53 protein-coding genes (1 of these 53 only partly in view) are annotated in these 56,179 nt (G+C 66.8%); 27 read left to right on the top strand and 26 right to left on the bottom strand.

Translation table 11 applies throughout. The annotated features are described in order from the left end of the window. Positions 1-26: 26 nt before the first annotated feature. From yajC to queA, 3 genes are all read right to left on the bottom strand, one after another. A complete protein-coding gene (gene yajC, locus FOB72_RS00555) occupies positions 27-353 on the bottom strand; it encodes a preprotein translocase subunit YajC (RefSeq protein ID WP_109580152.1) in 327 nt (108 codons plus the stop codon). 231 nt (positions 354-584) lie between these two features. Then, positions 585-1,724 (bottom strand): tRNA guanosine(34) transglycosylase Tgt, encoded by a 1,140-nt coding sequence (tgt, locus tag FOB72_RS00560; protein WP_150370754.1) that lies wholly within the window; start codon positions 1,722-1,724, stop codon positions 585-587. 14 nt (positions 1,725-1,738) lie between these two features. After that, positions 1,739-2,812, bottom strand: a complete 1,074-nt coding sequence (gene queA, locus FOB72_RS00565) for a tRNA preQ1(34) S-adenosylmethionine ribosyltransferase-isomerase QueA (RefSeq protein ID WP_150370755.1) — start codon at positions 2,810-2,812, stop codon at positions 1,739-1,741. A 97-nt stretch (positions 2,813-2,909) separates the two neighbouring features. Here queA and recG point away from each other — a divergent pair, with 97 nt between their 5' ends. The 5 genes from recG to ubiA all read left to right on the top strand — a co-directional run bounded on the left by recG (position 2,910) and on the right by ubiA (position 7,968). Then, the gene (gene recG, locus FOB72_RS00570; protein ID WP_150370756.1) at positions 2,910-5,066 is read left to right on the top strand and encodes an ATP-dependent DNA helicase RecG; all 2,157 of its coding nucleotides are present in this window, start codon (positions 2,910-2,912) and stop codon (positions 5,064-5,066) included. A 90-nt stretch (positions 5,067-5,156) separates the two neighbouring features. Then, complete coding sequence (locus tag FOB72_RS00575; RefSeq protein ID WP_150370757.1) at positions 5,157-6,113, top strand: LysR substrate-binding domain-containing protein; 957 nt, start codon at positions 5,157-5,159, stop codon at positions 6,111-6,113. A 90-nt stretch (positions 6,114-6,203) separates the two neighbouring features. Then, positions 6,204-6,392, top strand: coding sequence for a hypothetical protein (locus tag FOB72_RS00580; protein ID WP_150370758.1), 189 nt, complete (start codon positions 6,204-6,206; stop codon positions 6,390-6,392). Between the two features lie 125 nt (positions 6,393-6,517). After that, positions 6,518-7,003: a Dps family protein gene (locus FOB72_RS00585; RefSeq protein ID WP_150370759.1), complete on the top strand. Its 486-nt coding sequence runs from the start codon at positions 6,518-6,520 to the stop codon at positions 7,001-7,003. An 80-nt stretch (positions 7,004-7,083) separates the two neighbouring features. Then, the gene (ubiA, locus tag FOB72_RS00590; protein WP_150370760.1) at positions 7,084-7,968 is read left to right on the top strand and encodes a 4-hydroxybenzoate octaprenyltransferase; all 885 of its coding nucleotides are present in this window, start codon (positions 7,084-7,086) and stop codon (positions 7,966-7,968) included. 3 nt (positions 7,969-7,971) lie between these two features. On the opposite strand, the gene proC is transcribed toward ubiA, so the two are convergent. Together proC and FOB72_RS00600 are read right to left on the bottom strand one after the other, a co-directional pair. Further along, on the bottom strand, positions 7,972-8,844 hold the full coding sequence (gene proC, locus FOB72_RS00595) for a pyrroline-5-carboxylate reductase (RefSeq protein ID WP_150370761.1): 873 nt from the start codon (positions 8,842-8,844) through the stop codon (positions 7,972-7,974). Between the two features lie 55 nt (positions 8,845-8,899). Beyond that, positions 8,900-9,598 carry a YggS family pyridoxal phosphate-dependent enzyme gene (locus tag FOB72_RS00600; protein ID WP_150370762.1) on the bottom strand — a complete coding sequence of 233 codons (699 nt, stop codon included), beginning with the start codon at positions 9,596-9,598 and terminating at the stop codon, positions 8,900-8,902. Between the two features lie 66 nt (positions 9,599-9,664). Between FOB72_RS00600 and FOB72_RS00605 the strand changes: the two genes are divergently transcribed. The 3 genes from FOB72_RS00605 to FOB72_RS00615 are packed head-to-tail and all read left to right on the top strand — an operon-like array spanning position 9,665 to position 12,412. Then, positions 9,665-10,708: a type IV pilus twitching motility protein PilT gene (locus FOB72_RS00605; protein ID WP_150370763.1), complete on the top strand. Its 1,044-nt coding sequence runs from the start codon at positions 9,665-9,667 to the stop codon at positions 10,706-10,708. Positions 10,709-10,721: 13 nt separating this feature from the next. Next, complete coding sequence (locus FOB72_RS00610) at positions 10,722-11,861, top strand: PilT/PilU family type 4a pilus ATPase (RefSeq protein ID WP_150370764.1); 1,140 nt, start codon at positions 10,722-10,724, stop codon at positions 11,859-11,861. 56 nt (positions 11,862-11,917) lie between these two features. Next, the gene (locus FOB72_RS00615; RefSeq protein ID WP_150373685.1) at positions 11,918-12,412 is read left to right on the top strand and encodes a glutathione peroxidase; all 495 of its coding nucleotides are present in this window, start codon (positions 11,918-11,920) and stop codon (positions 12,410-12,412) included. Positions 12,413-12,418: 6 nt separating this feature from the next. On the opposite strand, the gene glcF is transcribed toward FOB72_RS00615, so the two are convergent. The 5 genes from glcF to FOB72_RS00640 all read right to left on the bottom strand — a co-directional run bounded on the left by glcF (position 12,419) and on the right by FOB72_RS00640 (position 18,856). Beyond that, positions 12,419-13,672, bottom strand: a complete 1,254-nt coding sequence (gene glcF, locus FOB72_RS00620) for a glycolate oxidase subunit GlcF (protein ID WP_150370765.1) — start codon at positions 13,670-13,672, stop codon at positions 12,419-12,421. A gap of 23 nt (positions 13,673-13,695) precedes the next feature. Then, a complete protein-coding gene (gene glcE, locus FOB72_RS00625) occupies positions 13,696-14,790 on the bottom strand; it encodes a glycolate oxidase subunit GlcE (RefSeq protein ID WP_150370766.1) in 1,095 nt (364 codons plus the stop codon). Between the two features lie 57 nt (positions 14,791-14,847). Next, a complete protein-coding gene (locus FOB72_RS00630; protein ID WP_150370767.1) occupies positions 14,848-16,356 on the bottom strand; it encodes an FAD-linked oxidase C-terminal domain-containing protein in 1,509 nt (502 codons plus the stop codon). A gap of 174 nt (positions 16,357-16,530) precedes the next feature. Beyond that, complete coding sequence (locus tag FOB72_RS00635) at positions 16,531-17,421, bottom strand: LysR substrate-binding domain-containing protein (protein ID WP_150370768.1); 891 nt, start codon at positions 17,419-17,421, stop codon at positions 16,531-16,533. 16 nt (positions 17,422-17,437) lie between these two features. Beyond that, positions 17,438-18,856 carry an FAD-binding oxidoreductase gene (locus tag FOB72_RS00640; RefSeq protein ID WP_150370769.1) on the bottom strand — a complete coding sequence of 473 codons (1,419 nt, stop codon included), beginning with the start codon at positions 18,854-18,856 and terminating at the stop codon, positions 17,438-17,440. Positions 18,857-18,992: 136 nt separating this feature from the next. Here FOB72_RS00640 and FOB72_RS00645 point away from each other — a divergent pair, with 136 nt between their 5' ends. The 4 genes from FOB72_RS00645 (at position 18,993) to pabB (ending at position 24,932) form a co-directional block, all read left to right on the top strand. Beyond that, complete coding sequence (locus FOB72_RS00645) at positions 18,993-19,547, top strand: cob(I)yrinic acid a,c-diamide adenosyltransferase (RefSeq protein WP_150370770.1); 555 nt, start codon at positions 18,993-18,995, stop codon at positions 19,545-19,547. 195 nt (positions 19,548-19,742) lie between these two features. Continuing rightward, the gene (gene dnaK, locus FOB72_RS00650) at positions 19,743-21,698 is read left to right on the top strand and encodes a molecular chaperone DnaK (protein WP_150370771.1); all 1,956 of its coding nucleotides are present in this window, start codon (positions 19,743-19,745) and stop codon (positions 21,696-21,698) included. A 140-nt stretch (positions 21,699-21,838) separates the two neighbouring features. Then, the gene (gene dnaJ / locus FOB72_RS00655) at positions 21,839-22,972 is read left to right on the top strand and encodes a molecular chaperone DnaJ (RefSeq protein ID WP_150370772.1); all 1,134 of its coding nucleotides are present in this window, start codon (positions 21,839-21,841) and stop codon (positions 22,970-22,972) included. 73 nt (positions 22,973-23,045) lie between these two features. Continuing rightward, entirely contained in the window at positions 23,046-24,932 is a 1,887-nt protein-coding gene (gene pabB / locus FOB72_RS00660; protein WP_150370773.1) for an aminodeoxychorismate synthase component I, read from the top strand. A 31-nt stretch (positions 24,933-24,963) separates the two neighbouring features. On the opposite strand, the gene panB is transcribed toward pabB, so the two are convergent. The 7 genes from panB to FOB72_RS00695 all read right to left on the bottom strand — a co-directional run bounded on the left by panB (position 24,964) and on the right by FOB72_RS00695 (position 31,153). Next, positions 24,964-25,785 (bottom strand): 3-methyl-2-oxobutanoate hydroxymethyltransferase, encoded by an 822-nt coding sequence (gene panB / locus FOB72_RS00665; protein ID WP_150370774.1) that lies wholly within the window; start codon positions 25,783-25,785, stop codon positions 24,964-24,966. Between the two features lie 14 nt (positions 25,786-25,799). After that, on the bottom strand, positions 25,800-26,441 hold the full coding sequence (locus FOB72_RS00670) for a deoxynucleoside kinase (protein ID WP_150370775.1): 642 nt from the start codon (positions 26,439-26,441) through the stop codon (positions 25,800-25,802). Positions 26,442-26,503: 62 nt separating this feature from the next. Then, on the bottom strand, positions 26,504-27,025 hold the full coding sequence (gene folK, locus FOB72_RS00675) for a 2-amino-4-hydroxy-6-hydroxymethyldihydropteridine diphosphokinase (RefSeq protein WP_150370776.1): 522 nt from the start codon (positions 27,023-27,025) through the stop codon (positions 26,504-26,506). Continuing rightward, positions 27,026-28,567, bottom strand: a complete 1,542-nt coding sequence (gene pcnB, locus FOB72_RS00680) for a polynucleotide adenylyltransferase PcnB (RefSeq protein ID WP_150370777.1) — start codon at positions 28,565-28,567, stop codon at positions 27,026-27,028. Between the two features lies 1 nt (position 28,568). Further along, positions 28,569-29,243: an HAD family hydrolase gene (locus FOB72_RS00685; protein ID WP_150370778.1), complete on the bottom strand. Its 675-nt coding sequence runs from the start codon at positions 29,241-29,243 to the stop codon at positions 28,569-28,571. Positions 29,244-29,360: 117 nt separating this feature from the next. Next, positions 29,361-30,068 (bottom strand): DnaA regulatory inactivator Hda, encoded by a 708-nt coding sequence (gene hda / locus FOB72_RS00690; RefSeq protein WP_150370779.1) that lies wholly within the window; start codon positions 30,066-30,068, stop codon positions 29,361-29,363. Positions 30,069-30,082: 14 nt separating this feature from the next. Further along, a complete protein-coding gene (locus tag FOB72_RS00695) occupies positions 30,083-31,153 on the bottom strand; it encodes an AI-2E family transporter (protein ID WP_150370780.1) in 1,071 nt (356 codons plus the stop codon). A 168-nt stretch (positions 31,154-31,321) separates the two neighbouring features. On the opposite strand from FOB72_RS00695, the gene purM reads away from it, so the two are divergent. After that, positions 31,322-32,374, top strand: coding sequence for a phosphoribosylformylglycinamidine cyclo-ligase (purM, locus tag FOB72_RS00700; protein ID WP_150370781.1), 1,053 nt, complete (start codon positions 31,322-31,324; stop codon positions 32,372-32,374). 42 nt (positions 32,375-32,416) lie between these two features. Here purM and FOB72_RS00705 read toward each other — a convergent pair whose 3' ends face one another. Next, the gene (locus tag FOB72_RS00705; RefSeq protein ID WP_191002170.1) at positions 32,417-34,024 is read right to left on the bottom strand and encodes a PLP-dependent aminotransferase family protein; all 1,608 of its coding nucleotides are present in this window, start codon (positions 34,022-34,024) and stop codon (positions 32,417-32,419) included. A gap of 97 nt (positions 34,025-34,121) precedes the next feature. Here FOB72_RS00705 and FOB72_RS00710 point away from each other — a divergent pair, with 97 nt between their 5' ends. The 9 genes from FOB72_RS00710 to FOB72_RS00750 all read left to right on the top strand — a co-directional run bounded on the left by FOB72_RS00710 (position 34,122) and on the right by FOB72_RS00750 (position 44,725). Beyond that, complete coding sequence (locus tag FOB72_RS00710; protein ID WP_150370783.1) at positions 34,122-35,444, top strand: ArgE/DapE family deacylase; 1,323 nt, start codon at positions 34,122-34,124, stop codon at positions 35,442-35,444. A gap of 120 nt (positions 35,445-35,564) precedes the next feature. Further along, a complete protein-coding gene (locus FOB72_RS00715) occupies positions 35,565-37,178 on the top strand; it encodes an ABC transporter substrate-binding protein (protein ID WP_150370784.1) in 1,614 nt (537 codons plus the stop codon). Between the two features lie 71 nt (positions 37,179-37,249). Continuing rightward, entirely contained in the window at positions 37,250-38,254 is a 1,005-nt protein-coding gene (locus tag FOB72_RS00720) for an ABC transporter permease (RefSeq protein WP_150370785.1), read from the top strand. Then, positions 38,251-39,090 carry an ABC transporter permease gene (locus tag FOB72_RS00725; protein WP_150370786.1) on the top strand — a complete coding sequence of 280 codons (840 nt, stop codon included), beginning with the start codon at positions 38,251-38,253 and terminating at the stop codon, positions 39,088-39,090. The genes FOB72_RS00720 and FOB72_RS00725 overlap by 4 nt, the downstream gene beginning before the upstream one ends. A 25-nt stretch (positions 39,091-39,115) precedes the next feature. After that, positions 39,116-40,753 carry an ABC transporter ATP-binding protein gene (locus FOB72_RS00730; protein WP_150370787.1) on the top strand — a complete coding sequence of 546 codons (1,638 nt, stop codon included), beginning with the start codon at positions 39,116-39,118 and terminating at the stop codon, positions 40,751-40,753. A gap of 27 nt (positions 40,754-40,780) precedes the next feature. Further along, positions 40,781-42,043 carry a 4-aminobutyrate--2-oxoglutarate transaminase gene (gene gabT / locus FOB72_RS00735; protein ID WP_150370788.1) on the top strand — a complete coding sequence of 421 codons (1,263 nt, stop codon included), beginning with the start codon at positions 40,781-40,783 and terminating at the stop codon, positions 42,041-42,043. An 8-nt stretch (positions 42,044-42,051) separates the two neighbouring features. After that, positions 42,052-42,363, top strand: a complete 312-nt coding sequence (locus FOB72_RS00740; RefSeq protein WP_150370789.1) for a cupin domain-containing protein — start codon at positions 42,052-42,054, stop codon at positions 42,361-42,363. Positions 42,364-42,396: 33 nt separating this feature from the next. Continuing rightward, on the top strand, positions 42,397-43,467 hold the full coding sequence (locus FOB72_RS00745) for a histone deacetylase family protein (protein ID WP_150373686.1): 1,071 nt from the start codon (positions 42,397-42,399) through the stop codon (positions 43,465-43,467). A gap of 13 nt (positions 43,468-43,480) precedes the next feature. Continuing rightward, positions 43,481-44,725, top strand: a complete 1,245-nt coding sequence (locus FOB72_RS00750; RefSeq protein WP_150370790.1) for a Zn-dependent hydrolase — start codon at positions 43,481-43,483, stop codon at positions 44,723-44,725. 6 nt (positions 44,726-44,731) lie between these two features. Here FOB72_RS00750 and FOB72_RS00755 read toward each other — a convergent pair whose 3' ends face one another. From FOB72_RS00755 to mutL, 3 genes are read right to left on the bottom strand one after another with little or no spacing between them, the layout of a single operon-like run. Continuing rightward, the gene (locus tag FOB72_RS00755) at positions 44,732-45,229 is read right to left on the bottom strand and encodes a GNAT family N-acetyltransferase (protein ID WP_150370791.1); all 498 of its coding nucleotides are present in this window, start codon (positions 45,227-45,229) and stop codon (positions 44,732-44,734) included. 29 nt (positions 45,230-45,258) lie between these two features. After that, positions 45,259-46,221 (bottom strand): tRNA (adenosine(37)-N6)-dimethylallyltransferase MiaA, encoded by a 963-nt coding sequence (gene miaA / locus FOB72_RS00760; protein WP_150370792.1) that lies wholly within the window; start codon positions 46,219-46,221, stop codon positions 45,259-45,261. Positions 46,222-46,233: 12 nt separating this feature from the next. Beyond that, the gene (mutL, locus tag FOB72_RS00765) at positions 46,234-48,282 is read right to left on the bottom strand and encodes a DNA mismatch repair endonuclease MutL (protein WP_150370793.1); all 2,049 of its coding nucleotides are present in this window, start codon (positions 48,280-48,282) and stop codon (positions 46,234-46,236) included. 153 nt (positions 48,283-48,435) lie between these two features. On the opposite strand from mutL, the gene FOB72_RS00770 reads away from it, so the two are divergent. Next, entirely contained in the window at positions 48,436-49,071 is a 636-nt protein-coding gene (locus FOB72_RS00770; protein WP_263364789.1) for a VTT domain-containing protein, read from the top strand. A 57-nt stretch (positions 49,072-49,128) separates the two neighbouring features. On the opposite strand, the gene FOB72_RS00775 is transcribed toward FOB72_RS00770, so the two are convergent. Together FOB72_RS00775 and murJ are read right to left on the bottom strand one after the other, a co-directional pair. After that, positions 49,129-49,977 (bottom strand): SirB1 family protein, encoded by an 849-nt coding sequence (locus FOB72_RS00775; protein WP_150370795.1) that lies wholly within the window; start codon positions 49,975-49,977, stop codon positions 49,129-49,131. Further along, positions 49,974-51,548, bottom strand: coding sequence for a murein biosynthesis integral membrane protein MurJ (gene murJ / locus FOB72_RS00780; protein ID WP_150370796.1), 1,575 nt, complete (start codon positions 51,546-51,548; stop codon positions 49,974-49,976). The genes FOB72_RS00775 and murJ overlap by 4 nt, the downstream gene beginning before the upstream one ends. A gap of 375 nt (positions 51,549-51,923) precedes the next feature. Here murJ and rpsT point away from each other — a divergent pair, with 375 nt between their 5' ends. Then, positions 51,924-52,190: a 30S ribosomal protein S20 gene (gene rpsT, locus FOB72_RS00785; RefSeq protein ID WP_150370797.1), complete on the top strand. Its 267-nt coding sequence runs from the start codon at positions 51,924-51,926 to the stop codon at positions 52,188-52,190. Positions 52,191-52,299: 109 nt separating this feature from the next. Here rpsT and FOB72_RS00790 read toward each other — a convergent pair whose 3' ends face one another. Further along, positions 52,300-52,599, bottom strand: a complete 300-nt coding sequence (locus tag FOB72_RS00790; protein WP_150370798.1) for a DUF3579 domain-containing protein — start codon at positions 52,597-52,599, stop codon at positions 52,300-52,302. A 293-nt stretch (positions 52,600-52,892) separates the two neighbouring features. Here FOB72_RS00790 and argF point away from each other — a divergent pair, with 293 nt between their 5' ends. Beyond that, positions 52,893-53,816, top strand: coding sequence for an ornithine carbamoyltransferase (argF, locus tag FOB72_RS00795; RefSeq protein ID WP_150370799.1), 924 nt, complete (start codon positions 52,893-52,895; stop codon positions 53,814-53,816). 25 nt (positions 53,817-53,841) lie between these two features. Continuing rightward, entirely contained in the window at positions 53,842-54,174 is a 333-nt protein-coding gene (locus FOB72_RS00800) for a pyrimidine/purine nucleoside phosphorylase (protein WP_150370800.1), read from the top strand. A 68-nt stretch (positions 54,175-54,242) separates the two neighbouring features. On the opposite strand, the gene murB is transcribed toward FOB72_RS00800, so the two are convergent. Then, positions 54,243-55,256 (bottom strand): UDP-N-acetylmuramate dehydrogenase, encoded by a 1,014-nt coding sequence (gene murB / locus FOB72_RS00805; protein WP_150370801.1) that lies wholly within the window; start codon positions 55,254-55,256, stop codon positions 54,243-54,245. Positions 55,257-55,335: 79 nt separating this feature from the next. Here murB and FOB72_RS00810 point away from each other — a divergent pair, with 79 nt between their 5' ends. After that, positions 55,336-55,821: a YajQ family cyclic di-GMP-binding protein gene (locus FOB72_RS00810; protein WP_150370802.1), complete on the top strand. Its 486-nt coding sequence runs from the start codon at positions 55,336-55,338 to the stop codon at positions 55,819-55,821. A 36-nt stretch (positions 55,822-55,857) separates the two neighbouring features. On the opposite strand, the gene FOB72_RS00815 is transcribed toward FOB72_RS00810, so the two are convergent. Then, a protein-coding gene (locus tag FOB72_RS00815; protein ID WP_150370803.1) for a DUF192 domain-containing protein crosses the window boundary here: on the bottom strand, positions 55,858-56,179 show its 3' portion. 137 nt of this gene lie beyond the right edge of the window; 322 of the gene's 459 nt are visible here — the last part of the coding sequence; the start codon falls outside the window, past its right edge; the stop codon is at positions 55,858-55,860.

Below are 56,179 nucleotides of genomic sequence, written 5' to 3' on the forward strand. Positions count from 1 at the left end.
GCGGTTTGCCGGGGAAGACGCGCCGGTCAGAGCGACTTCAGCGAACCCTTGGGCAGCACCGTGGTGACGGCGTTCTTCTGGACCGTGATCTCGGTACCTTCCGAGATTTCCAGCGTTACGTAGTTCTCGTTCACCTTGGTGACGCGGCCGAGGATGCCGCCAGCCGTCACGACCTCGTCGTTCTTTGCCAGGGCTTCCAGCATGGCCTTGGACTCTTTCTGACGCTTCATCTGCGGGCGGATCATGATGAACCAGAGCACCGCGAACATCAGGATGATGGGCAGGAAGCTCATCAGGCCACCTGCCGCGCCACCGGCGCTGGCAGTCTGGGCAAAGGCGTTCGAAATCAGCACGTTACTTCTCCGTCACAAATATCAATCTGGGAATCGGGCATTCTATCACCCGGTCTATGTCCCGCCAGTGCATTCTAGGGCGATTTGCGGGTTTGTTCGGGGGCGTTCGGACGGCTTGGCGTCAGGTGACGCCGGCACGCCCGCGGAGCCCCGGAATTCGACAGCCGGGCGCCGAAAAGTTCGCGCGCCCGGTCAGATTTGGCGTTGCGGCGACTGCGCGTCTTCCGCGCGCTACTGCGCGCCGCGGGCGCGATGTTCGGCGAATTGCCGGCGGAACGCCTCGAAGCGGTGCTCCTCGATGGCCTCGCGCATCTCGCGCATGAGCTCGAGGTAGTAGTAGAGGTTGTGGATCGTGTTCAGGCGCGCGCCGAGGATCTCGCCCAGCCGGTACAGGTGGTGCAGATACGCGCGCGAGAAGTTGCGGCACGTATAGCAGCCGCACTGCTCGTCGAGCGGGCGCTGGTCGCTGCGGTGGATGGCGTTGCGGATCTTGACGTCGCCGAAGCGCGTGAACAGCCAGCCGTTGCGCGCGTTCCGCGTCGGCATCACGCAGTCGAACATGTCCACGCCCGCGGCCACGCCCGCGACGAGGTCCTCGGGTGTGCCCACGCCCATCAGGTAGTGCGGCTTGTCGGCGGGCAGGCGCGGACCCACGTGCGCGAGCACGCGCATCATGTCTTCCTTCGGCTCCCCCACGGACAGCCCGCCGATGGCGTAGCCGTGGAAGTCGAGGTCCGAAAGGCCGGCCAGGGACTCGTCGCGCAGGTCCTCGAACATGCCGCCCTGGACGATGCCGAACAGCGCGTTGGGGTTGGGACCGAGCTTGCCGCCATCGAATTCTTCGCGGGAACGCTTGCCCCAGCGCAGGCTCATGCGCATCGAGCGCGCGGCCTCCTCGTGCGTGGCCGGGCGGCCATCGATCTCGTACGGCGTGCACTCGTCGAACTGCATCACGATGTCCGAGTTCAGCGTGCGCTGGATCTGCATCGAGATCTCGGGCGAGAGGAACAGCTTGTCGCCATTGATCGGCGACGCGAACGTGACGCCCTCTTCGGTGATCTTGCGCAGGTCGCCGAGCGAAAACACCTGGAAGCCACCCGAATCGGTCAGGATCGGCTTGTCCCAGCCGATGAAGCGATGGAGGCCGTCATGCGCGCCGACGACGTCGAGGCCCGGGCGCAGCCACAGGTGGAACGTATTGCCGAGGATGATCTGCGCGCCGATCTCGTTGAGCTCGAGCGGCGACATCGCCTTGACCGAGCCATAGGTGCCCACGGGCATGAAGATCGGCGTCTCCACGACGCCGTGGTTCAGGGTGACGCGGCCGCGCCGCGCGGCGCCGTCGGTCGTGATCAGTTCGAAATTGAGCATGGGGGATCCGTGTGTCAGGGCCGGCGGGTCAGCAGCATCGCGTCGCCGTAGCTGAAGAAGCGGTAGCGTGCGTCCACGGCGTGGCGGTAGGCGGCGCGGATCGCTTCCACGCCGGCGAGCGCCGAGACCAGCATCAGCAGCGTCGACTTCGGCAGGTGGAAATTGGTGATCAGCGCGTCGATCAGGCGGAAGCGGTAGCCGGGCGTGATGAAGATATCCGTATCGCCGCTGCCGGCCGCAAGCGAGCCGTCTTCGGCGGCGGCGGACTCCAGCGCGCGCAGCGAGGTGGTCCCCACGGCGATCACGCGGCCGCCGCGCGCGCGCGTCTCGCGCACGGCCTGCGCGAGCTCCTCGGAGATGGCGTACCACTCCGAGTGCATGCGGTGCTCGGCAATGTTCTCGGTGCGCACGGGCTGGAACGTGCCCGCGCCGACGTGCAGCGTGAGGAACGCGCGGCGCACGCCGTGCGCATCGAGCCGCGCGAACAGCGCGTCGTCGAAATGCAGGCCCGCGGTCGGCGCGGCCACCGCGCCGGGGTTGCGCGCGTAGACGGTCTGGTAGCGCGTCTCGTCGTAGGCGTCCGGGTCGTGCGTGATGTACGGCGGCAGCGGCAGGCGGCCGTAGCGCTCGATCAGGTCCAGCGCGGGCGCGGGAAAGCGCAGCGTGAAGAACTGGTCCACGCGCGGGCCCACGGTCACCGCGAAGGCGCCATCGGCGAGATGCAGCTGGCTGCCTTCGGGCGGCGTCTTCGAGGCGCGCACCTGCGCCAGCACCGTATCGGTGTCGATCACGCGTTCGACGAGCACCTCGACCTTGCCGCCGCTGGGCTTCTGGCCGAAAAAGCGCGCCTTGATCACGCGCGTGTCGTTGAACACGAGCAGGTCGTCCGGACGCAGGTATTCGACGATGTCGCTGAACGCGCGATCGCGCATGCGCACGGCCTCCGCGGTGTCTTCCGGCGCGGTGCGCTCGACCACGAGCAGCCGGCTGGCGCTACGGTCGGGCAGGGCGGACTGCGCGATCAGCTCGGGCGGCAGCGGGAAATCGAAGTCGGATAGCGTCAGGGCGGACGCGGGAGGCGTGGGCATGGCAGGCAAACAACGAATCTGGAACGGAGTGCCGCGGGCGGCATGGGTACAATCGGCGGGTCCGACATTGTACATACACCCCTCGAACGCGCACCCGATGCCAGCAGCAGGTAACGCCACCCGGTCCGCCCGGGCCACCGACGCCGCCGAACCGACGCAGGAAGCCAGCCCGGCGCCCAAGGCGGCGGCCAAGCCGTCCACCGCCGCCGCGCGGCTGGCCAAGCTCGGGCTGCGCCGCAGCGTGGACCTGGTGCTGCATCTGCCCATGCGCTACGAGGACGAGACGTCGATCCTGACGATTCGCGACGCGATCGCCCGTGCCGGCGCGGGTATCGCGGCGCAGGTGGAAGGCGAGGTGGTCTCGAACGAAGTCACGTTCCGGCCGCGCCGCCAGCTCGTGGTCAAGATTGCCGACGAGACCGGCGAACTCACGCTGCGCTTTCTCAATTTCTACGGCAGCCAGACCAAGCAGATGGCCGAAGGCGCGCGGCTGCGCGTGCGCGGCGACGTGCGTGGCGGCTTCTTCGGGGCCGAAATGGTCCATCCGACCGTCCGTCCCGTCGCCGAGGGCGAAGGTCTGCCGGACCGCCTGACGCCCGTCTATCCGGCCACGGCTGGCATTTCGCAGGCCTATCTGCGCAAGGCCATCGGCGGCGCGCTCCAGCGCACGCCGATGCCCGAGACGCTGCCGCAGCCGCTGTTGCGCGGCCCGCTCGCCAGTCTGCGCCTTGCCCCGCTCGCGGATTGCCTGCGGCTGCTGCACAACCCGCCGCAGGGGGAAAGCGAGGCCGCGCTCGCGGACCGTTCGCATCCAGCATGGCAGCGGATCAAGTTCGACGAGTTGCTCGCCCAGCAGATTTCGCTGCGCCGCTCGCAGGCCGCGCGCCGGGAAAAGACGGCGCCCTCGATGCCACCGGTGCAGGACCAGCTGCGGACGCGCTTCCTCGCGGCGCTGCCGTTCGGGCTGACCGGCGCGCAGCAGCGCGTGGTCGCCGAGATCGCCGCCGACATGACGCACCCGCATCCGATGCACCGGCTGCTGCAGGGCGACGTGGGCAGCGGCAAGACCGTCGTGGCCGCGCTCGCCGCGTGCCAGGCCATCGACGCGGGGTATCAGGCCGCGCTGATGGCGCCCACCGAAATCCTCGCCGAACAGCACTACCGCAAGCTGTCCGCGTGGCTCGCGCCGCTCGGCGTGGCTGTGGTCTGGCTCGCGGGCAGCCTCAAGGCGCGCGAGAAACGCGAGGCCGCGGCGCGCGTGGAGTCGGGCGAGGCGCGGCTCGTCATCGGCACCCATGCCCTGATCCAGGACACCGTGCGGTTTGCGCGGCTCGGCCTCTCGGTGGTCGATGAGCAGCACCGCTTCGGCGTGGCCCAGCGGCTCGCGCTGCGCGGCAAGGCCGCCGAGGGCGAACGCGTTGCCGACGAGCGCGTCCCGCATCAGCTCATGATGTCGGCCACCCCGATCCCGCGCACGCTGGCCATGACCTATTACGCGGATCTCGACGTATCCGTGATCGACGAGCTGCCGCCGGGCCGCACCCCGATCGTCACGCGGCTCGTCAACGACGCGCGCCGCGACGAGGTCATCGAGCGCGTGCACCATGCGGCCGCGGAAGGCCGGCAGGTCTACTGGGTCTGCCCGCTGATCGAGGAGAGCGAAGCCCTGCAGCTGCAGACCGCGGTGGAAACCTACGAGACGCTGGTGGCCGCGCTGCCCGACCTGCGTGTCGGGCTGGTTCACGGCCGTCTGCCGCCGGCCGAGAAGGCCGCCGTGATGGACGAATTCAGTGCCGGGCGCCTGCAGGTGCTCGTGGCCACGACGGTGATCGAAGTGGGCGTGGACGTGCCGAACGCGTCGCTCATGGTGATCGAGCATGCCGAACGCTTCGGGCTGGCGCAGCTGCACCAGCTCCGTGGCCGCGTGGGGCGCGGCACGGCCGAATCGGTGTGCCTGCTCATGTATCAGGGGCCGCTGTCGCCGACCGCGCGCGAGCGGCTGGCGACGATGCGCGAGACCACGGACGGCTTCGAGATCGCGCGGCGTGACCTGCAGATTCGCGGGCCCGGCGAATTCCTGGGCGCGCGCCAGTCCGGCGAGGCGATGCTGCGTTTTGCGGACCTGGAAACGGACGCGTGGCTCGTGGAATACGCGCAGGAGGCGGCCGAGGCAATGCTGGCGCATTATCCGGAGGCCACGGAGGCGCATCTGCTGCGCTGGCTGGGCGGCCGCGAGCATTTCCTGAAGGCCTGATTTTGTGACGCGCGAAGGACTTTCGCGCGCCGGTCTGACAGCGACGGCAATAGAAGCTAAAATCTATCGCTTAACCGAACCTGATAAGTCATGACGCTCACCGAACTCAAGTACATCGTCGCCGTCGCTCGCGAACGCCACTTCGGCCGCGCGGCGGAAGCGTGCTTCGTGTCGCAGCCGACCCTCTCGGTAGCCATCAAGAAGCTCGAGGACGAGCTGAACGTGCAGATCTTCGAGCGTGGCACGTCGGAAGTCTCGGTGACCGCCATCGGGGAGCAGATCGTGGCGCAGGCGCAGCGCGTGCTCGAACAGACCATGGCCATCCGCGAGATCGCCAAGCAGGGCAAGGACCCGCTGGCCGGTCCGCTACGCGTCGGCGTCATCTATACGATCGGGCCGTATCTGCTGCCGATGCTGGTCAAGCAGATGATCGAGACCGTCCCGCAGATGCCGCTGATGCTGCAGGAAAACTACACGAACAAGCTCATCGAACTGCTCAAGCAGGGCGAGATCGACTGCGCGATCATGGCCGAGCCGTTCCCCGACTCCGGCCTGACCGTGCGCCCGCTCTACGACGAGCCGTTCGTCGTGGCCGTGCCGCGCGGCCACCAGCTGGCGACGCAGAGCCATGTGGACCCCGACGAACTCAAGCAGCAGACCATGCTGCTGCTCGGCAGCGGCCACTGCTTCCGCGATCACGTGCTGGGCGTATGCCCCGAGTTATCGCGGTTCTCGCAGGCCGCGGACGGCATCCAGAAGACGTTCGAGGGCTCGTCGCTCGAAACGATCCGCCATATGGTCGCCAGCGGGGTCGGCATCACGGTGCTCCCGCGCACGTCGGTGCCCGACCTCAAGCCGCGCAACGACCTGCTCGCCTATGTGCCGTTCGCCGATCCGGTCCCCGATCGCCGCGTGGTGCTGGCATGGCGCAAGAGCTTCACGCGCCTGCCCGCCATGGAAGCGCTGGCGACCGCGGTGGCCGCCTGCGAACTGCCCGGCATCCGCCGCATCTCCGACAGCCCGCTCCAGGAAGCCGTCGCCGCATAGCCATTACCTATTCGATAGTTAGAAACAAACAAATTCTGACTTTCGATAGTGTTAGGTAGACTTCCCTTATCGCATTCAGGGAGGTGCATCATGGTCAAGCTGTTCATCGAAGATTACGCCGCGCTCCGTCAGGACGCCGCCACGGCGCCGCGCGCTCAGGAAGCCGCGCGGCTTCGCCTCAAGCTCTACCGCAAGGAAATCGGGATGGCCGTCGTCGCGCTGGGCGCGATGGCGATGTTCGTCGATGCGGCGCGCGCGTTCGCCGCGCTGGCTACCTGAAGTCCCCCGGCTAGTACCGGCGGATAGTGGTGCCTGTATAACATCCGATGCGATAATGGCCGCAACCCCTCGTGGGTAATTTCCTCGTGGCATGACCCGCATTACCGGAACGGAGCTGACCTACCATGGCAAAGAAGAACGAGATGAGCGTGAACATCGGTATTTCCGACAAGGACCGCAAGAAGATTGCTGAAGGGCTGTCGAAGCTGCTCGCGGATACGTACACCCTCTACCTCAAGACCCATAATTTCCACTGGAACGTGACGGGTCCCATGTTCAACACGCTGCATCTGATGTTCGAGACGCAGTACACGGAACTGGCACTGGCCGTCGACGCCATCGCCGAGCGCATTCGCGCGCTCGGTTACCCGGCACCGGGTACCTACAAGGAATACGCGAAGCTGTCGTCGATTCCCGAGGAAGAGGGCGTGCCCGAAGCCACCGAAATGATCCGCAAGCTGGTCGAAGGCCAGGAAGCCGTGGTGCGCACCGCGCGCTCGCTGTTCCCGGCGATCGACGCCGCCGGCGACGAGCCGTCGGCGGACCTGCTGACGCAACGCATGCAGACGCACGAGAAGACCGCGTGGATGCTGCGCGCGATGTTGGCCTGATATCTGCCCGGCCGATGTCATGAAACGCGCCCCGGCTTACAATGCCGGGGCGCGTTTTTCGTTCTTGCCCCCATATCCTCATGTCCCAGCCCGCCGCCGCCCCCCACCAGCCCAGCCGCCTGGCGCTCTATGCCAGGCTGATCCGCATCGACAAGCCCATCGGCACGCTGCTGCTGCTGTGGCCGACGCTGTGGGCGCTGTGGATGGCCTCGGACGGCGTGCCCGACCTGGGCATCTTCGCGATTTTCTTTATCGGCACCTTTCTTATGCGTTCCGCGGGTTGCGCGATGAACGACTGGGCCGATCGCGACTTCGACAAGCACGTCAAGCGCACGAAGGAACGGCCGCTGACGGCGGGCCTGATCGCCGGATGGGAAGCGCTGGCCATTGCCGCGGCGCTCGCGCTCGTGGCGTTCGCGCTGATCCAGCCGCTCAACGCGCTGACCAAATGGCTGTCGGTGATTGCGGTGGTGCTGGCTGGCAGCTATCCGTTCTTCAAGCGATTCTTCGCGATTCCGCAGGCATACCTCGGTATCGCGTTCGGGTTTGGCATGCCGATGGCCTATGCGGCCGTGCAGGGTTCGGTGCCGCCGGTGGCATGGGTGATGCTGGCCGCCAATGCGTTCTGGTCGGTGGCTTACGACACCGCGTATGCGATGGTCGATCGCGACGACGACCTGCTGATCGGCATGAAGACGTCGGCCATCACGTTCGGCCGCTTCGACGTGGCCGCGATCATGCTGTGCTACGCGGTGTTCCTCATCACGATGGCGTGGGTCGGTGTCCAGCTCTCGCTGGGCTGGCCGTATCAGGCCGGCGTGCTCGCCGCGGTCGGCTGCGCGATCTATCACTACACGCTGATTCGCGGGCGCGACCGCATGCAGTGCATGACCGCGTTTCGCCATAACAACTGGCTCGGTGCCTGCCTCTTTGCCGGCACCGCGCTGGCCTATGCACTGAAATAAGCGTTACGGGTTTCCGGCCTTATTCTCGTCCGCGCTCCGCGCCCGTCCGAATTCCGCCCCCATTTCCTTGCCGCGTGCCGCCGCGGCATGCATCGCGCGCACGAATACGTCCGCGATACCGCCCGCATCCATCGTCGTCAGCGCCGCGTACGTGGTGCCGCCCTTCGACGTCACGCGCTCGCGCAGCGTGGCCACCGGTTCCGTGGACTGATCCGCGAGCGACGCGGCGCCGCGGAACGTTTGCACCGCGAGCTTGCGGCCCTGTTCGGCGGTCAGGCCGAGTTCGGTCGCCGCGCGCTCCATCGCCTCGATGAAATAGAACACGTAGGCCGGGCCGCTGCCCGAGATCGCCGTGACGGCGTCGATCTGCGCATCGCCCTCCACCCAGATGCACTGGCCCACGGCTTCGGCGACCGCGGTCGCGATGTCGCGGTCCTGCGCGGACAGCCCGGCCACGGCGGCCAGGCCCGTCATGCCCATGCCCGCGAGGGCCGGCGTGTTCGGCATCGCGCGGACGAGGCGCGCATGGCCGCCAAACCAGCGCTGCATGTCCTCGAGCCGGATGCCGGCCGCCACGCTGATCACGAGACCGCCGCCGCCCTGGCGCGCAGCCATCTGGGGCGCGAGTTGCGCGGCCGCTTCATGGAATTGTTGCGGCTTGATGGCGAGGACCAGTACATCGCTGCCGCCGAACGCCGCGTCGGGTGCCTCGAGCGTCTGCACGCCAAATACGCGCGCCAGGCGCTCGCGCGCCTCGGCGAACGGATCGACCACGCGAATGGACGCGGCCGGCACGCCGCGCGCGATCAGCCCGCCGATCAGCGCGGACGCCATATTGCCGCCGCCGAGGAAGCCGAAGGTAAGGGTATCGAGCATGTTGTCTGGTCCGTAGAAAGTGTGGGAATGCGTGAGGCGGCCCGTCGTGTCCGTTTCAGTCCTTCGGCGGCCGCGCGCCGAAGATGGCCGTGCCGATGCGCACCATCGTGGCGCCTTCGGCGATCGCGGCGTCCATGTCGCCGGACATGCCCATCGAGAGCGTGTCCACGTCGAGGCCGGCTTCGCGCAGCGTGGCCAGCAGCGCATGCATGGCCGCGAATGGCCGCCGCTGCGCAACCGGATCGTCCTCGGCTTCGGGAATCGCCATCAGCCCGCGCAACCGCAGCCGCGGCAGGGCCGCGATCTCCCGCGCGAGCGCCAGCACCTCGGCGGGGGCGACCCCGCTCTTGCTGTCTTCGCCGCTGATATTGACCTGGATGCAGACCTGCAGCGGCGGCAGGCCTTCGGGCCGCTGGTCGGACAGCCGCTGCGCGATTTTCAGGCGGTCGATCGCGTGAACCCAGTCGAATCGTTCGGCGACGGGCCGGGTCTTGTTACTTTGCAGCGGGCCGATGAAATGCCACTGGATTTGTGCGCGTAAATCGTCGAGCGCGGCAATCTTGTCCAGTCCTTCCTGCACATAGTTTTCACCGAAAGCGGTCTGTCCGGCCGCGAAGGCGGCCCGCACGGCGGCAGGGGAAACGGTCTTGGAAACGGCCAGCAGCAACACCGCGGAGGGGTCTCTGCCAGCCTGTTGTGTGGCCGCCGCGATGCGCTTTGTCACGGCTTGCAAGTTGGCGGCGATTACAGACATAATCCGGCGAACATACCAAAGAAGTACACAACAACAAGCAGTTATTTTTGGGTGGGGTCATTATAGATGGACATCGCGCAGCTATTGGCTTTCGCCGTCAAGAACAAGGCGTCCGATCTCCACCTCTCGGCAGATATGCCGCCGATGGTGCGTATCCACGGCGACATGCGCCGTATCAACGTTGCGGCAATGGGGCACAAGGATGTCCACGCCATGGTGTACGACATCATGAGCGACTCGCAACGCAAATCCTATGAAGAGCGGCTCGAGGTCGATTTCTCGTTCGAGATCGGCGGCCTCTCGCGTTTCCGCGTCAACGCCTACAACACGCAGCGCGGCGCGGCGGCGGTATTCCGTACCATTCCCTCGAAGGTGCTTACGCTCGACGATCTGCATGCGCCCGCGGTATTCGCGGACCTGTGCATGAAACCGCGCGGCCTCGTGCTCGTGACGGGCCCGACCGGTTCGGGCAAGTCGACGACGCTCGCGGCGATGGTCGATCACCGCAACGACAACGACATGGGTCACATCCTCACGGTGGAGGACCCGATCGAATTCGTGCACAACTCGAAGAAGAGCCTGATCAACCAGCGCGAGCTCGGTCCGCATACGCATTCGTTCGCGAACGCGCTGCGCTCCGCGCTGCGTGAGGATCCGGACGTGATCCTCGTCGGCGAACTGCGCGACCTCGAAACGATCCGCCTCGCGCTGACCGCGGCCGAAACGGGCCACCTGGTCTTCGCGACGCTGCACACGAGCTCCGCCGCGAAGACGATCGACCGGGTCGTGGACGTGTTTCCGCCCGAGGAAAAGGACATGGTCCGCACGATGTTGTCGGAATCGCTCGAGGCCGTGATCTCGCAGACGCTGCTCAAGACGCGCGACGGCAATGGCCGGACCGCGGCGCACGAGATCATGATCGCGACGCCTGCCATCCGCCACCTGATTCGCGAGAACAAGATCGCGCAGATGTATTCGATGATGCAGACGAGCAGCGGGCTCGGCATGCAGACGCTCGACCAGTGCCTGTCGGACCTGATCAAGCGCGGCATGATCAACTACAACGACGCGCGGGCGATTGCGAAGAATCCCGACGCCTTCATGGGCTGAGGAGGGCAGGGCGATGCTCGATCGAGATTCCGCTTCGAAGTACATCAACGACCTGCTGGAACTGATGGTCAACAACCGCGGCTCGGACCTGTTCATCACGTCCGATTTCCCGCCGGCCATCAAGGTCGATGGCAAGATCACGCCGGTTTCCCAGCAGCCGCTGAACCCGACGCAGGCGCTGGGCCTCGTGCGCTCGATCATGAACGAGCGGCAGGTGCAGGAGTTCGACAACTCGAGCGAATGCAACTTCGCGATCACGGCACCGAATGCGGGCCGCTTCCGCGTGTCGGCATTCGTGCAGCAGGGCAAGGCCGGCATGGTCGTGCGGACGATCAACACGCGCATTCCATCGGTGGAGGATCTGGACCTGCCCGAGTCGCTGCACGACATCGTGATGGCGAAGCGCGGCCTCGTGATCGTGACCGGTGCGACGGGCTCGGGCAAATCGACGTCGCTCGCGGCCATGCTCGACTACCGCAATGCGCATTCGTACGGCCATATCATCACGATCGAGGATCCGATCGAGTACGTGCACGCGCACCAGAACTGCATCATCACGCAGCGCGAGGTCGGCATCGATACCGAGTCGTGGCACGTGGCGCTGAAGAACACGCTGCGGCAGGCACCCGATGTGATCCTGATCGGCGAAATCCGCGATCGCGACACGATGGAGTACGCGATGCAGTACGCGGAAACGGGCCACCTGTGCCTGGCCACGCTGCACGCGAACAATGCCAACCAGGCGATCGACCGGATCGTCAACTTCTTCCCCGAGGAGAAGCGCCAGCAGCTGCTGATCGATCTGTCGCTGAACCTCAAGGCCATGATCTCGCAGCGCCTGCTGCCGCGCGCGGGCCAGAAGGGCCGCGTGCCCGCGGTGGAGATCATGATCGGCACCCCGATGGTGGCGGACCTGATCTTCAAGGGCGAGATCCACGAGCTCAAGGAAGTCATCAAGAAGTCCCGCGAGCAGGGCATGATCTCGTTCGACCAGGCGCTGTTCGAACTCTACGAGGCGGAGAAGATCGCCTACGAGGACGCGCTCAAGAACGCGGACTCGCTCAACGATCTGCGGCTCATGATCAAGCTCCACAGCAAGCGGCATCGCGATACCGACATCGCCGCGGGCACCGAACACCTCAACGTGATCTGAGCAATGCGTTATGCTGGCGGCTCCTTTTTCGAGGAGTCCGCCCCATGACCAACGATATTCGTAACGTCTACCAATTCGAGGCGAATGCCCTGACGGGCGAACCGGTCTCGCTCTCCGACTTCCGCGGCAAGGTCCTGCTGATCGTCAATACGGCCAGCGAATGCGGCTTCACGCCGCAATACACGGGCCTGCAGGCGCTGCATGACGTATATGGCGACCGTGGCTTCGAGGTACTCGGCTTTCCGTGCAACCAGTTCGGCAAGCAGGAGCCAGGCGATGCCGCGCAGATCGGCGCGTTCTGCGAATCGCGTTTCCAGGTCACCTTTCCGCTGTTCGCGAAGATCGACGTCAATGGCGCCGACGCGCATCCGCTCTATCGCTGGCTGACCGCCGAGAAGCCCGGCGTGCTCGGCACGCAGGCCATCAAGTGGAATTTCACCAAATTCCTCGTGCGCCGGGACGGCACCGTCTTCAAACGCTACGCCCCGACGACCAAGCCCGAGGAAATCCGCGGCGATATCGAGACGCTGCTCGCCGACCCGGGCGCCTGACGGGCCCTAGCCGAGCATCCGGTCCACGAGTTCCACCCAGTGCATCACCGGCGTGTCGGTGCCGCTCTGCAGATGCGTGATGCAGCCGATATTGGCGGACACGATGGTCTCGGGCGACGTCGCCTGTAGCCGGGCGAGCTTGTCGTCGCGCAGCCGGTAGGACAGCTCGGGTTGCAGCACGGAGTACGTGCCAGCCGAGCCGCAGCACAGGTGATTGTCGGCGCAGAGCTTGACCTCGATGCCGAGGCCCGTGAGCAGGCCTTCCACCTTGCCGCGAATCTGCTGGCCATGCTGCAGCGTGCACGGCGGATGCCACGCGATGCGCCGGCTGCTGCGCGGGACGGCACCGGCCAGCCGGTGCAGTTCGTCGGAGAACGCGGGCAGGATCTCGGAGATATCGCGCGTGAGTTCGGACACACGCGCCGCGCGCTCGGCATACGCCGGATCGTCGCGCAGCAGATGGCCGTAGTCCTTGACCATCGCCCCGCAGCCGGACGCGTTCATCACGATGGCTTCGACGCCGGCCTGGATATGCGGCCACCATGCGTCGATATTGGCGCGCATGTTGTCGAGGCCGCCCGCGTGATCGCCGGTATGGAAGCGGATGGCGCCACAGCAGCCTGCCTCGCGCGCGACCACGGTCTGCACACCGAGGCGGTCCAGCACGCGCGCGGTGGCGGGATTGATATTGGGCGACATCGCCGGCTGCACGCAGCCTTCCAGCAGCAGCATCTTGCGCGCATGCGTGGCGGTGGGCCACTTGCCGGGCGCGGCCATCTTCGCCGCCGCCGGCACCTTGTTGCGCAGCGTCTGCGGCAGCAGCGGCCGCACGAGTTGCCCCATGCGCAGCGCGGGGCGGAACAGCGCGGGCCGCGTCAGGCTCTCGCGCAATGCCCACCGTTTGAAGCGCTCGTTCGCGGGCCGCTCGACGCCGGCATCGGCCAGCACGTCATCGACGACCTTGCGGCCGATGTCGACGAGGCGGCCGTAGCGCACGCCCGACGGACATGTGGATTCGCAGTTGCGGCAGGTCAGGCAGCGGTCCAGGTGCAGGCGCGTGGATTCGGTCACGGGATGACCTTCCAGCATCTGCTTCATCAGATAGATGCGGCCGCGCGGACCGTCGAGCTCGTCGCCGAGCAACTGGTAGGTGGGGCAGGTGGCCGTGCAGAAACCGCAGTGCACGCATTTGCCGACGATCGACTTGGCTTCCTCGCCCTCGGGCGTGTCGCGCAGGAATTCGGCCAGGGTAGTTTGCATGGTGGGGACCTTGGCGTGGCGGTTCAGAGACCGGGATACATGCGTTGCGGGTTGAAGATGCCGGCCGGATCGAACGTCGCCTTCAGTCGTTGATGGATGGCCATGAGTGGCGAGGCAAGCGGCGTGAACACGCCCGCGTCCTTGTTGCCGTTGCGGAACAGCGTGGCATGGCCGCCGACGGCCTGCGCGGCCGCGCGCACGGCCTCGGCCGCGCTGTCACCGGCGTCGGCGGGCGCGATCCACCATCGCTGGCCGCCGCCCCATTCCACCAGTTGCGCGCCCGGCAGCGGCAGGATCGGCGCCGTGGTCGGCGTGGCGATGCGCCACAGTGCCGCGCCATCGTGCGCCGGCGCAAAGAACGGATGCGATTGTTCGCGCAGGGTATGCCACAACGCCACGGCCTCCGCTTCATGCACGCGTTCGCCCCCGAGCTTCTCGCAGGCCGAGCGGATCGCGGCGGTGGCGCCGGACAGGCGCACGTGCAGCACGCCGTCGTGCCATACCGATGCCGCCACCGGCAGCGGCTGGCCGCCCCACGTATTGAGGCGATCGAGTGCGTCCTGCTGCGAGGCCGCGAAGCGCAGCGTCGCATCGCCGAACGGCACCGGCATGACCTTGAGCGAGACCTCGAGGATGATGCCGAGCGTGCCGAGCGAGCCTGCCAGCAGGCGCGAGACATCGTAGCCCGCCACGTTCTTCATGACCTGCCCGCCGAAGCTCATGACCTGGCCGTGGCCGTCCATCAGCTGCGCGCCGAGCACGAAGTCGCGCAGCGCGCCGGCCGACTGGCGGCGCGGACCGGACAAGCCTGCCGCGACGGCGCCGCCGAGCGTGGCAAGGCCCGGCGCGCAGAAGTGCGGTGGCTCGAAGGCGAGCATCTGGCGGCAATCGGCCAGCGCGGCCTCGATCTCGGTCAGCGGCGTCCCGCAGCGCGCGGTGATGACGAGTTCGGCCGGATCGTAGTCGACGATGCCCTTGTAGGCCGTCGTGTCGAGCACGCTGCCGGCCAGCGTCTGGCCATAGAAATCCTTGCTGCCGCCGCCGCGCAGGCGCAGCGGGGTACGGGTTTCGTTGGCCGCGCGAATGGCCGCGCGAAAGTCGTCGAGAATCGCTTCCATGAAGGCTGTGGGGGTTGTCTCGTTGTCGTTATCGGTACTTCGGTATCTGCAGGGCCTTCAGAAACGCGGCAGGTCAGGGTGAGGCAACAGTCCGCGCTTCACATGCATCTTTCCGTACTCGGCGCAGCGCGCGAGCGTGGGAATCGCCTTGTCCGGATTGAGCAGGCGCGCCGGATCGAACGCGGCCTTCACGCCGAAGAACGCCTCGCGTTCCGCGGGCGAGAACTGCACGCACATCGAATTGAGCTTCTCGACGCCCACGCCATGCTCGCCCGTGACCGTGCCGCCGAGTTCGACGCAGGACTCGAGGATATCGGCGCCGAACAGTTCCGCGCGGTGCCACTCGTCCTGATCTTCGCCATTGAACAGGATCAGCGGATGCATGTTGCCGTCGCCCGCATGGAACACGTTGATGCAGCGCAGCCCGTACTTGGGCTCCATCTGCTCGATGCGCTTGAGCAGCGTGCCGATGTGCTTGCGCGGAATCGTGCCGTCCATGCAGTAGTAGTCGGGCGAGATGCGGCCCGCGGCCGGAAACGCGTTCTTGCGGCCGCTCCAGAAGCGCAGCCGCTCGGCTTCGCTCTGCGACACCGTGATGCGCGTCGCGCCCGAGGCGCGCAGCACCTCGCTCATGCGCTCGATTTCCTCGGCCACCTCTTCGGGCGTGCCATCGGACTCGCACAGCAGGATCGCGGCGGCCTCGACGTCGTAGCCCGCGTGCACGAACTCTTCCACCGCGGCCGTGGCCGGGCGGTCCATCATCTCGAGCCCCGCCGGGATGATGCCGGCGGCGATCACGTCGGCGACCGCATTGCCGCCTTTCTCCACGTCGTCGAAGCTGGCCATGATCACCTGCGCGAGCTGGGGCTTGGGGATCAGCCGCACGGTCACCTCGGTCACCACCGCGAGCATGCCCTCGGAGCCGATGACCGCGGCCAGCAGATCGAGCCCCGGCGCGTCCGGCGCTTCCGAGCCGAACACCACGACATCGCCTTCCATGGTCACGCCGCGCACGCGCAATACGTTATGCACGGTCAGGCCGTACTTGAGGCAGTGCACGCCGCCCGAGTTCTCGCCGACGTTGCCGCCGATCGAGCAGGCGATCTGCGACGAAGGATCGGGCGCGTAGTACAGATTGAACGGCGCGGCCGCCTCGGAGATCGCGAGATTGCGCACGCCGGGCTGGACCACGGCCGTGCGCGAGCGCGGATCGACCTTGACGATGCGCTTGAACTTCGCGAGCGACAGCACGAGGCCGCCGGCGATCGGCATCGCGCCGCCCGAGAGGCTCGTGCCCGAGCCGCGCGGCACCACGGGCACGCCGAGCTTGTGGCACAGGCGCAGCACTTCGCAGACCTGATCCTCGGTATCGGGGAGCACCACGGCATCGGGCACCTGCCGGTAGGCCGCGAGACCGTCGCATTCGTACGGCACCGTGTCTTCGGATTTCCACAGGATCGCGGTGTCGGGCAGGATGCGCGCGAGGCCGGCGAGCAGGGCCGCGCGGCGCTGCTCGGCGTCGGGCGCGTCCTTCATCAGTGTCTGGGCATCTTGCGGGGCGTTCATGGCAACTCCTGTAGCGGCCGGCAGGGTGCGCTGACTATAGCGCAGCCCCTCCGCCGCGAGCGCGTTTGTCCACGTGAATTCGGCATGGCAGACCGATCAAAACTGCTCATGCCGCGCGTGGCGCGAGTCCGGTATGTCTCCCTCCAGATTAGTCGCCGGAGCGGGGCAGAGGGGTTACCAGTCGAGGCCCAGCAGCCAGTCCACGAAATACCGCGCTTCGGGCTTGAGGGGCGCCTGCTCGCGCTCGACGATGTAGTAGCCGTGCGGGGACACGGACTCGATATCGAGCAGTTTCACCATCTGGCCGGCCGCGAGCCACTGGCGCGCCATGCGCTGGCGCACGAGCGCTACGCCCTGATTGGACGCAATGGCCTCGAGCAGCAGGCCGATATCGTTGAACTGGGGCCCGGTCTGCGGCTCCGGCCAGTCGAGGCCCGCCGTTTCGAACCACGGCCGCCACGGTTCGAGCGGACTGCGCAGCAGCACGAGGTTATGGAGGTCGGCGGGCTTCGTGATCGACCGCCCGTTGATGCGGTCGTAATACTCGCGCCCGCAGGCCGGAAATACGGGCTCCACGAGCAGTTTCGTGGTGCGCAGGTCCGGATAGCGGCCCGTGCCGTAGCGCACCTCCACGTCGGTGTCCTCGGCCTTCACGTCCACGAACGGGATGGCCAGGTGCAGTTCGAGGTCGATATGCGGGTAGAGCGCGCCGAATTCGGGCAGGCGCGGCACCAGGTGCTGCCGCCCGAACGTGGGCGGAATGGCCACGCGCAGGCGCGTGCGCATCTTGTTGTACTCGGGGCGGGCCAGCTCGTTCAGGGACTTGAGCGCATCCTGCACGTTGCGCTGGTAGCGCGCGCCGGCCGCGGTGAGCCGCAGCGCCGCGTTGGAGCGCACGAACAGGTCCTCGCCCCAGAGCTCCTCGAGGTTCTTGATGCGGTGCGACACGGCGCTGGGTGTCACCGACAGTTCTTCGGCCGCGCGCGCGAAGCTGCCCAGCCGCGCGGCGGCCTCGAACGCGATCAGCAGGTGCAGCGGCGGGACGCGATGGAAAACCGATGCCATGTTCTGCGCCCCCGGCCTAGCGCGCCGCGCTGAAGATCTTGCCGGGGTTGAGGATGTGGTTCGGGTCGAGCGCGTCCTTGATGGCGCGCATCAGGTCCAGCGCATCCTCGCCATGCTCCTGCACGAGGAACGCCTTCTTGTGCAGTCCCACGCCGTGCTCGCCGGTGCAGGTGCCGCCCATGGCCAGCGCGCGCTCGACGATGCGGCGGTTGATGGCCTCCGCTTCGGCCATTTCTTCGGGCTTCGCGGGATCGACGAGGATCGCCACGTGGAAATTGCCGTCGCCCACATGGCCGACGATGGGGCACGGCAGCGCCGAGGCGTTGAGGTCCCGTTCGGTCTCGGTCACGCATTCGGCCAGGCGCGAGATGGGCACGCAGACGTCGGTGGTCACCGACTTGCAGCCCGGCTTCAGCTGCAGCATCGCGAAGAACGCGGTATGGCGCGCGTTCCAGAGCCGGCTGCGGTCCTCGGGGCGGGTGGCCCATTCGAAGCCCTGTCCGCCATGCTCGGCGGCGATCTGCTGCACGGTCTCGGCCTGCTCGCGCACGCCGGCCTCGGTGCCGTGGAATTCGAAGAACAGGTGCGGCGTCTCCGCCATCGTCATGTTGTCGTGACGGTTGATCGCGCGGATGGCGAGCGCATCGACGAATTCCACGCGGGCCACGGGCACGCCGAGCTGGATGGTCTCGATGGTCGCGCGCACGGCGTCGCCCATGCTCGGGAACGCGCAGACGGCCGCGGAAATCGCCTCGGGCTGCGGATACAGGCGCACGGTCACCTCGGTGATGATGCCGAGCGTGCCCTCGCTGCCGACGAACAGGCGGGTCAGGTCGTAACCGGCCGAGGACTTGCGGGCCTGGGTACCGGTGCGGATGACGCGGCCGTCGGCAGTCACCACGGTCAGCGCGAGCACGTTCTCGCGCATCGTGCCGTAGCGCACGGCGTTGGTCCCGGACGCGCGCGTCGCGCACATGCCGCCGATCGAGGCGTCGGCGCCCGGATCGATCGGGAAGAACAGTCCGGTGTCCTTGATCTCCTGATTCAGCTGCTTGCGCAGCACGCCGGTCTGCACCGTGGCGGTCAGGTCCTCCGCCTGCACGGCGAGCACGCGGTTCATCTGGGACAGGTCCAGGCTGATGCCGCCGGCCACGGCCAGCAGATGGCCCTCCAGCGAGGAGCCCGCGCCATACGGAATCAGCGGCACCGCGTGCGCGTTGCACAGGCGGGCCACCTCGGCGACTTCCTCGGTGGTCTGGGCGAACACCACGGCATCGGGCGGCTCGGGCGGAAACGGCGACTCGTCGCGGCCATGGTGCTCGCGTACGCCGGCGGACGTGGTGAAGCGGTCGCCGAAGCGCGCGGCGAGCGTCTGCGCGACGATATCCGGCAGCGGCCGGCGCGCGAGCGCGGAGGCAGGGGTGGGGTGGTTCATGGCGGGCGTCTCCGGCGGGCTTCTTGAATGCCGACATTCTACGCCCGTGGCCGCGCGCGGCTTCCTGCCGTTCCCATGCGGCGCCATAATGCGCGCATTCCATCCTCGACACCGCATCGGACACCAAGGAGACCGCATGGGCAACCGCCTGTCGAAAATCGCCACGCGCACCGGCGACGCCGGCACCACCGGGCTGGGCGACGGCAGCCGCACCGGCAAGAACAGCCTGCGCATCGCCGCCATCGGCGACGTGGACGAGCTGAATTCGCATATCGGGTTGCTGCTGACCGAGCCCGGCGTGCCCGCCGACGTGCGCGACGCACTGGTTGCGGTACAGCACGATTTGTTCGACCTGGGCGGCGAACTGTCGATTCCAGGCTACACGCTGCTCCAGACCGAGCAGGTCGCGCAACTCGACACGTGGCTGGAACATTACAATGGCGCCCTGCCGCGCCTGGCCGAGTTCATCCTGCCGGGCGGCTCGCGTGCCGCGGCGGCGGCGCACGTCTGCCGCACGGTCTGCCGGCGGGCGGAGCGGGCACTGGTGGCGCTCGGCGCGACGGAGGCGCTCAACGAAGCGCCGCGCCAGTACCTGAACCGGCTGTCCGACCTGCTGTTCGTGCTCGCTCGCGTGCTGAACCGCGCGGCGGGCGGCAGCGACGTCCTGTGGCAGCGGGAACGAAAAAGTTAATAATAAGCCTCTTTAACGGGCAAATCCCTGCGGGTGTGGCGGGTCGATGACACGCGACGGGGTTGGATGGCATAACCGAGAAAATTACTCGGAAATGTCATTTTGACCCTTGAAAAGCCCTCGGACGGCCACATTTCGCACTCAGGTTGAATTGCAGTCCCCCAAAAGCGCGGGGCTCAATAGGAGAGAACAGAAATGGGTAAGATCATCGGTATCGACTTGGGTACCACCAATAGCTGCGTTTCGGTGCTGGAAGGCAATACGCCGAAGGTCATCGAGAATTCCGAAGGCGCTCGCACGACGCCTTCCATCATCGCCTACATGGAAGATGGCGAAATCCTGGTCGGCGCGCCGGCCAAGCGCCAGGCGGTGACCAATCCGCGTAACACGCTGTACGCGGTGAAGCGCCTGATCGGCCGCAAGTTCGAAGAGAAGGAAGTCCAGAAGGACATCGGCCTGATGCCGTACGCCATCGTCAAGGCCGACAACGGCGACGCATGGGTAGGCGTGCGCGACCAGAAGCTGGCACCGCCGCAGGTGTCGGCCGAAGTGCTGCGCAAGATGAAGAAGACCGCCGAGGACTACCTGGGCGAGCCGGTGACCGAGGCCGTGATCACGGTGCCGGCCTACTTCAACGACTCGCAGCGCCAGGCGACCAAGGACGCCGGCCGCATCGCGGGCCTGGACGTCAAGCGCATCATCAACGAGCCGACCGCGGCCGCGCTGGCGTTCGGCATGGACAAGAACGAGAAGGGCGACCGCAAGATCGCCGTGTATGACCTCGGTGGCGGTACGTTCGATATCTCGATCATCGAGATCGCGGACGTGGACGGCGAGAAGCAGTTCGAAGTGCTGTCGACGAACGGCGACACGTTCCTCGGTGGCGAGGACTTCGACCAGCGCCTGATCGACTACATCATCGGCGAGTTCAAGAAGGAACAGGGCGTCGATCTGTCGAAGGACGTGCTGGCGCTGCAACGCCTGAAGGAAGCCGCCGAAAAGGCCAAGATCGAACTGTCGAGCTCGCAGCAGACCGAAATCAACCTGCCGTACATCACGGCGGATGCCTCGGGTCCGAAGCACTTGAACCTGAAGATCACCCGCGCCAAGTTCGAGGCGCTGGTCGAGGAACTGATCGCCCGCACGATCGAGCCTTGCCGCATCGCGATCAAGGATGCCGGCGTGCGCGTGAGCGACATCGACGACGTGATCCTGGTCGGCGGCATGACTCGCATGCCCAAGGTGCAGGAACAGGTCAAGGAGTTCTTCGGCAAGGAAGCGCGCAAGGACGTGAACCCCGATGAAGCCGTGGCCGTCGGTGCCGCGATCCAGGGTGCCGTGCTGTCGGGCGACCGCAAGGACGTGCTGCTGCTGGACGTGTCGCCGCTGTCGCTGGGCATCGAGACGCTGGGTGGCGTGATGACCAAGATGATCACGAAGAACACGACCATCCCGACCAAGCATGCGCAGGTGTTCTCGACCGCCGACGACAACCAGCCCGCGGTGACCATCAAGGTCTACCAGGGCGAGCGTGAAATGGCGACCGGCAACAAGCTGCTGGGCGAGTTCAACCTCGAAGGCATTGCGCCGGCACCGCGCGGCACGCCGCAGATCGAGGTGTCGTTTGACATCGACGCGAACGGCATCCTGCACGTGGGCGCCAAGGACAAGGCAACCGGCAAGGAAAACCGGATCACCATCAAGGCGAACTCCGGTCTGTCGGAAGACGAGATCCAGCGCATGGTGAAGGACGCCGAGGCGAACGCCGAGGAAGACAAGAAGGCCCGCGAGCTCGCCGATGCGCGCAACCAGGCCGACGGTCTGATCCACTCCACCCGCAAGGCACTGACCGAGCATGGCGACAAGCTCGAAGCCGGCGAGAAGGAGAAGATCGAAGCCGCGATCCGCGAGCTGGAAGAAGCGGCCCGTGGCGGCGACAAGGCGGAAATCGATACCAAGGTGACCGCGCTGTCGGAAGCCGCGCAGAAGCTGGGCGAGAAGGTCTACGCCGATATGCAGGCGCAGGCTGGCGCGGCCGGTGCGGCGGGCGATGCGGGCGCGGCGGGTGCCGGCGGTGCGCATCAGCAGGCGCAGCCGCAGGACGACAACGTCGTGGATGCCGAATTCAAGGAAGTCAACGACAAGAAGTAAAGCGGGAACGGGCGGCGGCGCGGGTGATGCCGGCGCCGCCCCCGACCCGACGCCGGGCGACGGAGATTCGAGGATCGCGGTGAAAACCGCACCCGGATGCCGCGCTCGGCTTTTTGCTTATTTATCAGGTAAGAGCCACCATGGCAAAACGTGATTACTACGAAGTGCTCGGGGTAGGCAAGAACGCGAGCGACGAAGAGATCAAGAAGGCTTATCGCAAGCTCGCGATGAAGTACCACCCGGACCGCAATCCGGACAACAAGGACGCCGAAGACAAGTTCAAGGAGGCCAAGGAGGCCTACGAGATGCTGTCGGACGCGGACAAGAAGGCCGCGTACGACCAGTATGGTCACGCGGGCGTGGACCCCAACATGGCCGGCGGCTTCGGCGGCGGACAGGGCTACGGCGGCTTTGCCGAGGCCTTCGGCGATATCTTCGGCGACATCTTCGGCCAGCAGGCCGGCGGGCGCCGCGGCAACGGTCCGCAGGTCTATCGCGGGACCGATCTGCGCTACAGCATGGAGATCACGCTCGAGCAGGCCGCGCATGGCCACGAGGCGCAGATCCGCGTGCCGCACTGGGACGAATGCGACCACTGCCACGGCAATGGCGCGGAACCGGGTTCGTCGGTGGAAACCTGCCCGACGTGTAACGGCGTCGGCCAGGTACGGGTGTCGCAGGGCTTCTTCACGATGCAGCAGACCTGCCCGAAGTGCCACGGCAGCGGCAAGTTCATCCCGAAGCCGTGTACCAAGTGCCATGGCCAGGGCAAGCTGAAGTCGCAGAAGACGCTCGAGGTGAAGATTCCCGCGGGCATCGACGAAGGCATGCGCATCCGGTCGTCGGGCAATGGCGAGCCGGGCATCAACGGCGGTCCTCCGGGCGACCTGTACGTCGAAGTCCATATCAAGCCGCATGCGGTGTTCGAGCGCGATGGCGACGATCTGCATTGCCAGATGCCGATCTCGTTCGCGACCGCGGCGCTCGGCGGCGATATCGAAGTGCCGACGCTGAACGGCCGCGCGTCGTTCCCGGTGCCCGAGGGCACGCAGGCGGGCAAGACGTTCCGGCTGCGCGGCAAGGGCATCAAGGGCGTGCGCTCGGGCTATCCGGGCGACCTCTATGTGCACGTGGTCGTCGAGACCCCGGTCAAGCTGACCGAGTCGCAGAAGGAACTGCTGCGCCAGTTCGACCGCTCGGTCCACGAGGGCGGTTCGCGCCACAGTCCGCAGGAGCAATCCTGGCTGGACAAGGTGAAGAGCTTCTTCAGCTGATAGCCTGTCCCCGGGTCAGGAGGGCAATGCGCGATAATGCTTCGTCGTCGCGCATTGCCCTTTTTCTTTCCCCTTGCCTTCTTCCGTCCCCGTCCTCTCCCGTTCGCCCTTCGTCCTGCTCGACGATGCCACCGCGCCCGCGGCAGACCCGGTATCGCGCCTCTACACGGACTTCGTTCGCGAAGATGTCGTGCCGGCCGGCGCGAACGTGCGGACGCTCGACGCGCTGCTGAGCGCGGGCTGGCGCGAGGGGCTCCATGCCACGCTGTTCGCGCCGTACGAGTTCGGCGGCGCGCTGGTTGGCGCACCTGTCCACATGGGCGGCGCATTGCCGTTCCATGACGGCGCGCTGCGCGTGCTGTGGTTCCGCACGCTGCAGCGCATGACCGCGGACGATGTCGGTGCATGGCTCGCATCGAACGCGGCGGCGGGACCGGCCGGCGCGCTCGGCGTGCGCAGCGATACGCCGTGGCCCGCCTATGCGGACGCAATCGCCCGGATCCACGACTGGATCGAGGCCGGCGATACCTACCAGGTCAATTTCACACAGCGGCTGCGGTTCGCGATGTTCGGCGACCCCGTGGCACTGCATGCGGCACTGCGTGCGGCGCAGCCCGTACCGTACGGCGTGCTTGCGCGGCTGCCCGGCGACCGCTGGGTCTCGTCGCTGTCACCCGAGCTGTTCGTCGCGCACGACGGCAACGGCCATCTGCTCGCGCGGCCGATGAAGGGCACCGCGCCGCGCGGCGGCGATGCCGCGGAGGACGCGGAGATCGCGCGCGCGCTCGCGGCCGACCCGAAGAACCGCGCGGAAAACGTGATGATCGTCGATCTGCTGCGCAACGATCTCGGCCGCGTGGCGGTGCCGGGCAGCGTGCGGGTGCCGGATCTGTTCGCGGTGACGCCGTTCGGGCGCGTGCTGCAGATGACGTCGACGGTCACGGCCGAAGCGCGTGCCGGCACACGCTTCGGCGACCTGATGGCCGCGCTGTTTCCATGCGGGTCGATCACGGGCGCGCCCAAGCGCCGGACGATGGAGATCATCGCGGCGCTCGAGTCGTCGCCGCGCGGCATTTATACCGGTGCGATCGGCTGGCTCGATCCCGATGGCGCGTTCGCGATGTCGGTGGCGATTCGCACGCTCGTGCTCGATGCGATGGGGGACGACGGCTTGCGGGCCGGCGAGATGGGCGTGGGCGGCGGCATCGTGCACGACAGCGTGGCGGCCGACGAATATACGGAATGCGGGTGGAAGGCGCGCTTTCTTACCGCGCACGATCCGGGTTTCACGCTGTTCGAGACGATGCACGCGCGCGACGGCGTGTGCATCGCGCAGTCGCGGCATCTGGCGCGACTCGCCGCGTCGGCGGCGGCGTTCGGGTTTGCATTCGATGCGGAAGCCGCGGCGCGCGCCGTGCAGGCCGAGGCCGTGCGGCTGGGCGACGGCGACTGGCGTCTGCGTGTCAGCGTGGACAAGGCGGGCACGCTCGCCTTTGCGAGCGGTGCGCTTGTGCCGCTGGCGCAGCCGGTAGCGGTCGATATCGCGGCGGAGCCATTGCCCGACGCGGATCCGCTGCGGCGCTACAAGACGAGCGCGCGCGCGGTCTACGACGCGGGGTGGCAGGACGCGGAGCGGCGCGGCGCATTCGACCGGCTGTTCTTCAACACGCGGGGCGAGTTGCTCGAAGGCGGGCGCAGTTCGGTGTTCGCGAAGATCGACGGCGAGTGGCTGACACCGCCGCTGTCGGCGGACATCCTGCCGGGCGTGATGCGTGCACAACTACTGGAACAAGGTGTCAGCCAAGGTGTTAGGCAGGGCGACGCGACGCTCGACGGCCCCGCTCGCGAGGCCACGATCACGCGCGCGATGTTCGCGCGCGCGCAGCGGGTGGTGGTATGCAACGCGCTGCGCGGCGCGATGACGGCGGTCGTCGTGGACGCGTCCCAGGCCGGGTACTAGGCCGGGTACTGGGCCGGGTACTGGGCCGGTACTAGGCCGAGAACGTGTGTTCCGGCGCGGGGAAGCTGCCATCCTTCACCGCGGCCACATAGGCGCGCACCGCGCCTTCGATCGACGTCTGCCCTTCCATGAAGTTGCGCACGAACTTCGCCTTGCGGCCCGGGTAGACATTGATCATGTCCTGCAGCACGAGCACCTGCCCCGTGCAATCGACACCGGCGCCAATGCCGATCGTCGGCACCTTCAGCAGCGACGTCACCGTGGCCGCCAGCGCGGCCGGCACCGCTTCCATCAGCACGATCTGCGCGCCGGCTTCCTGCAGCGACACCGCATCGCGCTTGAGCTGCGCCGCGCCCTCATCGGTCTTGCCCTGCACCTTGAAGCCGCCGAGCGCATGCACCGACTGCGGCGTCAGTCCGATATGCGCGCACACCGGAATGCTGCGCTCGACGAGAAAGCGCACGGTCGGCGCCAGCCATTCGCCGCCCTCGATCTTGACCATATGCGCGCCCGCGCGCATCAGCGCGACGGCGCTCGCATAGGCCATCTCTGGCGTGGCGTAGGTACCGAACGGCAGGTCCGACATCAGCAGCGCGGTCTGGTTGCCACGCGCGACGCATTCGGTGTGATACACCATGTGCGCGAGCGTGACGGGCAGCGTGGTCTGCTGCCCCTGCATCACGTTGCCGAGCGAATCGCCGACGAGAATCACCTCCACGCCGCAGAAATCGAGCAGCGCGGAGAAGCTCGAGTCGTACGCGGTCAGCATGACGATCTTTTCGCCGGCATCGCGCATCGCCTGCAGCTTCGGGAGGGTGACGGTCTTGCGGGAGGGGTCGAGGAGGTAGCTCATGGGAATCCGTATCGTTATCGCGCGGCGAAATTCAGGAAGGCTCTGCGGCCCCGCATCGTTTCTATGCGCGACATCAGTGTACGGAAATCGTCGTCATTGTCCACCGGATTGAAATGCGCGGTATCGACGATCATGACCGGCGCGTCGTCGTAACGATGGAACAGTTCGCCGTACGCATCGACGAGGCGCTGCAGATACGCTTCATCGACATGGGACTCGCCCGGCAGCCCGCGGCGCGCGATACGCTCGCGCAGCAGCGAGGGCGTGGCCTGCAGCATGATCACGAGGTCCGCGCGCTGCGGACGCGGCGGCATGCGCGCGGCCAGCGCATCGTAGAGCGCGAGTTCGTCGGCCTCGAGCGTCAGCGCCGCGTAGAGGCGATCGCGCTCGTAGAGGAAATTGGTGACCATGCGCTGCGTGGCCAGCAGCGCGGCGTGCCAGTGTTCAAGCTGCTGGATGCGCGCGTTGAGGCAGGAGAGCTGCATCGGCAGCGCATAACGCTGCGGCTCGCGATAGAACCGCTCGAGGAACGGGCTGCGCCGCGCGCCGTCGGGCAGTTCGCCGGCCTGCAGGGTGCGCGCGAGGCGCTGCGCCAGCGCGCTCTTGCCGGAACCCACGGGACCTTCGATGACGATGCGGCGGAGATGTTCGAGCATGAGTCGGCGCGCGTGATTGGAAGGAATTCAGCAATACGGCGAGGTCCGCGGCGCGGACCGGCTCAGGAAGCGGCGGCGCCCTGTTGCGCGAGCCGCGGACACTTGCATGAGGAAAACTTCTCGATGCGCTGGTCCTGTACGCGCGGCAAATGATCGGCGGCGCGGCCGCGGCCCGGAATGACGAGCTCGGGATCGAGTTCCACCAGCGGCACCAGCACGAACGCGCGCTCGGTGATGCGCGGATGCGGCACCGTCAGCGGTTCGGTGTCGATGATGTCGGCACCGAACAGCAGCAGGTCGAGATCGAGCGTGCGCGGCGCGTTGCGAAACGGCCGCTCGCGTCCGAACTGATCCTCGATGTGATGGCAGATGCGAAGCAGCTGCGGCGCCGTGAACGGTGTTTCCACCTTCACCACGGCGTTGAAATAGTCGTCACCGCCGGCGTCGACCGGCGCGGTGCGATAGAACGAGGATTTGGCCACGACCGTGATGCCGACCTGCTGGGCCAGGCACACGATCGCGTCCTTCAGTGCCTGGCGGGCATCGCCAATGTTGGCGCCGATGCCGATATAGGCAAGTGTCATTTATGTGTCCTCCGGCTGGGCGCGGCCGGACCCTGATTCTGCGGCCTGACCCCCATCCGCCGCGTCCGTGTCGCCCCGCGTGGAGACTTTATCCGATTTCCGCGGGCCGCGCCGACGGCGCTTTTTCTTCACGGCGCCTGCCGGGCCGCTGCCCGGGCCGTCGGCCTCGGCCTGCGCGTTGCGCGACGGCCGCGCGGAGGCGATCAGATCCTCGCGCTGGTCGGGCGGCGCATTCTGGAAGTCGGCCCACCACTGCGCGATCTCCGCGGGCTGCTCGCCCGATTCGCAGCGCAGTTGCAGGAAGTCGAAGCCGGCGCGGAAACGCGGCGACTCGAGCAGCCGGAACGGCATGCGGCCCACGCGTTTCTCGAAACGCGGCTGCATGCCCCAGATGTCACGCATATCCGTCACGAAGCGGCGCTGGATCGCGAGTTGGCCGGTCTGCTTCTCCAGCACCATGTCCATCGCGGTATTGAGCGCGGCGATGGGGTGCTCGCCTTCCTCGCGCAGGCGCTCCCAGCGCTGCAGCACGTGGTGCCACAACAACGACGCGAACAGGAAGCCCGGCGATACCGGCTTGCCGGCCTGCACGCGGCGATCGGTGTTGTCGAGCGCCAGCTGCACGAAGCGCTGGCCCATCGGCTGCTCGATGGCCACGTCGAGCAGCGGCAGCAGGCCCTTGTGCAGGCCCGCCTTGCGCAGCTCCTGCAGCGAAGCCCATGCGTGGCCCGACATCAGCAGCTTGAGCATCTCGTCGAACAGGCGCGCGCTCGGCACATTGTGGATCAGCGAGGCCAGGCCCGCGATCGGCTCGCGCGTGTGTTCGTCGATCGTGAAGCCGGTCTTGGCCGCGAAACGCACGACGCGGAGCATCCGCACGGGATCTTCGCGATAGCGCGTGACCGGGTCGCCAATCATGCGCAGCGTGCGCGCGCGGATGTCTTCCATGCCGTGATGGTAGTCATGCACGGTCTGCGCGGCCGGATCGTAGTACATCGCGTTGATCGTGAAGTCGCGGCGTTCCGCGTCTTCGGCCTGCGAGCCCCAGACGTTGTCGCGCAGCACGCGGCCCGACGCATCGATCGCATGGGTCTTGCTGTCGAGCTCGCTGCGCTTGAGGCGGCGCCCCTCGGGCAGCGTCTCGCTGGCCACGGCATCCACGAGGGCGCGGAACGTCGAGACCTCGATGATCTCCTGCTCGCGGCCGCCGTAGAACGTCACGTGGACGATCTGGAAGCGCCGGCCGATGATGCGCGAGCGGCGGAACAGCGCCTGCACCTGGTCCGGCGTGGCGTTGGTCGCCACGTCGAAGTCCTTCGGCTTGATGCCGAGCAGCAGGTCGCGCACGGCGCCGCCGACGATAAAGGCCTGGTAGCCGGCCTGCTGCAGCGTGGAGGTGACCTTGACCGCGTTGCGCGAGATCAGCGAGGGATCGATGCGATGTTCTTCCACGCCGACGATGCGCGGCGTGTGCGCGCGGCCGAGAAGACGCTGTTTGGGCCCTGGCTTGCCCAGGAGCCTGTTGATGAGCTTCTTGATCACGTCAGAACAGGTCCATGATGCGCCAGCCGGCCGCGGCGGCGTGGTGGCGCAGGCGGTCGTCCGGGTTGGCGGCGATCGGATCGCTGACCTTCTCGAGCAACGGCAGGTCGTTGGCGGAGTCGCTGTAGAACGTCGTGGTGCCGAAGTCTTCCCAGCGCGCGCCGAGGCCCTTCAGCCACGATTCGACGCGCGTGATCTTGCCCTCGCGGAAACTCGGCACGCCGGCCACCTCGCCGGTAAAGGCGCTGTCGGGCTTGCCGTCCGCGGTTGCGGGTTCGGTCGCGATCAGGTGCTTGATGCCGAAGGCGGCCGTGATCGGCGCGGTGACGAAACTGTTGGTGGCGGTGACCACCGCGCACAGGTCGCCGGCTTCGAGGTGCTTGTACACGAGCGCGCGGGCCTGCGGCGTGATGACGGGGTCGATGACCTCGCGCATGAAGCGGCCGCGCCATTCCTCGAGGCGGTCGCGCGGGTTCGCGGCCAGCGGCGCCAGCGCAAAGCGCAGGAACGCCTGGATGTCGAGCGTGCCCGCCTTGTATTGCGCATAGAACTCGTCGTTCCTGCGGCGATAGGATTCCTCATCGACGACGCCCATGCGGACGAGGAAGCGGCCCCATTCGTGGTCGCTATCGGTCGGGATCAGGGTGTGGTCGAGGTCAAACAGTGCCAGATTCATGGGCGGCGATTTTACCTTAAGGTGCATGAGCCGGTCGGCTACGGACTTCATTGGGGCAGGCGGGCGGACCGGTGCGGGGGCGATGCACGAGCGTTGCAGGATGAAACCGAGGCGGTGTCACTCCCGTAATTCGGCGAACATCTCGCGCAGCAGCGGCAGCGTGACCGCGCGCTTGCGCTCGAGGGAATAGGTGTCCAGCGCGTCGAGCAGGGCCATCAGGCTCGGCATGTCGCGATAGTGGCGCGTGACGAGCCAGTGCGGGATTTCGGGGGACAGCTGCAGTCCGCGCTCGCGCGCGGCCTGGATCAGCGCGGCCATCTTGTCCTCATCGGACAGGGACGCGACCTGATAGACGAGCCCCCAGCCAAGCCGTGTGCGGAGATCTTCACGTACGGGCATCACACGGGGCGCCGCACCGCCCGCCACGACGAGCGCGGTACGAACGTGTGCACGCACTTCGTTATACAGCGAGAACACGGCGATCTGCCGCGCCTCGTCGAGCAATTCCACGTCGTCCACCGTGTAGAGCTGGCAGGACGGGTCGAAAATAAAATCGGCGAGCGCGTGGTGCGGGCTCAGGTAACGGCAGTTCAGGCCCGTATGGAAACCGGCGTCGCACAGCGCGTGCAGCAGATGCGTCCGGCCCGAGCCGACCTCGCCCCACAGGTAGATCAGGCGGTCGTCGGCATGCTCGGCCGCCACGGCCTCCGGCAGTTCGCGCAGGCGCTGCACGGGCTCGCGGTTCGACGCCACGACGAAGTTTTCGAACGTGGACGGCGGCGGGTTGCCGAGTTCGAGCGATAGCTGCTTGGGACGCGAAGACATGACGGTTGGAAAGCTCAGTTTCGATACAGATCGCTCGTGATATAGACGCGCCGGACCTGCCGCGCGCCGACCAGCAATACCGCGCAGGTGGGCAGCGCCAGCAGCACGCCGAAGAAACCGAACAGCTGTCCGAATGCCAGCAGCGCAAAGATGACCACGAGCGGGTGCAGGCCGATGCGCTCGCCCACGAGACGCGGCGTCAGGTAGAAGCTTTCCACGAATTGACCGATTCCGTATACCACCGCGACGGCCCCGATGCCGTACCAGTTGCCGAATTGCAGCAGCGCGGCCAGGATCGCGAGCACCAGACCGAGCCCGAAACCGATATACGGGATGAATACGGCCAGCCCGGTGAAGATGCCGACGGGCACGCCCACGTCGAAGCCGGCGACCGACAGGCCGACCGCATAGATCGCGGCGAGGATCACCATGACGAGGATCTGGCCGCGCAGGTACTGGGACAGCAGGGCATCGGTCTCGCTGGACAGTTCGCGGACCTTCGGCACCCAGCGGCGCGGCACCAGGCGCTCGATGCGCCGCATGACCATATGCCAGTCCATCATCAGGTAGAACATGACGATCGGGATGATGAACAGCATGCCGCCGATCTCGAGCAGCGCGGAGCCGGAGACGCGCAGGTACGTCAGCATGATCGTGAGCAGGTCCTCGGGACTGGCCGAGAAACGGTCCGACAGCATGCTGCGCAGGCCCGGGAAGTCGAAGCGGACCCGCACGCCCAGTTCGGCGAGGCGCGGCGCCACCACGTTGTTCAGCTTGTGCAGCAGCGCGGGCAGCTGATCGCGCAGTTGCGGGATTTCGCGCTGGAGCACGGCAATCAGCAGCAGGACCAGCAGCACGAGAATCACGGCGAGCAGGCCGATCATCAGCGTCACGCCGATAAAGCGCGGCACGCGGCGGCGTTGCAGCCAGTCCACGCCCGGATTGAGGATGTACGCGAAGATGAACGCGAACAGAAACGGCGTCAGGACCGGCGCCAGCGCCAGAATGGCGGCGAAAAGCGCGGCCGCCGCGGCAATCCAGACAAGGATCCGCTTGACGTCTTGCGAGAGCAGGGGGGCGTTCATCGGTGAGGCAATGGGCGAAGCTGGCGGGTGGGCAATCGGGCAGTACTGGAAGCCGGGTGCCGGTATCCGTTAAAATCGCGATTCTACTGGACTCTTGCCTGCTTCCCGCGTCACACGGGACCGGGCGGGGCCGTCCGGACCACCTCTTCCAAGTCAAGCAGGACTCTCATGAGCGCATCTTCGCCCACCGGCCAGGCAGGCCTTTCCTACCGCGACGCCGGTGTTGACATCGATGCCGGCGACGCGCTGGTCGACCGGATCAAGCCGTTTGCCAAGCGCACGATGCGCGAAGGCGTGATGGCTGGCATCGGCGGCTTCGGCGCGCTGTTCGAGCTGTCGAAGAAATTCCAGGAGCCGGTGCTGGTCTCCGGCACCGACGGCGTGGGTACCAAGCTCAAGCTGGCGTTCCAGCTGAACCGCCACGACACCGTGGGTCAGGATCTCGTGGCGATGAGCGTCAACGACATCCTCGTGCAGGGCGCCGAGCCGCTGTTCTTCCTCGACTACTTCGCCTGCGGCAAGCTGGACGTGGACACGGCCGCGACCGTCATCCAGGGCATCGCCCACGGCTGCGAATTGTCGGGCTGCGCGCTGATCGGTGGCGAGACCGCTGAAATGCCGAGCATGTACCCGGACGGCGAGTACGACCTGGCCGGCTTCGCGGTCGGCGCGGTGGAAAAGCGCAAGATCATCGACGGCACCACGATCACCCCGGGCGACGTCGTGCTGGGCCTCGCTTCGTCGGGCGCGCACTCCAATGGCTACTCGCTCGTGCGCAAGATCATCGACGTGGCGCGTCCGGACCTGAATGCCGACTTCCACGGCCAGCGCCTGCAGGACGCGATCATGGCGCCGACGCGCATCTACGTGAAGCCGCTGCTGTCGCTGATCGACACGCTGCCCGTCAAGGGCATGGCCCACATCACCGGCGGCGGCCTGACCGAGAACGTGCCGCGCGTGCTGGCCGACAACCTGACCGCCGTGATCCAGAAGGACGCGTGGACGCTGCCGCCGCTGTTCCAGTGGCTCCAGGCGCAGGGCAATGTGGCAGACGCCGAGATGCACCGCGTGTTCAACTGCGGGATCGGCATGGTCGTGATCGTGGCGAAGGAAGATGCCGATCGCGCGATTCGTCATCTGCAGGCGGCCGGCGAGGCCGTGTACCAGATCGGCGAGATCCGCGAGCGCGCCGAAGGCCAGGCGCAGACCGTGGTGGTCTGATCTGCCTCAGCGATAAAAAAAGCCGGCGCAAGCCGGCTTTTTTCATGCGCCGCTCCACGCCTCCTCGCTGATGCGCGCGGCCAGCGGGCGCCGCGGCTCGCGCGTGCGCGCCAGATGCTCGAGCGCGGGCTCGATGACCTCGGCGAGCTTGCGGAACGCGGGCGCGATCTCGGCCTCGGGCACGCATGCATAGCCAAGCAGCAGGCCCTGCTGCGCATGGGTGTCGTCCGTGTAGTAGCGCGACAGCGGCCGTGCCGACAGGCCCTGCGTGCGCGCCGCCATGCTGATGCCGAGGTCGTCCGCGCCCGGCGGCAGATGCATCACCATATGCAGGCCCGCCTCGTGCGTGGAGGTGGGCCAGTCCGCGCCGAAGCGCGCGGCAATGGCCTCGCGCAGCAGCGCCTGCCGTTGCGCGTAGCGCTGGCGCATGCGCCGGATATGCGTGGCGTAATGGCCCTCCTCGATAAAGTCCGCGAGCACGGCCTGCTGCACGAGCTGGCCTTCGCGATAGAGCTCGGACAGCGCGAGCGCGAAATGCGGCGCGAGCGGCTTGGGCAGGACCATGAAGCCCATGCGCAGGCCCGGGAACAACGTCTTCGAGAACGTGCCCATGTAGATCACGCGGTCGTGCTCGTCGAGCCCCTGCAGCGAGGCCACGGGACGGCCCTCGAAGCGGAACTCGCTGTCGTAGTCGTCCTCGATGATCCATGCGCCGCGCTGCCGCGCATATTCGAGCAGCATGCGCCGGCGCGACAGGCTCATCATCATGCCGAGCGGATACTGGTGCGACGGCGTGACGAAGATGAAGCGCGGCGGATCCTGCAGCGCCGCGGCACCCGGCGCGATGCCTTCTTCATCGACGGGCACCGGAATGGGTTCCACGCCCGCGCTGTGCAGCAGGCTGCGTGTGCCCCAGTAGCCGGGGTCCTCCATCCATGCGCGGTCGCCAGGGTCCGCCAGCAGGCGCGCGATCAGATCGACGGCCTGATGGATGCCCGTGGTCACCACGATCTGATCGGGCTCGCAACGCACCGACCGCACCACGCGCAGATGCTCGGCCAGCTGCTGCTTGAGCGGCGCGTGGCCGCCGTGGTGCGCATACGTGAGCAGCTGCGGACTGGGATTGCGCCAATGCTTGTTCAGCAGCCGCGCCCATACGCCGTGCGGAAACAGCGAGACATCGGGCACGCCCGCGACGAACGCGCCCCACTGGCGATCCGATGCGCTCGCGTGCGAGACCAGATGCTGCCCGCGCCGCGACAGCGCGGAGCGGTTCGTATGTGGATGCGTGCCGGCCTGCGATGCGGGCACATTCATGGTGCCATGACGCGCACTGCCGTTGTGCAATGCACGATGGTCGGGAACGGTATGCGACACGAAGGTGCCACTTCCGCTCGATGCCGTCACGTAGCCCTCGGCGAGCAACTGCTCGTACGCATAGAGCACCGTGTTGCGCGAGACCCCGATATCCTTCGCGAGCGCGCGCGACGCGGGGAGCTTGCTGCCTGCAGGCACAGCGCCAGCAAGGATTTCCGCGCGAATGATCGCGTACAGCTGGCGATTCATATGCGCGCTCGATTTCTCGGCCGGCGCGCCGCCGGGACGTTCGAGCCGTTGCAGCAGCAATTCCGAAAGCAGTGTCTCTTTCAAAGTGGCCCCGCGCAAAATTGAAGACATGGACCTACCGATGGTACCAACCATCGGCTAATTTTCCATCCGTGCCGATGTTGTTTTTCCGGGAGTGCCCATGACGCAAAGCGCGGTCGTTACGAACCTGACAACTGCTTCCATCGCGGAGGCCGTTCGCGAACTCGTACCGTATATGGTGGAAACGCTGTCCGATCTGGTGGCGGCGCCGAGTCCGTCGGGCAACGAGCAACCGGCCGTGGACGTCATGGAACGCGCGCTGCAGGACCTCGGCCTGCCGTCGGAACACATCGTGCTGAACACCGCGGCGCTGAAGGACCTGCCGCTGTATTCGCCGTCGTGCTGTCCCGATGGCGGCCGCTACAACCTGCTGGCGACGCATCGTCCCGCCACGCGCGGCGGCCGCTCGGCGCTGTTCAACGGCCATCTCGACGTGGTGCCCACCGGTCCCGTCTCGATGTGGCGCCGCGATCCGTTCGCGCCGTATATCGAGGACGGCTGGCTGTTCGGCCGCGGCGCCGGCGACATGAAGGCCGGCATCGTGTGCGCGCTGGCCGCGTTCAAGGCGCTGAAGTCGCTTGGCGTGCAGCCCGCGGGCGCGGTCGGCTTCAACGCCGTGCTCGAGGAAGAGAACACCGGCAACGGCGCGCTGGCGACCGTGGCCGCATTGCGCAGCGCCGTGGGCGCGGGCAAGCTGGCCTCGTTCGACACGGTGCTGATCCCCGAGCCGCTGGGCGAAGGGCTGATGAGCGCGCAGATGGGCGTGTTCTGGATGTTCGTGGAGCTCACGGGACGTCCCGCGCATGCCGCGTACATGACGACGGGCGTCAATCCGATCGAGGCCGGCATTGCGGTGATGGCGGACCTGCGCAAGCTCGAGGCGCAGTGGAACCTGCCCGAGAACCGGCCCGCCGTGTATCGCGATCACGCGCATCCGATCAATTTCAATCTCGGACAGATCCAGGGCGGCGAGTGGAACTCGTCGGTGCCGTGCACCTGCACGCTCGGTGTGCGCATCGGCTTCTATCCGCAGATGGATGTCGATGACGCCAAGGCCCAGGTGGCGGCCTGCGTGCGCGACACCCTCGCGCGGCTCGCGAGCAACCTCACGCTGAATATTCGCTACGAAGGCTTTCACGCGCCGGGTTGCGAGTTCGACCTCGACAACGCGCCCATGCAGGCGCTCGCGCGCGCGCACGAACAGGTCCACGGGACGCCGCCCGCGCGCGAGGCGACCACCGCGACCACGGACGCCCGTCATTTCCGGCTGACGCTCGATACGCCAGTCACATGCTACGGACCCGAGGCGCGCAATATCCACGGCATCGACGAATCGGTGTCGATCGACAGCATGGCGCGCGTGGCCACCACGTTTGCACTGTTCCTGCACGACTGGTGTGGCGTGGAGCCCGCCGTGGACTGACCGCACCGCCCATCGTTTTTCACCTCTGAAGTCCTTTCCCGGCTGACGGCCCGCGCAAGCGGCCGCAACCGGTTGCCCTCACTCGTCCACAACATTCGTCAGAACAAAAGGATTCGACCGATGAAACGCCTCATGAATTCAGTCGGCAGCAAGACGCGCATCAGGGGGAGCCTGATGTCCATGGTCATCGCGTCCGCCGCGGTGGTGGCGGGCTTTACGAGCGCCAGTGCATTCGCGCAGACGGCGGGCGGCACGCTGTCGGGCATCGTCCAGCCCGAGCCGCCGATTCTGGTGAGCGCGATGAACTCGCAGGCGCCCACGCAGTACATCGCGGGCAAGATCTACCAGGGCCTGCTCACCTATTCGCCGGACCTGAAGCCGCAGCCGGAACTCGCCAAGTCGTGGAAGATCTCGCCGGACGGCCTGACCTACACGTTCGAGCTCCAGAGCGGCGTCAAGTGGCACGACGGCAAGCCGTTCACGTCCGCCGACGTGGTGTTCTCGATCGACAAGCTGCTGCGCGAGGTGCACGTGCGCACGCGCGCGGTCATCAACAAGTACATGGCGTCGATTCGCGCGGTCAACGACACGACCGTCGAGATCAAGCTCAAGGAACCGTTCCCGCCGTTTATCTCGATGTTCGAGACCGGCACGATGCCGATGATGCCCAAGCATCTGTACGAAGGCACCGACTACCGGAACAATCCGGCCAACCAGAAGCCGGTCGGCACGGGTCCGTTCATGTTCAAGGAATGGAAGAAGGGCGCGTATATCAAGCTCGTCAAGAATCCGAACTACTGGAAGAAGGGCAAGCCGTACCTCGACGAGCTCGTGTTCTACGTGATTCCCGATTCGGCCTCGCGCGCGGTCGCGTTCGAGAAGGGCGACGTACAGGTGCTGCGCGGCGGCGACGTGGACAACGTGGACGTCAAGCGCCTGCGCGCGATCCCCAACGTCGAGTACACGACCAAGGGCTGGGAGATGTTCGCGCCGATGGCGAGCATGCTGCTCAACGAACGCAAGCCGCCGTTCAATAACGTGAAGGTGCGCCAGGCCGTGATGCATGCGCTCAACCGCAAGCTGATCGTCGACAACATCTTCTTCGGCATGGGCAAGCCCGCGGTAAGCCCGTTCGCGTCCAGCACGCTGTTCTTCGACAAGAACATTCCGCAGTTCGAGTTCAACCTCAAGAAGGCGCGCGAGGAGATCAAGGCGTCGGGCGTGGACGTGGGCCAGTACCCGATCAAGATCCTCTCGACGTCGTACGGCGCCAACTGGGATCGACTCGACGAGTACGTGAAGCAGATGCTCGAGCCGCTCGGCTTCAAGGTCAGCATCGAATCCGCCGACGCGGGTACGTGGGCCGCGCGCGTGGGCAACTGGGACTTCGATCTGACCATCACGTACACGTACCAGTACGGCGACCCCGCGCTGGGCGTGGAGCGGCTCTACGTGGCGCGCAATATCGTCAAGGGCACGCCGTTCGCGAACGTGCAGGGCTACAACAATCCGCAGGCCGACGAGCTGTGGACGAAGGCCGGCGTGACGATGGATCCCGCCGAGCGCCAGAAGCTCTATAGCGAGGTGCAGCGCATTCTCGTGAACGACGTGGCCAATGCGAACCTGTTCGAGATCGAGTTCCCGACGCTCTATCGCAAGAACGTGAAGAACCTCGTGACCACCGCGATCGGTCTCAACGAGTCGTTCGACAACGTATCGATCGAGAAGAACTGAGATCGAGAAGACCTGAGCGAGTCCGTCCCCTCGCCAGATGGCGGGGGGACATCGTTGACGGAGCGTGCGCCGTGAATTTCGTGTCCTTCTTCCTGTCCCGTCTCGGCAAGGCGCTGGTCGTCGTGCTGGGCGTGGTGATCATCAATTTCTTTCTGATCCGCCTCGCGCCCGGCGATCCGGCCACGGTGATGGCCGGTGAGGCCGGCGCCGGCGATGCCGCCTATGTGCAGCAACTGCGCGAGCAGTTCGGCCTCGACAAGCCCGTGGTCACGCAGCTGGCGATCTATCTGAAGGGCGTGGCGCACCTCGATCTCGGTTACTCGTATCGCAATCACCTGCCGGTACTCGACCTGATCCTGGACCGCCTGCCCGCGACGTTCCTGCTGATGAGTGGGGCGTTCCTGTTCTCGATCGTGCTCGGCGTGCTGCTCGGGGTGATTGCCGCGCGCACCCGCTACGAGAACCGGCGCCGCTGGATCGACAGCGCGGTGATGTCCGGCGCGCTGCTGCTCTATGCGACGCCGCTGTTCTGGCTGTCGCTGATGGCGATCATCCTGTTCTCCGTCGTGCTCGGCTGGCTGCCTGCGTTCGGCATGGAGTCGGTCGGTGCTGGCTACACGGGCTTCGCGCGCGTGCGGGACATCGCGCTCCATATGGTGCTGCCGACGATATCGCTGGGCTGCTTCTTCATGGCCGTGTACGTGCGGCTGACGCGCGCGTCGATGCTCGAGGTCATGGGCATGGACTTCGTGAAGACCGCGCGCGCGAAAGGCGTGCCCGCGCGGCGCGTGATCCGCGTGCACGTGCTGCGCAACGCGCTGCTGCCCGTCATCACGTTCGCGGGCATCCAGCTGGGCCAGATGGCCGGTGGCGCCGTGCTGACCGAAACCGTGTTCTCGTGGCCCGGCATCGGCCGGCTGATGTTCGACGCGCTGCTGCAGCGCGACTATCAGCTGCTGCTCGGCATCTTCTTCGTGACGTCGGCGCTCGTGGTGGTGTTCAACCTCGCGACCGACATCCTCTATCGATTTATCGACCCGCGCATCGCCGTCGGGGGCAGGGAGGCCGCCGCATGAAATCGTTCCTTCGACGCTATTGCCGCAATGTCGGTGCCGTCGCGGGCCTCGTGGTACTGCTCGCGGTGGTGGCGGTGTCGTTCCTCGCGCCGCTGCTGTACGAAGACTCCCCGTGGATGATGGTCGGAGATCCGCTGATTCATCCGTTCGCGGACATGGCCTACCCGTTCGGCACCGACATGCTCGGACGTGACATCACGGCGGGCCTGCTCTATGGCGCGCGCGTGTCGCTACTGGTGGGCGTGATCTCCACCGCGGTCGCGCTCGTATTCGGCGTGCTGATCGGCGCGGTGGCCGGCTACTGCGGCGGCCGCATCGACGATGCGCTGATGCGCTTCACCGAGTTCTTCCAGACGATTCCGCAGCTGGCGATGGCCGTGGTGATCGTCGCGATCTTCAACCCATCGATCTATTCGATCGTGGGCGCGATCTCGGTCGTGTCGTGGCCGCCGGTCGCGCGCCTCGTCCGCGGCGAGTTCCTGACGCTCAAGCAGCGCGAGTTCGTGCAGGCCGCCATCGTCATCGGGCAGCGTCCGTTACGGATCATCGTGACGCAGATCCTGCCCAACGCGATGTCGCCGATCATCGTGTCCGCCTCGTTCATGGTGGCGACGGCGATCCTGACCGAGTCGGCGCTGTCGTTCCTCGGGCTCGGCGACCGCAACATGATGAGCTGGGGCTTCATGATCGGCGCCGCGCGCACGATGATCCGCGAGGCCTGGTGGATGAGCGTCTGGCCCGGCGTGGCCATCCTGCTCACCGTGCTGGCCATCAACCTGATCGGGGAAGGGCTCAACGATGCCATGAATCCCCAGCTGCGCCGGCGCGGCGAGTAAGCAGACGATACGCGAGAGGGATTCCATGTCAGTCATCCAGGCCCAGCCGCTGTTGTCGATCCGCGACCTGTCCATCGCATTGCCGCCCGGCGGCGATCGTCCCTATGCGGTCCGCGATATCTCCTACGACCTGCACGCGGGCGAAATCCTGTGCATCGTCGGCGAATCGGGTTCCGGCAAGTCGATGAGCGCCAATGCCATCATGGGCCTGCTACCGGCTTACCTGAAGCCGGAGCGCGGCCAGATCCTGTTCCGCGGCCAGGACCTGCTCGCGCAGGACGAGGCCACGTTGCTAGGCATGCGCGGCAAGGACATCGCGATGGTGTTCCAGGAGCCGCTGTCGGCGCTCAACCCGGTGATGACGATCGGCGACCAGATTGCCGAAGTCATGCGCGTGCATCGCGAGTATCCGGGCGAGGCCCGCGCGCGCCGCGTGCTCGAGCTGCTTGCGTTCGTGGGCTTACCCGATCCGGCCACGATCGTGCATAGCTACCCGTTCCGGCTGTCGGGCGGCCAGCGCCAGCGCGTGGTCATCGCCATGGCGCTTGCGCTGGAGCCCGCGCTGCTGATCGCGGACGAGCCGACCACCGCGCTCGACGTCACCACGCAGGCGCAGATCCTCGCGCTGATCCGGCGCATCCAGGCCGAGAAGGGCATGGGCGTCATGTTCGTGACCCACGATTTCGGCGTGGTCGCGGAGATCGCCGATCGCGTGGCCGTCATGGAGAAGGGCGTGCTCGTCGAACTCGGCAGCGCGGAGCAGGTGCTCAACGATCCGCGGCATCCGTACACGCGCCGGCTGATCGGCGCGGTTCCGCACGGCCGCGCACGCGATGGCGGCCATGCCGACGACGGCACCGTGCTCGAGGTCCGCCACCTGCGCAAGACCTATGTTTCCGGCGGCGGCCTGTTCGCAAAGAAGCGCGTGACCCATGCCGTCGATGACGTGAGCTTCCGTGTGCGCCGCGGCGAGACGCTCGGCATCGTCGGCGAGTCGGGATCGGGCAAGTCGACGATCGGCAAGTGCCTGCTCAAGCTGACCGGCGTCGATGGCGGCGAAATCCTGTTCGACGGCCACGACCTCGCGCGCCTGTCCGAGCGGCAGTTCCGGCCGATGCGGCGCGCGGTGCAGATGATCTTCCAGGACCCGTTCGCTTCGCTGAATCCGCGCCATACGGTGGGACGCATCATCGCCGACGGGCCGATCGCGAGCGGCGTGCCGCGCGAGGCCGCCTATGCGCGGACGCGCGAATTGCTCGAACTGGTCGGCCTCGAGGCCTCGGCGTTCGACCGGTATCCGAACCAGTTTTCGGGCGGGCAACGCCAGCGGATCGGCATCGCGCGCGCGCTCGCGCTGGAGCCGCGCGTGCTCGTGGCCGACGAGTCGGTGTCGGCGCTCGACGTCTCCGTGCAGGCGCAGGTGCTCGCGCTGCTGGCCGACCTGCAGAAGCGGCTCGATATCGCGCTGATCTTCATTACGCACGACCTGCGCGTGGCCGCGCAGATCTGCCACGAGGTCATCGTCATGCATCGCGGACGCGTGGTGGAGGCCGGGCCTCCCGCGCAGATCTTCGATGCGCCCCGTCACGACTACACGCGCCGCCTGATCGACGCGATTCCGGGCAAGGCCTGGGATCCGACGCTCGTGCGCGCGGCCGCGTAATCCCCCTCATCCATCTGGAGCCACAATATGAAGAATGCCGAACTGCTGCGCCGCAAGGATGCCGCCACCCCGCGCGGGGTGGGCGTCATGTGCAACTTCTACGCCGAGCGTGCCGAGAATGCAGAGATCTGGGACGTCGAGGGCAAGCGCTATATCGACTTCGCGGCCGGCATCGCCGTGCTGAACACGGGCCATCGTCATCCGAAGCTCGTGGCCGCGCTCCAGCAGCAGCTGGAGCGCTTTACGCACACCGCGTATCAGATCGTGCCGTACGCGAGCTACGTCGAGCTGGCCGAGCGCATCAACCAGCGCGCGCCGGGCCGCTCCGCGCGCAAGACGGCCTTCTTCACCACGGGCGCGGAAGCGGTCGAGAACGCGATCAAGATCGCGCGCGCGGCCACGGGCCGTCCCGGCGTGATCGCGTTTTCGGGCGGCTTTCATGGCCGCACGATGATGGGCATGGCGCTGACGGGGAAGGTCGCGCCGTACAAGGTCGGCTTCGGTCCGTTCCCGGGCGAGGTCTATCACGCGCCGTTCCCGTCGCCGCTGCAGGGCGTGACCGTGGAGGACGCCAGCAAGGCACTCCAGCATCTGTTCAAGGCCGATATCGATCCGCGCCGCGTGGCCGCGATCATCTTCGAGCCCGTGCAGGGCGAGGGCGGCTTCAACGTGGCGCCGCCCGAGTTCGTGCGCATGCTGCGCGCGGTCTGCGACGAGCACGGCATCTTGCTGATTGCCGATGAAGTCCAGACGGGCTTCGGTCGCACGGGCAAGCTGTTCGCGATGGAGCATTACGACGTCGTGCCGGACCTGACCACGATGGCGAAGAGCCTGGCCGGCGGCATGCCGCTGTCCGCGGTGTGCGGGCGCGCGGAGGTCATGGATGCGCCCGCGCCCGGCGGCCTCGGCGGCACCTATGCGGGCAATCCGCTCGCGGTGGCCGCCGCGTTGGCGGTGCTCGACGTGCTCGAGTCCGAGCAGCTGATTCCGCGCGGCGCCGAACTCGGCGAGCGTCTGGTGACCCGGCTCAAGAGCCTCAGGCCGCGCGTGCCGCAGATGGCCGAAGTGCGCGGGCTCGGCGCGATGGTCGCGGTGGAGTTCCGCCGCGCCGACGGCAGCCCCGATCCCGAGTTCACGCGCGAGGTCCAGAACCGCGCGCTCGAACGTGGCCTGCTTCTGCTCTCGTGCGGCGTGTACGGCAACGTGATCCGCTTCCTGTTTCCGCTGACGATTCCGGACGCCGTGATGAACGAAGGCCTCGAGATTCTTGAAGACGTATTGACGCGATAAGGCGAACGATGACCCGACCCCAGGCAGTCCCGACCGTGCAGGTCGATAACGAACGCGTGACCGTCACCGAATGGCGCTTCGCGCGTGGCGCGGAAACGGGCCACCATCGCCACGGCTACGACTACGTGGTGGTGCCCATGACGAGCGGCCCGCTATTGCTGGAGACCCCCGCGGGACAGGTCACGAGCGACCTCGTCGCCGGCCGCGCCTATTACCGGCCCGCGGGCGTCGAGCACAACGTGATCAACGGTCACGATGGCGAGTGCGTGTTCGTCGAGATCGAGTTCAAGACGCCGTCGGAAACGCCCGGCGGCGCATGAAGACCGCATCCTTCACCGACCATGCCACCGACCATGCGCGCCTTCTTCTCGGATGACCAGTTATTGCATCAGCCCCGGCAGTTCATGCGCGTCGGCCGGCTATGCGAACCGACCGACGTTCCCGCCCGCGCGGCCGCGCTCCAGCGCGCGCTCGCCGCGCGGTCCATCGCCGTCAGCGCGCCGCCGGACTACGGACGCGCGCCGCTGGAGGCGGTGCACAGCCCGGCCTATCTCGAATTCCTGTCCACGGCCTATGCGCGCTGGATGGCGCTGGCGTCGCCGACGCTCGAGCCCGGTATCGAGGTTCTGCCGAACCTTTCGCCGTACCACAGCGGCCGCATCGACCAGTCGCGTCGCGCGCCATGCCCGTCGGACAGCATCATCGCGCAGACCGGCTATTACCTCGGGGACCTGAGCTGCCCGCTGGGGCCGGATAGCTGGCGCTCGATCGAACGCTCGGCCCATAGCGCGGTGGCGGCCGCGCGGCACGTCTCCGCACCCGATGCGGGTGGCCTGGCCTATGCGTTATGCCGGCCCTCGGGCCACCATGCCCATACGGATCGCGCGAGCGGGTTCTGCTACGTCAACAACTCGGCCATCGCGGCGCAGACGCTGCTCGAGCGCTTCGACAAGGTCGCGGTCCTCGACGTCGATGCGCACCATGGCGACGGTACGCAGCAGATCTTCTATCAGCGCTCCGACGTGATGACCATCTCGCTGCATGCCGACCCCAACGGCTACTACCCGTTCTATACCGGATATGCGACCGAGCGCGGCCATGGCGCGGGCTACGGCTACAACCTCAACTTCCCGCTTCCGCACGGCACCGCCGATGCGGGATTCCTCGCGGCGCTCGACAGCGCGCTCGACGCGTTGCGCGACTATCGTCCGCAGGCACTCGTGCTCGCGCTCGGATTCGATACGTACATCCATGACCCCATCAGCGTGCTGCGCGTGGGGCTCGACGCGTACCGCGGCATCGGCGAACGCATCCACGCGCTCGGCGTGCCGACCGTGGTCGTGCAGGAAGGCGGCTACGAGGTCGATGCGATCGGCCTTGCGCTCGAGGCATTCCTTGCCGGCTTCGTGCCGGCGACCGTCTAGGCCCGGAGGCAAGATGACAACGATGCGGATCGATGGCAAGCGGCTCTGGCAGTCGCTGATGGCACTCGCGGAAATCGGCGCCACGCCGAAGGGCGGCAATGCGCGGCTTGCGCTGACCGCGCTCGATGGACAGGGGCGGGACCTCGTCACGCGCTGGATGCGCGAGGCGGGACTGACCGTGACGGTCGATCGGGTCGGCAATATCTTCGGCCGCCGCGCGGGCCGCAACGACAGCCTGCCGCCCGTGATGACGGGCAGCCATATCGACACCCAGCCCACGGGCGGCAAGTTCGACGGCTGTTTCGGTGTGCTCGCCGGGCTCGAGGTCATGCGCACGCTGGCCGATCATGGCATCACGACGGAAGCGCCGCTCGAACTGGCGATCTGGACCAACGAGGAAGGCACGCGCTTCGTGCCCGTGATGATGGGGTCGGGCGTGTTCGCGGGCAAGTTCCCGCTCGAGGTGGCGCTGTCCGCCACCGACACCGCCGGCAAGCGCGTGGCGGACGAACTGCGGGCCATCGGCTACTCGGGCGAGCTCCCCGTGGGCGGCCGGCCGATCGGCGCCTACCTCGAGGCGCATATCGAGCAGGGACCGATCCTCGAAGCGGCCGACAACATCATCGGCGTGGTCACGGGCTCGCTGGGCCTGCGGTGGTATGACGTGACCGTGACGGGCATGGAGGCGCATGCGGGCCCCACGCCGATGCCGCTGCGGCGCGATGCGCTATACGGCGCGACGTTCCTGATGCAGGAAGTCATCCGCATCGCCAACGACCATGCGCCGCATGGCCGCGGCACCGTGGGCGTGGTGGACGTGCATCCGTCGTCGCGCAACGTCATTCCCGGCGCGGTCACATTCTCGGTGGACCTGCGTCACCAGGATGCGGACCGGCTTGCGGAGATGGATGCGCGCTTCCGCGATGCCTGCGCGCGGTTGCAGTCGGGCCAGACCACGGGCACCGCGCTGGCGGTGGAGGTCGTGGACGTGCAGCACTTTCCGCCGACGCCGTTTGCCGAATCGCTGGTGGCGCACGTCAGGGAAGAAGCCGGTGCCCGCGGCTACACGCATCAGGACATCGTCACGGGTGCGGGGCACGACGCGGTGTATATCGCGAGCGTGGCGCCCACGGCGATGATCTTCGTGCCGTGCAAGGACGGCATCAGCCACAACGAGATCGAGGACGCGCGTCCCGAGCATCTGGAGGCCGGCGCCAACGTGCTGCTCGGGGCGATGCTGGCGAGCGCGGGCCGATAGGCGAACCTAGGCGGCCCCAAGCCGCGCGAGTGCGTCGCCGGTGACGCGGCAGATGCGCCAGTCGGGCATCACGTCGGCACCCATGGCCTCGTAGAAGTCGATCGAGGGCTGATTCCAGTCGAGCACCGACCACTCGAAGCGGCCACAGCCGCGCGCGACCGCGAGCGCGGCCAGATGGCGCAGCAGGGCCTTGCCGATACCGTGGCCGCGCCATGCGGGCTCGACGAACAGGTCCTCGAGGTAGAGCCCCGGCTTGGCGAGGAACGTCGAGAAGTTGTGGAAGAACAGCGCGAACCCCACCGCCTGCCCCCCTTCCACCTCGGCGATCACGGCTTCGGCATGGGGGCGCTCGCCGAACAGCGCCTGCTCGATCTTTTCGGGCGTGGCCTCCACGAGGTGCGTGAGCTTTTCGTACTCGGCCAGTGCCGAGATCAGGTGACACAGCGTCGCGCTGTCGGCGGGGGTGGCGGGACGCAGCGTGCAGGATGGTTGGGCGGTAGGCATGGCTCGGGCGAGAAAGGTGAGGGCGATGGTTACGGTTGGGCCGATGCGAACGCGATGTCCGCCACCTGCCGCACATAGTCTTCGGCCAGGCAATCGACAGTCACGCGCTCGGGCGTGCTTCGCAGCCACGTGATCTGCCGCTTGCACAGCTGGCGCGTCGCCGCGATGCCGCGCTCGCGCATGGTGGCGTGGTCGCATTCGCCATCGAGGTACTCCCACACCTGCCGATAGCCGACGCAGCGAATCGACGGCAGCGCCGGATTCAGGTCGCCGCGCGCGCGCAGACGTTTCACCTCGTCGATCAGGCCGTGCGCGAGCATTGCATCGAAGCGCGCGGCAATGCGCGCGTGGAGCACCGCGCGATCGGACGGTTCGAGCGCGATCACGCGGAAGCGCGCATCGGCACTGCCGGTGAACGTGCGCGCGGCCGCTTCGCGCGCGAGCAGCGCCGACATCGGTTGTCCGGTCAGGCGATGGATCTCCAGCGCGCGCTGGATGCGCTGCGCATCGTTGGGCGCGAGCCGCGCGGCCGTCACGGGGTCCACTTCGGCGAGCATCGCATGCAGCGCGGGCCAGCCGCGTTCGGCCGCCAGCGCATCGAGCTCGGCGCGCACCGCGGCATCGGCGCGCGGCAGGTCGTTGAGCCCCTGCGTCAGCGCCTTGTAGTAGAGCATCGTGCCGCCCACGATCAGCGGCATGCGGCCGCGCGCGCGAATCTCGCCGATCAGGCGTTCGGCATCCTCGACGAACTGCGCGGCGGAGTAGCTGTCGGCGGGATCGACGATGTCGATCAGATGATGGGGCACCGCGTCGAGTTCGGCGCGCGAGGGCTTGGCCGTGCCGATATCCATCTCGCGGTAGACCAGCGCGGAGTCGAGGCTGATGATCTCGATGGGCGCGCGCTCGGCCAGCGCGAGCGCGGCGGCGGTCTTGCCCGATGCGGTCGGCCCCAGCAGGCAGACGATCGGCGCCTTCATGGCGGCATCACTCATGGACGACCGCGATCACTGGCCGCGCAGGAACAGCCGATCGAGCTCCGCGACCGATAACTGCACCCAGGTGGGCCGGCCGTGATTGCACTGGTCGGCGCGCTCGGTCTGCTCCATCTCGCGCAGCAGCGCGTTCATTTCCTCGACGGTCAGCTTGCGGTTCGCGCGCACGGCGCTGTGGCATGCCAGCGTGGCCAGCAGCTCGTTCTGGCGTTCGATCAGCACGCGCGAGCCGCCATAGGCATGGAGGTCGCGCAGCACGTCGCGGGCGAGCGCTTCCGCGTCGGCCTGCTTGAGCAGCGCGGGAATCGCGCGCACGGCGAGCGTGGTCGGCGAGACCGGCGCGATATCGAAGCCGAGCTGCCGCAACGTGTCCTGATGTTCCTCGGCGGCACCGATCTCCACCGCGCTCGCGGGCAGCGTCACGGGGATCAGCAGCGGCTGCACGGCCAGTTCGCGCGCATCGAGCGCGGTCTTGATCTGCTCGTAGAGAATGCGCTCGTGCGCGGCGTGCATATCGACGAGCACGAGCCCGCGCGCGTTCTGCGCCAGCACGTAGATGCCGTGCAGCTGCGCGATCGCATAGCCGAGCGGGTGGGCCTCGTCTTCATCCGCCGTGCCATCGAACGCATGGCTGCCGATGCGCGTGACCGTGGATCCGCCGATCAGGCCGGGCGGTTCGTCGGCGCGCGCGGCCTGCGCGTCCGCGAGCCATGCCGGCGGGCGCGATGAGGGTTGCGAGGATGGCTGCGATGAAGGCGCATAGCCGGGCAGGCCCTGCGCGGCGCCATCGAAGCCGTTGCCGCGCGCCCCGGCCGTGGCGTCGCGCACCATGCCGAGGTATGCCTGGCGCGGCTGCGCGATACCCAGCTCGGTCTGGCGGCCCGCCGAATAGTTGATCCACTGCGGCGCGGCACCCGCCCCCGAGGCTGGCCGCGCGGCCGGCATCGGGTACGCGCCGCCCGCTCCGGCCGGACCCTCGCCGGCATCGGTATGCAGGCTGTCGCCCTGTTCGCCGGCCTGTCGCGCGAGGCAACGCTGCACCGCGTGATAGACGAACTGGTGCACCGCGCGCGATTCGCGAAAGCGCACCTCGATCTTCGACGGGTGCACGTTCACATCGACCATCTCGGGCGGCAGGTCCAGGCAGAGCACGTACGACGGAAACCGGTCGCCGTGCAGCACGTCCTGATAGGCGCTGCGCACGGCATGGTTGAGCAGCTTGTCGCGCACGAAGCGTCCGTTGACGAAGAAATACTGCTGATCGGGCCGGCCGCGCGATGCCGTCGGCAGTCCCGCAAAGCCGTACAGATGCAGCGTGCCCGCTTCCTCGTCCAGCGGCAGCCGGGCGCGCGCGAAGTCGTCGCCCAGGACCTGCGCGGTTCGCGTGGCCACGTCGCCGGCGTTCCAGTGCTCGAGCGGCTTGCCGTTGTGGTGGACCGAAATCGTGACGTCGGGCCGCGCGAGCGCCACCCGGCGGACCATCTCCAGGCAGTGGCCGAGCTCGGTTTGTTCCGATTTGAGGAACTTTCTGCGCGCTGGCGTGTTGAAGTACAGGTGCTGCACGTCGACCATCGTGCCGACGCCGCCCGACGCGGGCTGCAACTGGCCGGAATCGGCACTGACCTGCGAGGCATGCGGCGCGTCTGCGGTGCGGCTGGTCAGCACGAGGTGGGAGACGGAAGCGATCGAGGCCAGCGCCTCGCCGCGGAAGCCGAGCGTCAGCACGGCTTCGAGTTCGTCGAGCGAGGCGATCTTGCTCGTGGCGTGGCGCATGAGTGCCACGGGGAGTTCGTCGGCCGGAATGCCGCAGCCGTTGTCGGTGATGACGATGCGGCGGACGCCGCCTTCCTCGAGCCGGATGCCGAGCTGGCTGGTGCCCGCGTCGAGCGCGTTTTCGAGCAGTTCCTTGACCACCGAGGCCGGCCGTTCCACCACCTCGCCGGCGGCGATCTGGCTGATCAGCTGGTCGGGTAAGGGCCGGATGGGCCTGAGTGTCCGGATAGGGCGGACGGGCCGGTCTGGCACGGCTGGCAGGGCGGTGTGGGAGGCGTCGGCAGGCATGCGGGCAATTATACGTGCGCGTCCGAACATTCTTGGGCGCGCCACCACGGGTGGCAGGGCTACAAGTGCGCAACGCGCCTTGCCGCTCTTGTATGATGGGCACCTTCATCTGGAGTGAGGACTGATTTGGATACCGTACTGCAACTGCTCGACATGGTGCTCCACGTCGATAAATTCCTGGGCCAGTTCGTCCAGGACTACGGCGTCTGGGTGTACGGCATCCTGTTCGCGATCGTGTTCGCCGAAACCGGCCTCGTCGTGCTGCCGTTCCTGCCCGGCGATTCCCTGCTGTTTATCGCGGGCGCCATGTGCGCCACCGGGGCGATGAACGAATGGATGCTGTCGGGGCTGCTGCTCGTGGCGGCCATCAGCGGCAATACCGTCAACTACATGGTCGGCAGCTGGATCGGCCCGAAGGTGTTCGAGCACGAATGGCGATTCCTGGACCAGAAGGCGCTGCGCCGCACGCACGACTTCTACGAACGCCATGGCGGCAAGACGCTCGTGATGGCGCGCTTTATCCCGATCGTGCGCACGTTCGCGCCGTTCGTGGCCGGGGTCTCGCAGATGACGTTCGCACGGTTCCAGCTGTTCAACGTGCTGGGCGCGCTGATGTGGGTGGTCGGTCTCGTGTTCGCCGGCTACTTCTTCGGCAACCTGCCGTTCATCAAGCAGTATCTGAACCTGATCGTGCTGGCCGGTATCGGCGCGGCCGTGGTGCCGCTCGTGCTGGGCGGCCTCTGGCGCCTCGTGCGTGGGAACAAGCGCCGGCCTTCGTCCGAACACTGACGCCTGAACACGGAAGCAAAGAAAGACGGGGCCCGCGGGCCCCGTTTTGCTGCCGGCTCAGCTCAGGCTGCGGCTCATCATGCGCAGCGCCGGCATGCGGTCGCGGATCTGCGTGGTGTCGGCCGCATCGGGCCGCGCCTGCACATAGGCCTCCAGATCTTCCAGCGCGGGCCGGAAGCATTCGAGGTTCGCGTAGGCGAGGCCGCGATCGCGCACTTCCTCGATCGAATTCGGCAGCAGGATCACGAGGCGGTTCTGTACCGCCAGCAGCCGCTGCCAGCGCGACTCCTGCAAATAGATGGCCTTCAGGTTGCGCAGCATGCGCGCAATGATCTCGCGGTGGCTCGCCACCTGCAGGAACAGGCCGAGCGGCACCTGATTGGGATCGTCGATGCCCTCGCGTTCGAGGTAGGGATCCAGCATCTCCTGCAACTGTTCCTTCGACAGTGTCTCGCCCGTCAGCGGGTCCAGCACCACCTCGCCCGCGGGAATCGTCATCCGCACGAGGAAATGGTTCGGAAACGACACGCCCTTGAGCGGCAGGCCGATCTGCTGCCCCAGCTCCATGAACAGCACCGCAAGCGAGATCGGAATCCCGCGCCGCTGCTTCATGACGACGTTGAGGTAGGAGTTGTCGGGATCGTAGTAGTCGTTGGCGTTGGCGCCGAACCCGAGATCCCGATAAAAGAAATGATTGAGCAGCCGCAGGCGCTGAATGGCCGGCGTGCCGTCGGCGATCCGCCGCTTGAGCCGCACCGCGAGCATGTCCAGCGCGGCCAGTTCGGCCTGCAGGTCCAGATCGGGATACGCGTCCTGGGCAATCGAGAGCGCGGTTTCCGTAAGCGGGATGCCATGCTCGTCCGCCACGAGACTGGCGAAGTAATCCAGGACTTTCGTGGATGTCATTGCGGGTTCCTGATGGCGGTGTCCGTGGTCTTCCGCCGAAACGCGGAGTACCTCAGCCCCATGAGCCACAGTGTACCGAAGTAGACCACCGCTGCAAGTACCAGGCACGACGCCATCAGTGCGATCCGCAACCCCGGTGTCGCGCCCAGTGCGATCCAGTCGAACGTGCGGGTAAACCAGAGCAGCATGCCCGCGAGGATCAGCACCGCGGCAAGCAGCTGCGCCAGGAACAGGCCCCATCCCGGCGCGGGCCGGTAGAAGCCGCGGCGGCGCAGCCCGAAGAACAGCAGCAGCGCATTGACGCTCGACCCGAAGCTGATCGATAGCGCGAGCCCGGCATGCGCGAACAGCGGCACGAACACCGAATTCGCGGCCTGCGTGATCACCAGTACGACCAGCGCGATCTTGACCGGGGTGCGGATGTCCTGCCGCGCGTAGAAGCCGGGCGTAAGGATCTTCACCGCGATCAGCGCGAGCAGACCCGTGCCGTACGCGACCAGCGCCTGCCGGGTCATCTCGACCGCATGGGCGTCGAAGCGGCCGTAGTTGAACAGGACGGCGGTCAACGGCTCGCCGAATACGAACAAGCCGACCGCGCACGGGACCGCGAGCAGGAACGTGAGCCGCAGCCCCCAGTCGAGCAGCCCCGAGTATTCCTCGCGATTGTCGTCGGCGCTGGCGCGCGACAGGCTCGGCAGCAGGATGGTGCCCAGCGCCACGCCGAGCAGCGCGGTCGGAAACTCCATCAGCCGGTCGGCATAGGTCAGGTACGACACGCTGCCCGCGGCCAGATGCGAGGCGATATTGGTATTGATGATCAGGCTGATCTGGGCCACCGACACGGCCAGCAGCGCCGGCAGCATCTGCCGGATCACGCGGCGCACGCCCTCGTTGGCCCAGGCCGCGCGCACGTCGAACGACAGCCGCGGCATCACGCCGAGCCGGCGCAGCGCCGGAATCTGGATCGCCAGCTGCAGCACGCCCCCCACGAGCACCCCCCACGCCTGCGCATAGATCGGCTGGGCCAGGTGCGGGCCCACGAACAGGGCCGCGACGATCAGGCACAGGTTCAGCAGCACCGGCGTGAACGCGGGCACGCCGAAATTGCGCCACGTGTTGAGAATGCCCGAGGCCAGCGCCACCATGGAGATGAGGCCGATATACGGGAACATCACGCGCGTCATGAACACGGCGGCGTCGTAGGTCTCGCTCTGGCCGCGGAAGCCCGTGGCCACGGCCGTCATCACGAGCGGGGCGCCGATGACGCCGAGCGCGGACACCGCCACGAGCACCCATGTCATCACCGTGGACACCGCGTCGATGAGCGCGCGCGTGTCCGCGAGCCCGCGGCGGCCGTGGTACTCGTTGAGGATCGGCACGAACGCCTGCGAGAACGCCCCCTCGCCGAACACGCGGCGCAGCAGGTTGGGAATGCGGAAGGCGACGTTGAACGCATCGGTCATGTCCGAGGCGCCGAACGCGCGGGCGATCAGGATTTCGCGCATCAGGCCGGTGATGCGCGAAAGCATCGTCAGGCTACTGATGGTGGCGAGCGCTTTGAGCAGGTTCAAGATGGTCGGGAGATGCGTGAACGGGCGGGAGTCTGACGCCCGCCGCGCCACAAAGTTGCCACGGCGCCACGGTGGCGGCGCGGGAAGTGACGCAAACGCGGTGCATGCGGCCCGATGTGGCGCCTATTATACGGACGGCGTCGCGGGCGACTGTCGCCCGGCACACGTTCCACAATCCGACCTTGCCTCAGTTCCGTGCGTGTGTGTATAATCGCCGATTCGCAAGGACAGTCGCGTTCCGGATTCGTATGTCGAAGCATCCCGGGCCGCACGATGTGGCCTGAGGGGTTTGCCCGAAGGTTGCGTCCCAGGCGTCCCAGATAAGTTATTCGCGTTGCCCCGGGGCACGCATCTGAATTCAGGAAAAGAGATCAAATGGCAAATTCCGCACAAGCTCGCAAGCGCGCGCGCCAAGCCGTCGCTCAGAACGCTCACAACTCCAGCCTGCGCTCGCGTCTGCGCACCGCCGTCAAGGCCGTTCGCAAGGCCATCGACGCCGGCGACAAGGCTGCCGCTGCTGAAGTCTTCAAGCAGTCGCAACACGTGATCGACAGCATCGCCGACAAGAAGATCGTGCACAAGAACAAGGCTGCACGCCACAAGTCGCGCCTGTCGGCCGCCATCAAGGCCATGGCTGCCTGATCGCTGTCCGCGTGGTTTGCCGCGGCTTCCCCGGGAGCCCGGCATAAAAAAGCTCGTCGCATGACGAGCTTTTTTGTTTTGGGCGTCTGCTGTTGCAGGGGCCGCCCGGTCAGTCGAGGTAGCAGGCCTCCACCAGCTGCAGATCGTTGTCGCGCGCGAAGTTCAGGACGAAGTCGAGCGCCTTGGGCTCGATGTCGCGCAGCCGCACGTCCACCACCACGTTCTTGACCCCGCCGATGATCACCGGCCGCACGTACGGCGAGTACGTATAGCGCGGATCGCCGGAGTCGCCCTCTGGCCGGAACTGTGCCATCACGCCGCACAGCCGTTCTGCCCAGTCGCTCGGACGAAAGGTCTTGCCTTCCTTGGTAATGCCTTGGATGAAATATTCGCGAACGTTGGAAGTCATGGGACTGCGGGGCGTCGGTATCTTCGGGGGCACTTTTGGTGCCGGGGCGGGCGGCGGCACTGGTATGCCAAGCCCCGCGTGAATCAGCGAGTATTATATCTTATATAAGAGTTGAGCATAAGGGCCTCCTGTCGCGACATGCGCCGGGGGAGCCGCCATGATAGCCGCCCGGCGGCCGGAGCATGGGGTGACTCCGGGCTCGCCAAAGGCTGAATAATCCCTTATGATCGTTGCAGTTAAATTGCGCAGGCGACGCGAAAGGCGGCTCCCCGAAGAGCCGCCTTAATTGTTTTATGAGCTCAACCCCGATCAAGCATTACCTGCAGTTCAACGACCTCTCCGCCGAGGAGTACGAGTACCTGCTGGACCGCGCGCAGATCCTCAAGGCGAAGTTCAAGAACTACGAGACCTGGCACCCGCTGCACGACCGCACGCTGGCCATGATCTTCGAGAAGAATTCCACGCGCACGCGCCTGTCGTTCGAGGCGGGCATCCATCAGCTCGGCGGTCACGCGGTGTTCCTGAACACGCGCGACTCGCAGCTGGGCCGCGGCGAGCCGATCGAGGATGCCGCGCAGGTGATCTCCCGCATGGTGGACATCATCATGATCCGCACGTTCGGGCAGGAGATCATCGAACGCTTTGCCGCGCATTCGCGCGTGCCCGTGATCAACGGGCTGACCAACGAATATCATCCGTGCCAGGTGCTGGCGGACGTCTTCACGTACATCGAGCAGCGCGGCAGTATCCGCGGCAAGGTCGTCGCGTGGATCGGCGATGCCAACAACATGGCGTACACGTGGATCCAGGCCGCCGAGCGGCTCGGCTTCACGTTCCATTTCTCGGCGCCGCCGGGCTATCAGCTCGATCCGGCCATGGTGCCGGCGTCGGCCGCCAGCCTCGTCAAGGTGTTCGCCGATCCGCTGGACGCCTGCGATGGCGCGCATCTGGTCACCACCGACGTCTGGACCAGCATGGGGTTCGAGGCCGAGAACGAGGCGCGCAAGCGCGCGTTCAAGGACTGGATGGTCACCACGGCCATGATGGACCGCGCCGCGCCAGACGCCCTGTTCATGCACTGCCTGCCAGCGCATCGTGGCGAGGAAGTCGAGGCCGCCGTTATCGACGGCCCGCGCAGCGTGGTGTGGGAAGAGGCCGAAAACCGTCTGCACGTGCAGAAGGCGCTGATGGAATACCTGCTCTGCGGCAAGTATTGAATTTCAACCCGTCAAGATCAAGTCAATGAGTCAGTCCAACCAGCCCGCCAACCAGTTCGATAACGTCAGCGTCGTCAAGAAGGCCAATCTGTATTTCGACGGCAAGTGCGTGAGCCACACGGTGGTGTTTCCCGACGGCACGCGCAAGACGCTGGGGGTGATCTTCCCGGCGGCACTGACGTTCGGCACGGGCGCGCCGGAGATCATGGAAATCAACGCGGGGTCGTGCCGCGTGCGCCTGCAGGGCGCCACCGAGTGGCAGACCTACGGCGCGGGCCAGCAGTTCCACGTGCCCGGCGACAGCAAGTTCGACATCGAAGTCACCGAAACGCTCGACTACGTCTGCCACTTCGGCTGACCTCACGGCTGAACCCCGCGGCTGACCCCCGCGGCTGACCCCGGCCACCCTGCTGTCGGGGCCGGTCGTCAGACGATGACGGGCTCCGGTTCGATTCGCACGCCGAATCGTGCCTGCACGGTATCGGCAATGCGGCCGGCCAGCGCGAGCAGTTCGCGCGCGCTGCCGCCGCCGTGGTGCACGAGCACCAGCGCCTGCTTGCCATAGACGCCCACGGGGCCGTCGCTCACGCCCTTGAATCCGCACTGATCGATCAGCCATCCGGCGGCCAGCTTGTAGCGGCCATCGGGCTGGCGATAGCTGACCAGCGTCGGATGCGCGGCCGCCAGCGCGTCACGCTGCGGCGCCTCGACAATCGGATTCTTGAAGAAACTGCCTGCATTGCCGATCACGGCGGGATCCGGCAGCTTGCGCGAGCGGATGGCCACTACCGCGTCGCGGATGCGCGCGGCGTCCGGCGTGTCCACGCCTTCCAGTTCGCGGGCCAGTTCGGCGTAGCCGAGCGCGGGTTGCCACGGGCGCGGCAGGCGAAGCGTCACGGCGGTGATGATGAAGCGGTCGCGGCCCGTGTGCTTGAACACACTGTCACGGTAGCCGAACGCGCATTGCGCGGCGTCGAGTTCGACAAAATTCCGCGTCTGCCGGTCGTAGGCGCGTACCCGGGCAAAGCGCTCGCAGAGCTCCACGCCATAGGCCCCGATGTTCTGGATCGGTGCGGCGCCGACGGTGCCGGGGATCAGCGCAAGGTTTTCGAGGCCGGGCAGGCCATCCTCGATCGTGCGGCCGACGAGTCCATGCCAGTTTTCGCCCGCACCGGCGGTAACATAGACAGCCTCGCCCGACGGTTCGGCCACGTGGTAGCCCGGAATCTCGATCAGCAGCACCAGCGCGTCGAGATCGCCCGACAGCACCACATTGCTGCCACCGCCCAGCACCACGACGGGCAGGCCCGCCGCGCGCGGATCGTCGAGCGCTTCGACGAGGTCCTGTTCGCTGCGGACATGCACGGCGAAGCGCGCCCGGACATCGAATCCGAATGTATTGTGGCGCCGCAGGGGATAAAATTCTCGGAAATCTGCCATGCAAGTGAACCCGTGTGGTGGGCAGGATTATACGTAACCGGTCGAGCGTGCCGTTGCCGCTTGGCCCAGGAGAAAGAAGATGCCGTCGTTCGACGTAGTATGTGAAGCAAACATGGTGGAAGTGAAGAACGCGGTGGAGCAATCCAACAAGGAGATCTCCACGCGCTTCGACTTCAAGGGATCCGACGCGCGCGTCGAGCAGAAGGAGGGCGAACTGACCGCCTTCGCCGACGACGACTTCAAGCTCGATCAGGTCAAGGACGTGCTGATCAACAAGATGGCCAAGCGCAACGTGGACGTGCGCTTCCTCGACCATGGCAAGGTCGAGAAGATCAGCGGCGACAAGGTCAAGCAGGTCATCACGATCAAGAAGGGCGTGACGGGCGACCTCTCCAAGAAGATCGTGCGCATGATCAAGGACAGCAAGATCAAGGTGCAGGCGAGCATCCAGGGCGATGCGGTGCGCGTGTCCGGCACCAAGCGCGACGACCTGCAATCGGTGATCGCGCTGCTGCGCAAGGAAGTCACCGACGCCCCGCTCGATTTCAACAACTTCCGCGACTGATCGCGACCTATCGCGCGCGGTCCTGCTCCCCGGTGCTTACTGCGCCGGGCGTGCCGCGGGCAGCCCGCCGATCTTCGCGCCGGGCTTGATCCCCTTCTGCGCGAACCACCCCTTGTTCATCTCGAGCGCGTAGCGCACGGCCGCGCGCGGGCAGTGGTTGTCCTCGGTCTGCGGCGCCATGTCCTCGATGTTCACGATGCTGCCGTCGTCGGCCAGGAAGGCGATCGACAGCGGCAGGTTCGTGTTCTTCATCCAGAAGCAGTGGCCCGCCTTTTCCTCGAACACGAACAGCATGCCGGCATTCGCGGGCATGTTCTGGCGGTACATCAGCCCGCGCTCGCGCGCGGCGGCGTTGTCG

Origin of the sequence: Cupriavidus pauculus (assembly GCF_008693385.1) — a bacterium.
Lineage (GTDB): Bacteria > Pseudomonadota > Gammaproteobacteria > Burkholderiales > Burkholderiaceae > Cupriavidus > Cupriavidus pauculus_D.

Bases quoted from the DNA above. Each gene is read 5' to 3' on its own strand.
- ubiA (WP_150370760.1), top strand. From the start codon at position 7,084: ATGTCCCAGCCCGCCGCCGCCCCCCACCAGCCCAGCCGCCTGGCGCTC.
- FOB72_RS00790 (WP_150370798.1), bottom strand. From the start codon at position 52,599: ATGACTTCCAACGTTCGCGAATATTTCATCCAAGGCATTACCAAGGAA.
- FOB72_RS00635 (WP_150370768.1), bottom strand. From the start codon at position 17,421: ATGGCATCGGTTTTCCATCGCGTCCCGCCGCTGCACCTGCTGATCGCG.
- FOB72_RS00710 (WP_150370783.1), top strand. From the start codon at position 34,122: ATGACGCAAAGCGCGGTCGTTACGAACCTGACAACTGCTTCCATCGCG.
- mutL (WP_150370793.1), bottom strand. From the start codon at position 48,282: ATGCCTGCCGACGCCTCCCACACCGCCCTGCCAGCCGTGCCAGACCGG.
- dnaJ (WP_150370772.1), top strand. From the start codon at position 21,839: ATGGCAAAACGTGATTACTACGAAGTGCTCGGGGTAGGCAAGAACGCG.
- murB (WP_150370801.1), bottom strand. From the start codon at position 55,256: ATGGCAGATTTCCGAGAATTTTATCCCCTGCGGCGCCACAATACATTC.
- FOB72_RS00695 (WP_150370780.1), bottom strand. From the start codon at position 31,153: ATGAACGCCCCCCTGCTCTCGCAAGACGTCAAGCGGATCCTTGTCTGG.
- FOB72_RS00745 (WP_150373686.1), top strand. From the start codon at position 42,397: ATGCGCGCCTTCTTCTCGGATGACCAGTTATTGCATCAGCCCCGGCAG.
- FOB72_RS00725 (WP_150370786.1), top strand. From the start codon at position 38,251: ATGAAATCGTTCCTTCGACGCTATTGCCGCAATGTCGGTGCCGTCGCG.
- proC (WP_150370761.1), bottom strand. From the start codon at position 8,844: ATGCTCGATACCCTTACCTTCGGCTTCCTCGGCGGCGGCAATATGGCG.
- FOB72_RS00755 (WP_150370791.1), bottom strand. From the start codon at position 45,229: ATGCCTACCGCCCAACCATCCTGCACGCTGCGTCCCGCCACCCCCGCC.
- argF (WP_150370799.1), top strand. From the start codon at position 52,893: ATGAGCTCAACCCCGATCAAGCATTACCTGCAGTTCAACGACCTCTCC.
- FOB72_RS00740 (WP_150370789.1), top strand. From the start codon at position 42,052: ATGACCCGACCCCAGGCAGTCCCGACCGTGCAGGTCGATAACGAACGC.
- gabT (WP_150370788.1), top strand. From the start codon at position 40,781: ATGAAGAATGCCGAACTGCTGCGCCGCAAGGATGCCGCCACCCCGCGC.
- FOB72_RS00770 (WP_263364789.1), top strand. From the start codon at position 48,436: ATGGTGCTCCACGTCGATAAATTCCTGGGCCAGTTCGTCCAGGACTAC.
- FOB72_RS00630 (WP_150370767.1), bottom strand. From the start codon at position 16,356: ATGAACGCCCCGCAAGATGCCCAGACACTGATGAAGGACGCGCCCGAC.
- glcF (WP_150370765.1), bottom strand. From the start codon at position 13,672: ATGCAAACTACCCTGGCCGAATTCCTGCGCGACACGCCCGAGGGCGAG.
- FOB72_RS00610 (WP_150370764.1), top strand. From the start codon at position 10,722: ATGCTCGATCGAGATTCCGCTTCGAAGTACATCAACGACCTGCTGGAA.
- FOB72_RS00600 (WP_150370762.1), bottom strand. From the start codon at position 9,598: ATGTCTGTAATCGCCGCCAACTTGCAAGCCGTGACAAAGCGCATCGCG.
- rpsT (WP_150370797.1), top strand. From the start codon at position 51,924: ATGGCAAATTCCGCACAAGCTCGCAAGCGCGCGCGCCAAGCCGTCGCT.
- miaA (WP_150370792.1), bottom strand. From the start codon at position 46,221: ATGAGTGATGCCGCCATGAAGGCGCCGATCGTCTGCCTGCTGGGGCCG.
- recG (WP_150370756.1), top strand. From the start codon at position 2,910: ATGCCAGCAGCAGGTAACGCCACCCGGTCCGCCCGGGCCACCGACGCC.
- glcE (WP_150370766.1), bottom strand. From the start codon at position 14,790: ATGGAAGCGATTCTCGACGACTTTCGCGCGGCCATTCGCGCGGCCAAC.
- FOB72_RS00640 (WP_150370769.1), bottom strand. From the start codon at position 18,856: ATGAACCACCCCACCCCTGCCTCCGCGCTCGCGCGCCGGCCGCTGCCG.
- queA (WP_150370755.1), bottom strand. From the start codon at position 2,812: ATGCCCACGCCTCCCGCGTCCGCCCTGACGCTATCCGACTTCGATTTC.
- FOB72_RS00810 (WP_150370802.1), top strand. From the start codon at position 55,336: ATGCCGTCGTTCGACGTAGTATGTGAAGCAAACATGGTGGAAGTGAAG.
- FOB72_RS00645 (WP_150370770.1), top strand. From the start codon at position 18,993: ATGGGCAACCGCCTGTCGAAAATCGCCACGCGCACCGGCGACGCCGGC.
- FOB72_RS00585 (WP_150370759.1), top strand. From the start codon at position 6,518: ATGGCAAAGAAGAACGAGATGAGCGTGAACATCGGTATTTCCGACAAG.
- FOB72_RS00730 (WP_150370787.1), top strand. From the start codon at position 39,116: ATGTCAGTCATCCAGGCCCAGCCGCTGTTGTCGATCCGCGACCTGTCC.
- tgt (WP_150370754.1), bottom strand. From the start codon at position 1,724: ATGCTCAATTTCGAACTGATCACGACCGACGGCGCCGCGCGGCGCGGC.
- FOB72_RS00715 (WP_150370784.1), top strand. From the start codon at position 35,565: ATGAAACGCCTCATGAATTCAGTCGGCAGCAAGACGCGCATCAGGGGG.
- FOB72_RS00685 (WP_150370778.1), bottom strand. From the start codon at position 29,243: ATGAATCTGGCACTGTTTGACCTCGACCACACCCTGATCCCGACCGAT.
- panB (WP_150370774.1), bottom strand. From the start codon at position 25,785: ATGAGCTACCTCCTCGACCCCTCCCGCAAGACCGTCACCCTCCCGAAG.
- folK (WP_150370776.1), bottom strand. From the start codon at position 27,025: ATGACACTTGCCTATATCGGCATCGGCGCCAACATTGGCGATGCCCGC.
- FOB72_RS00775 (WP_150370795.1), bottom strand. From the start codon at position 49,977: ATGACATCCACGAAAGTCCTGGATTACTTCGCCAGTCTCGTGGCGGAC.
- FOB72_RS00580 (WP_150370758.1), top strand. From the start codon at position 6,204: ATGGTCAAGCTGTTCATCGAAGATTACGCCGCGCTCCGTCAGGACGCC.
- hda (WP_150370779.1), bottom strand. From the start codon at position 30,068: ATGTCTTCGCGTCCCAAGCAGCTATCGCTCGAACTCGGCAACCCGCCG.
- FOB72_RS00800 (WP_150370800.1), top strand. From the start codon at position 53,842: ATGAGTCAGTCCAACCAGCCCGCCAACCAGTTCGATAACGTCAGCGTC.
- FOB72_RS00605 (WP_150370763.1), top strand. From the start codon at position 9,665: ATGGACATCGCGCAGCTATTGGCTTTCGCCGTCAAGAACAAGGCGTCC.
- FOB72_RS00670 (WP_150370775.1), bottom strand. From the start codon at position 26,441: ATGCTCGAACATCTCCGCCGCATCGTCATCGAAGGTCCCGTGGGTTCC.
- purM (WP_150370781.1), top strand. From the start codon at position 31,322: ATGAGCGCATCTTCGCCCACCGGCCAGGCAGGCCTTTCCTACCGCGAC.
- FOB72_RS00575 (WP_150370757.1), top strand. From the start codon at position 5,157: ATGACGCTCACCGAACTCAAGTACATCGTCGCCGTCGCTCGCGAACGC.
- dnaK (WP_150370771.1), top strand. From the start codon at position 19,743: ATGGGTAAGATCATCGGTATCGACTTGGGTACCACCAATAGCTGCGTT.
- FOB72_RS00750 (WP_150370790.1), top strand. From the start codon at position 43,481: ATGACAACGATGCGGATCGATGGCAAGCGGCTCTGGCAGTCGCTGATG.